The 57,671-nt window shown below is 61.4% G+C and carries 49 protein-coding genes and 2 tRNA genes (1 of these 51 running past the window's edge); 21 read left to right on the plus strand and 30 right to left on the minus strand.

Features of this window, described 5'->3' with window-relative positions; translation table 11 throughout:
• Positions 1-170: 170 nt before the first annotated feature.
• Positions 171-1,505, plus strand: a complete 1,335-nt coding sequence (locus ACW9IB_RS09830; protein ID WP_457413426.1) for a substrate-binding domain-containing protein — start codon at positions 171-173, stop codon at positions 1,503-1,505.
• Between the two features lie 114 nt (positions 1,506-1,619).
• Here the strand turns inward: ACW9IB_RS09830 and ACW9IB_RS09835 are convergent, their stop codons facing one another.
• Positions 1,620-2,849 (minus strand): acyl-CoA dehydrogenase, encoded by a 1,230-nt coding sequence (locus ACW9IB_RS09835; RefSeq protein WP_457413428.1) that lies wholly within the window; start codon positions 2,847-2,849, stop codon positions 1,620-1,622.
• A 151-nt stretch (positions 2,850-3,000) separates the two neighbouring features.
• On the opposite strand from ACW9IB_RS09835, the gene ACW9IB_RS09840 reads away from it, so the two are divergent.
• The 3 genes from ACW9IB_RS09840 (at position 3,001) to ACW9IB_RS09850 (ending at position 5,527) form a co-directional block, all read left to right on the plus strand.
• Positions 3,001-3,936: a LysR family transcriptional regulator gene (locus ACW9IB_RS09840; protein WP_457413429.1), complete on the plus strand. Its 936-nt coding sequence runs from the start codon at positions 3,001-3,003 to the stop codon at positions 3,934-3,936.
• Between the two features lie 282 nt (positions 3,937-4,218).
• Positions 4,219-4,611 (plus strand): MerR family transcriptional regulator, encoded by a 393-nt coding sequence (locus ACW9IB_RS09845; protein WP_457366935.1) that lies wholly within the window; start codon positions 4,219-4,221, stop codon positions 4,609-4,611.
• A 16-nt stretch (positions 4,612-4,627) separates the two neighbouring features.
• Entirely contained in the window at positions 4,628-5,527 is a 900-nt protein-coding gene (locus ACW9IB_RS09850) for a hydroxymethylglutaryl-CoA lyase (protein WP_457413430.1), read from the plus strand.
• A gap of 550 nt (positions 5,528-6,077) precedes the next feature.
• Here the strand turns inward: ACW9IB_RS09850 and ACW9IB_RS09855 are convergent.
• Together ACW9IB_RS09855 and ACW9IB_RS09860 are read right to left on the minus strand one after the other, a co-directional pair.
• Positions 6,078-11,246 carry an NEL-type E3 ubiquitin ligase domain-containing protein gene (locus ACW9IB_RS09855; protein WP_457413432.1) on the minus strand — a complete coding sequence of 1,723 codons (5,169 nt, stop codon included), beginning with the start codon at positions 11,244-11,246 and terminating at the stop codon, positions 6,078-6,080.
• A gap of 82 nt (positions 11,247-11,328) precedes the next feature.
• Positions 11,329-12,963 (minus strand): AMP-binding protein, encoded by a 1,635-nt coding sequence (locus ACW9IB_RS09860; RefSeq protein WP_457413433.1) that lies wholly within the window; start codon positions 12,961-12,963, stop codon positions 11,329-11,331.
• A gap of 164 nt (positions 12,964-13,127) precedes the next feature.
• Here ACW9IB_RS09860 and ACW9IB_RS09865 point away from each other — a divergent pair, with 164 nt between their 5' ends.
• Genes ACW9IB_RS09865 through ACW9IB_RS09880 form a run of 4 tightly spaced genes read left to right on the plus strand, consistent with a single transcriptional unit; the run spans position 13,128 to position 18,653 of the window.
• Positions 13,128-14,291: an isovaleryl-CoA dehydrogenase gene (locus ACW9IB_RS09865; protein WP_457366939.1), complete on the plus strand. Its 1,164-nt coding sequence runs from the start codon at positions 13,128-13,130 to the stop codon at positions 14,289-14,291.
• Positions 14,292-14,302: 11 nt separating this feature from the next.
• Positions 14,303-15,910: a carboxyl transferase domain-containing protein gene (locus ACW9IB_RS09870; protein ID WP_457413435.1), complete on the plus strand. Its 1,608-nt coding sequence runs from the start codon at positions 14,303-14,305 to the stop codon at positions 15,908-15,910.
• A 14-nt stretch (positions 15,911-15,924) separates the two neighbouring features.
• On the plus strand, positions 15,925-16,731 hold the full coding sequence (locus ACW9IB_RS09875; protein WP_457413437.1) for a gamma-carboxygeranoyl-CoA hydratase: 807 nt from the start codon (positions 15,925-15,927) through the stop codon (positions 16,729-16,731).
• Positions 16,728-18,653 (plus strand): acetyl/propionyl/methylcrotonyl-CoA carboxylase subunit alpha, encoded by a 1,926-nt coding sequence (locus tag ACW9IB_RS09880; RefSeq protein ID WP_457413438.1) that lies wholly within the window; start codon positions 16,728-16,730, stop codon positions 18,651-18,653. The genes ACW9IB_RS09875 and ACW9IB_RS09880 overlap by 4 nt, the downstream gene beginning before the upstream one ends.
• Here the strand turns inward: ACW9IB_RS09880 and ACW9IB_RS09885 are convergent.
• Positions 18,650-19,288, minus strand: a complete 639-nt coding sequence (locus ACW9IB_RS09885; RefSeq protein ID WP_457366943.1) for a LexA family protein — start codon at positions 19,286-19,288, stop codon at positions 18,650-18,652. The two genes, ACW9IB_RS09880 and ACW9IB_RS09885, sit on opposite strands and share 4 nt — an antisense overlap.
• Before the next feature lie 131 nt (positions 19,289-19,419).
• Here ACW9IB_RS09885 and ACW9IB_RS09890 point away from each other — a divergent pair, with 131 nt between their 5' ends.
• Positions 19,420-19,782, plus strand: coding sequence for a DUF6124 family protein (locus ACW9IB_RS09890; RefSeq protein ID WP_457413439.1), 363 nt, complete (start codon positions 19,420-19,422; stop codon positions 19,780-19,782).
• 152 nt (positions 19,783-19,934) lie between these two features.
• On the opposite strand, the gene ACW9IB_RS09895 is transcribed toward ACW9IB_RS09890, so the two are convergent.
• A complete protein-coding gene (locus tag ACW9IB_RS09895; RefSeq protein ID WP_457366945.1) occupies positions 19,935-20,147 on the minus strand; it encodes a hypothetical protein in 213 nt (70 codons plus the stop codon).
• Positions 20,148-20,248: 101 nt separating this feature from the next.
• On the opposite strand from ACW9IB_RS09895, the gene ACW9IB_RS09900 reads away from it, so the two are divergent.
• Positions 20,249-21,400: a M14 family metallopeptidase gene (locus ACW9IB_RS09900; protein ID WP_457413440.1), complete on the plus strand. Its 1,152-nt coding sequence runs from the start codon at positions 20,249-20,251 to the stop codon at positions 21,398-21,400.
• Between the two features lie 59 nt (positions 21,401-21,459).
• On the opposite strand, the gene ACW9IB_RS09905 is transcribed toward ACW9IB_RS09900, so the two are convergent.
• Together ACW9IB_RS09905 and ACW9IB_RS09910 are read right to left on the minus strand one after the other, a co-directional pair.
• Positions 21,460-21,999, minus strand: a complete 540-nt coding sequence (locus tag ACW9IB_RS09905; protein WP_457413442.1) for a cytochrome b — start codon at positions 21,997-21,999, stop codon at positions 21,460-21,462.
• Positions 21,996-23,078 carry a catalase family peroxidase gene (locus ACW9IB_RS09910; protein ID WP_457413443.1) on the minus strand — a complete coding sequence of 361 codons (1,083 nt, stop codon included), beginning with the start codon at positions 23,076-23,078 and terminating at the stop codon, positions 21,996-21,998. Before ACW9IB_RS09910 ends, ACW9IB_RS09905 begins: the two co-directional genes overlap by 4 nt.
• A gap of 169 nt (positions 23,079-23,247) precedes the next feature.
• On the opposite strand from ACW9IB_RS09910, the gene ACW9IB_RS09915 reads away from it, so the two are divergent.
• Both ACW9IB_RS09915 and ACW9IB_RS09920 read left to right on the plus strand, forming a co-directional pair.
• Positions 23,248-23,754 (plus strand): sigma-70 family RNA polymerase sigma factor, encoded by a 507-nt coding sequence (locus ACW9IB_RS09915; protein WP_457366949.1) that lies wholly within the window; start codon positions 23,248-23,250, stop codon positions 23,752-23,754.
• The gene (locus ACW9IB_RS09920; protein WP_457366950.1) at positions 23,751-24,500 is read left to right on the plus strand and encodes an anti-sigma factor family protein; all 750 of its coding nucleotides are present in this window, start codon (positions 23,751-23,753) and stop codon (positions 24,498-24,500) included. The genes ACW9IB_RS09915 and ACW9IB_RS09920 overlap by 4 nt, the downstream gene beginning before the upstream one ends.
• Here ACW9IB_RS09920 and ACW9IB_RS09925 read toward each other — a convergent pair.
• From ACW9IB_RS09925 to ACW9IB_RS09955, 7 genes are all read right to left on the minus strand, one after another.
• On the minus strand, positions 24,497-25,483 hold the full coding sequence (locus tag ACW9IB_RS09925) for a Csu type fimbrial protein (protein ID WP_457413444.1): 987 nt from the start codon (positions 25,481-25,483) through the stop codon (positions 24,497-24,499). The genes ACW9IB_RS09920 and ACW9IB_RS09925 overlap by 4 nt on opposite strands.
• A 23-nt stretch (positions 25,484-25,506) precedes the next feature.
• Positions 25,507-27,843: a fimbria/pilus outer membrane usher protein gene (locus ACW9IB_RS09930; protein WP_457413445.1), complete on the minus strand. Its 2,337-nt coding sequence runs from the start codon at positions 27,841-27,843 to the stop codon at positions 25,507-25,509.
• A gap of 100 nt (positions 27,844-27,943) precedes the next feature.
• Entirely contained in the window at positions 27,944-28,738 is a 795-nt protein-coding gene (locus tag ACW9IB_RS09935) for a fimbrial biogenesis chaperone (RefSeq protein ID WP_457366953.1), read from the minus strand.
• Between the two features lie 25 nt (positions 28,739-28,763).
• Positions 28,764-29,264 carry a Csu type fimbrial protein gene (locus ACW9IB_RS09940; RefSeq protein WP_457366954.1) on the minus strand — a complete coding sequence of 167 codons (501 nt, stop codon included), beginning with the start codon at positions 29,262-29,264 and terminating at the stop codon, positions 28,764-28,766.
• 4 nt (positions 29,265-29,268) lie between these two features.
• On the minus strand, positions 29,269-29,811 hold the full coding sequence (locus tag ACW9IB_RS09945) for a Csu type fimbrial protein (protein WP_457366955.1): 543 nt from the start codon (positions 29,809-29,811) through the stop codon (positions 29,269-29,271).
• Positions 29,812-29,829: 18 nt separating this feature from the next.
• Positions 29,830-30,372 (minus strand): Csu type fimbrial protein, encoded by a 543-nt coding sequence (locus ACW9IB_RS09950; protein ID WP_457413446.1) that lies wholly within the window; start codon positions 30,370-30,372, stop codon positions 29,830-29,832.
• Positions 30,366-30,866: a Csu type fimbrial protein gene (locus ACW9IB_RS09955; RefSeq protein WP_457413498.1), complete on the minus strand. Its 501-nt coding sequence runs from the start codon at positions 30,864-30,866 to the stop codon at positions 30,366-30,368. The genes ACW9IB_RS09950 and ACW9IB_RS09955 overlap by 7 nt, the downstream gene beginning before the upstream one ends.
• Positions 30,867-31,092: 226 nt before the next feature.
• Between ACW9IB_RS09955 and zapE the strand changes: the two genes are divergently transcribed.
• Together zapE and ACW9IB_RS09965 are read left to right on the plus strand one after the other, a co-directional pair.
• Positions 31,093-32,187 carry a cell division protein ZapE gene (gene zapE, locus ACW9IB_RS09960; protein WP_457413447.1) on the plus strand — a complete coding sequence of 365 codons (1,095 nt, stop codon included), beginning with the start codon at positions 31,093-31,095 and terminating at the stop codon, positions 32,185-32,187.
• 39 nt (positions 32,188-32,226) lie between these two features.
• Positions 32,227-33,519, plus strand: coding sequence for a protein kinase (locus tag ACW9IB_RS09965; protein WP_457413449.1), 1,293 nt, complete (start codon positions 32,227-32,229; stop codon positions 33,517-33,519).
• Positions 33,520-33,554: 35 nt separating this feature from the next.
• Here ACW9IB_RS09965 and ACW9IB_RS09970 read toward each other — a convergent pair whose 3' ends face one another.
• Positions 33,555-34,262: a YebC/PmpR family DNA-binding transcriptional regulator gene (locus ACW9IB_RS09970; protein WP_457366959.1), complete on the minus strand. Its 708-nt coding sequence runs from the start codon at positions 34,260-34,262 to the stop codon at positions 33,555-33,557.
• Positions 34,263-34,363: 101 nt separating this feature from the next.
• Positions 34,364-35,221, minus strand: coding sequence for a LysR substrate-binding domain-containing protein (locus tag ACW9IB_RS09975; protein ID WP_457366960.1), 858 nt, complete (start codon positions 35,219-35,221; stop codon positions 34,364-34,366).
• Between the two features lie 109 nt (positions 35,222-35,330).
• Between ACW9IB_RS09975 and ACW9IB_RS09980 the strand changes: the two genes are divergently transcribed.
• The 3 genes from ACW9IB_RS09980 (at position 35,331) to ACW9IB_RS09990 (ending at position 37,982) form a co-directional block, all read left to right on the plus strand.
• Positions 35,331-36,458 (plus strand): 2-aminoethylphosphonate--pyruvate transaminase, encoded by a 1,128-nt coding sequence (locus ACW9IB_RS09980; RefSeq protein WP_457413450.1) that lies wholly within the window; start codon positions 35,331-35,333, stop codon positions 36,456-36,458.
• Positions 36,455-37,282, plus strand: a complete 828-nt coding sequence (phnX, locus tag ACW9IB_RS09985; protein ID WP_457413452.1) for a phosphonoacetaldehyde hydrolase — start codon at positions 36,455-36,457, stop codon at positions 37,280-37,282. Before ACW9IB_RS09980 ends, phnX begins: the two co-directional genes overlap by 4 nt.
• A gap of 112 nt (positions 37,283-37,394) precedes the next feature.
• The gene (locus tag ACW9IB_RS09990) at positions 37,395-37,982 is read left to right on the plus strand and encodes a cytochrome b (protein WP_457413454.1); all 588 of its coding nucleotides are present in this window, start codon (positions 37,395-37,397) and stop codon (positions 37,980-37,982) included.
• A gap of 45 nt (positions 37,983-38,027) precedes the next feature.
• Here the strand turns inward: ACW9IB_RS09990 and ACW9IB_RS09995 are convergent, their stop codons facing one another.
• Positions 38,028-38,912, minus strand: coding sequence for a 1-aminocyclopropane-1-carboxylate deaminase/D-cysteine desulfhydrase (locus ACW9IB_RS09995; RefSeq protein ID WP_457413456.1), 885 nt, complete (start codon positions 38,910-38,912; stop codon positions 38,028-38,030).
• Positions 38,913-38,968: 56 nt separating this feature from the next.
• Positions 38,969-41,008 (minus strand): oxidoreductase, encoded by a 2,040-nt coding sequence (locus tag ACW9IB_RS10000; protein ID WP_457413457.1) that lies wholly within the window; start codon positions 41,006-41,008, stop codon positions 38,969-38,971.
• 212 nt (positions 41,009-41,220) lie between these two features.
• Between ACW9IB_RS10000 and ACW9IB_RS10005 the strand changes: the two genes are divergently transcribed.
• A complete protein-coding gene (locus ACW9IB_RS10005) occupies positions 41,221-42,351 on the plus strand; it encodes a carbon-nitrogen hydrolase family protein (protein WP_457366966.1) in 1,131 nt (376 codons plus the stop codon).
• A gap of 4 nt (positions 42,352-42,355) precedes the next feature.
• Positions 42,356-43,390 (plus strand): AraC family transcriptional regulator, encoded by a 1,035-nt coding sequence (locus tag ACW9IB_RS10010; protein ID WP_457413459.1) that lies wholly within the window; start codon positions 42,356-42,358, stop codon positions 43,388-43,390.
• 277 nt (positions 43,391-43,667) lie between these two features.
• On the opposite strand, the gene ACW9IB_RS10015 is transcribed toward ACW9IB_RS10010, so the two are convergent.
• The 9 genes from ACW9IB_RS10015 to ACW9IB_RS10055 form a co-directional block, all read right to left on the minus strand.
• Positions 43,668-44,450 (minus strand): DUF2242 domain-containing protein, encoded by a 783-nt coding sequence (locus ACW9IB_RS10015; protein ID WP_457366968.1) that lies wholly within the window; start codon positions 44,448-44,450, stop codon positions 43,668-43,670.
• A 170-nt stretch (positions 44,451-44,620) separates the two neighbouring features.
• On the minus strand, positions 44,621-46,495 hold the full coding sequence (locus tag ACW9IB_RS10020; protein WP_457413461.1) for a SurA N-terminal domain-containing protein: 1,875 nt from the start codon (positions 46,493-46,495) through the stop codon (positions 44,621-44,623).
• Positions 46,496-46,727: 232 nt separating this feature from the next.
• Positions 46,728-47,000: an HU family DNA-binding protein gene (locus ACW9IB_RS10025; RefSeq protein ID WP_105695716.1), complete on the minus strand. Its 273-nt coding sequence runs from the start codon at positions 46,998-47,000 to the stop codon at positions 46,728-46,730.
• 148 nt (positions 47,001-47,148) lie between these two features.
• Positions 47,149-49,545, minus strand: coding sequence for an endopeptidase La (gene lon, locus ACW9IB_RS10030; protein WP_457413462.1), 2,397 nt, complete (start codon positions 49,543-49,545; stop codon positions 47,149-47,151).
• Positions 49,546-49,719: 174 nt separating this feature from the next.
• Positions 49,720-51,003 carry an ATP-dependent Clp protease ATP-binding subunit ClpX gene (gene clpX / locus ACW9IB_RS10035; protein ID WP_457366971.1) on the minus strand — a complete coding sequence of 428 codons (1,284 nt, stop codon included), beginning with the start codon at positions 51,001-51,003 and terminating at the stop codon, positions 49,720-49,722.
• Positions 51,004-51,115: 112 nt separating this feature from the next.
• Complete coding sequence (gene clpP, locus ACW9IB_RS10040) at positions 51,116-51,751, minus strand: ATP-dependent Clp endopeptidase proteolytic subunit ClpP (protein ID WP_016974096.1); 636 nt, start codon at positions 51,749-51,751, stop codon at positions 51,116-51,118.
• Positions 51,752-51,842: 91 nt separating this feature from the next.
• The gene (gene tig / locus ACW9IB_RS10045) at positions 51,843-53,153 is read right to left on the minus strand and encodes a trigger factor (RefSeq protein WP_457413464.1); all 1,311 of its coding nucleotides are present in this window, start codon (positions 53,151-53,153) and stop codon (positions 51,843-51,845) included.
• 398 nt (positions 53,154-53,551) lie between these two features.
• Positions 53,552-53,627, minus strand: a tRNA-His gene (locus ACW9IB_RS10050).
• Between the two features lie 32 nt (positions 53,628-53,659).
• A tRNA-Arg gene (locus tag ACW9IB_RS10055) sits at positions 53,660-53,736 on the minus strand.
• Between the two features lie 275 nt (positions 53,737-54,011).
• Between ACW9IB_RS10055 and folD the strand changes: the two genes are divergently transcribed.
• Positions 54,012-54,866, plus strand: a complete 855-nt coding sequence (folD, locus tag ACW9IB_RS10060) for a bifunctional methylenetetrahydrofolate dehydrogenase/methenyltetrahydrofolate cyclohydrolase FolD (protein ID WP_457367916.1) — start codon at positions 54,012-54,014, stop codon at positions 54,864-54,866.
• Positions 54,867-54,908: 42 nt separating this feature from the next.
• Here the strand turns inward: folD and ACW9IB_RS10065 are convergent, their stop codons facing one another.
• Together ACW9IB_RS10065 and ACW9IB_RS10070 are read right to left on the minus strand one after the other, a co-directional pair.
• Complete coding sequence (locus ACW9IB_RS10065) at positions 54,909-55,343, minus strand: hypothetical protein (protein WP_457413466.1); 435 nt, start codon at positions 55,341-55,343, stop codon at positions 54,909-54,911.
• Positions 55,344-55,369: 26 nt separating this feature from the next.
• Positions 55,370-55,837 carry a Panacea domain-containing protein gene (locus ACW9IB_RS10070; protein ID WP_457367918.1) on the minus strand — a complete coding sequence of 156 codons (468 nt, stop codon included), beginning with the start codon at positions 55,835-55,837 and terminating at the stop codon, positions 55,370-55,372.
• A gap of 325 nt (positions 55,838-56,162) precedes the next feature.
• Here ACW9IB_RS10070 and pbpG point away from each other — a divergent pair, with 325 nt between their 5' ends.
• A complete protein-coding gene (pbpG, locus tag ACW9IB_RS10075) occupies positions 56,163-57,086 on the plus strand; it encodes a D-alanyl-D-alanine endopeptidase (RefSeq protein ID WP_457367919.1) in 924 nt (307 codons plus the stop codon).
• Positions 57,087-57,144: 58 nt separating this feature from the next.
• On the opposite strand, the gene ACW9IB_RS10080 is transcribed toward pbpG, so the two are convergent.
• On the minus strand, positions 57,145-57,671 hold the 3' portion of the coding sequence (locus ACW9IB_RS10080) for a peptidase C39 family protein (RefSeq protein WP_457413468.1). Its footprint extends 136 nt past the window's final position; the window shows 527 of its 663 coding nt (coding positions 137-663); its start codon lies beyond the right edge, outside the window — the gene reads right to left on this strand; its stop codon occupies positions 57,145-57,147.

A 57,671-nucleotide genomic window follows, 5' to 3' on the forward strand; every position in this document is an offset into this window, starting at 1 on the left:
GGAGCGGGCTTGCTCTCGAACGCAGTCCATCAGTCCCAAATATTTCGACTGACTCACCGCTTTCGCGAGCAAGCCCGCTCCCACATTTGCTCTCCAGTGTGACAGTCACATTGCTGCAACCTGCCTGACTTAATCTCGCGGCACTCCCTTTGTCTTGAGAAGGTGCCGGCATGAGGCTGCGCGTTCTGTTGCTGCTGACCCTTTTACCCCTCTGCGCGTTTTCTGCTCCACTCCCCCTCCCCATTCCCGACCAAGGCCCGGCCTTGCGCATCCAGGGTTCCAACACCATTGGCGCAGCGCTCGGCCCGGCGTTGGTCAAGGGGTTGATGGAGCATCGCGGCTTGCTGGCGGTGCACAGCGAGCCCGGCGCGGGCGCCAATGAACAGCGCGTGGTGGGCAAGACCCGCCAGGGCAAGAACGTGACGATCGAAATCGCCGCCCATGGCTCCAGCACCGGTTTCACCGCGCTGAAGAAAAACGCCGCGGACCTTGCCGCCTCCTCGCGCCCGATCAAGGACAGCGAACTGGTGGACCTTGAGCCCCTCGGAGACCTGAAAAGCCCCGAGGCCGAGCATGTGATCGCCATCGACGGCCTGGCGATCATCCTCAACCCGCAAAACCCGCTCAATAGTCTGAACACCGAGCAGTTGGCGCAGATCTTCAATGGCGAAACCAGCACCTGGGAAGCGCTGGGCGGCGTTGGCGGGCCCATTCATTTGTATGCGCGGGACGATCAATCCGGCACCTACGACACCTTCAAGGACCTGGTGCTGCGCCTGCGCGGCAAGCCCTTGGCAACCGCCCGGCGCTTCGAGTCCAGCGAGGAATTGTCCGATGCCGTCAGCCAGGACCCTCAAGGCATCGGTTTTATCGGCCTGCCCTACGTGCGCCAGGCCAAGGCCGTGGCGATTGTCGATGGCGACTCCCAACCCATGCTGCCGCTCAACAGCCTGATTGCCACCGAGGATTACCCCCTGTCACGCCGGTTGTTCTTTTATCTGCCACCTTCGGGGCACAACCCCTGGGCCCGCGCACTGGTGGACTTCGCCCAGAGCGGCAAGGGCCAGGCGATTGTCGCGGCCAACGGGTTTATCGCGCAGCAAGTGCAGGCCATGACTGTGGAGCCACGGCCCTCGATGCCCGCTGACTATCAGGCCATCGCCCGCGACGCCCAGCGCCTGACCGTGAATTTTCGCTTCGAAGAAGGCAGCGCCAGCCTCGACAACAAGGCACGCCAGGATCTGCAGCGAGTCGTGGCCTATATAAAGAGTCACGGCAAGCTCGACAAGCAAGTGACGCTGGTAGGCTTCGGTGACGCCAAGAACGATCCGCAGCGCGCGGCGTTGCTGTCGAAACTGCGCGCCATGGCGGTGCGTCGGGAGTTGGTGAAGAGCGGTGTGGTGCTGCGCGATATCCGCGGTTTTGGCGCGCAGATGCCGGTGGCAACGAACACCGCGGATGAAGGCCGGATCAAGAATCGACGGGTGGAGGTTTGGGTCTACTGAGGCCGGGGGTTTTGTGTTGTCGATACTGGCTTCTTCGCGGGCAAGCCCGCTCCCACAGGGGAAAGCATTCCAAATGTGGGAGCCGGGCTTGCCCGCGATGCAGGTGCCTCGGGGTTACTGCCCGCTGCGCATCAGTTCGCGGGGCACATACTTGCCGATCTCGAACTTGCCGATCGCGGCGCGGTGCACTTCGTCCGGGCCGTCGGCCAGGCGCAAGGTGCGCTGCATGGCGTACATGTAGGCCAGCGGGAAGTCGTTGGAAACACCCGCACCGCCATGGATCTGGATCGCGCGGTCGATCACTTTCAACGCCACGTTCGGCGCGACCACTTTGATCTGGGCGATTTCGCTTTTCGCCACTTTGTTACCCACGGTGTCCATCATGTACGCCGCCTTCAGGGTCAGCAGGCGCGCCATGTCGATTTCCATGCGCGAGTCGGCAATCTTGTCGATATTCCCACCCAGGCGGGCCAGGGGTTTACCGAAGGCGGTACGGCTGACGGAACGTTTGCACATCAATTCCAGCGCGCGCTCGGCCATGCCGATGGAACGCATGCAGTGGTGGATGCGTCCCGGACCAAGGCGGCCCTGGGCAATTTCGAAGCCACGTCCTTCGCCAAGCAGTACGTTTTCGTACGGTACCCGCACATTGTCGAACAGCACTTCGGCGTGACCGTGGGGGGCGTCGTCGTAGCCGAACACCGGCAACGGGCGCACGATCTTCACACCGGGAGTGTCCACCGGCACCAGGATCATCGAATGCTGCTGATGACGCGGCGCGTCCGGGTTGCTCAGGCCCATGAAGATCAGGATCTTGCAGCGCGGGTCACAGGCGCCGGAGGTCCACCATTTCTTGCCGTTGATCACCCATTCGTCGCCCTGGCGCTCGGCGCGGGCGGCCATGTTGGTGGCGTCCGAGGAGGCTACGTCGGGTTCGGTCATGGCGAAGGCCGAGCGGATCTCGCCGCGCAGCAGCGGTTCCAGCCAACGCTGTTTCTGTTCTTCGTTGGCATAACGCACCAGCACTTCCATGTTGCCGGTATCGGGGGCCGAGCAGTTGAACGGCTCAGGGCCCAGCAGCGAACGGCCCATGATTTCTGCCAACGGAGCATATTCGAGGTTGGTCAGCCCCGCGCCCAGTTCGGACTCCGGCAAAAACAGGTTCCACAGGCCTTCGGCTTTGGCGCGAGCCTTCAACTCTTCCATGATTGCAGTGGGCTGCCAGCGATCGCCTTCGCTGACCTGGCGTTCGAACACCGGCTCGGCCGGGTAGACATAGGCGTCCATGAACGCGGTGACACGTTCACGCAGTTCCTGAACCTTGGGCGAATAGGCGAAATCCATGAGCAGCTCCCTTCTCTGAGAGGTTGTTTAGGTCATGCAATCGATGCTAGAACAGCGCTGATAATTTACCTAGCCTATTCTCGGCGTGTATTAACATTCATCACCGATATATGATCGGCGTATGGACACCTAACAATAAGAGCGCAACGAAATGAATCTGAGCAAGGTCGACCTGAACCTCTTCATCGTCTTTGACGCGATCTACACCGAAGCCAACCTGACCCGTGCAGGACAGATTGTCGGCATCACGCAACCGGCGGTGTCCAACGCCCTGGCGCGTCTGCGCGAAACCTTCAACGACCCGCTGTTCGTACGCACGGCCCAGGGCATGGTGCCCACGCCCATGGCCCAGAACATCATCGGCCCGGTGCGCAATGCACTGTCATTGCTACGGGTGTCAGTGCAGGAAAGCCGTATCTTCAACCCGCAGCAGGCGGCCAAGACCTACCGCATCAGCATGACCGACCTCACCGAGGCGGTGATCCTGCCGCTGCTGTTCCAACGCCTGCGCCGCCTGGCGCCCACGGTGGTGATCGAAAGCTTCCTGTCCAAACGCCGCGAGACCACCAAGGAACTCGCCGCCGGGCGCCTGGACTTTGCCGTGGACGCGCCGCTGAACACCGACCCGCAGGTGCGCCACGTCAAGCTGATGGAGGACCGCTACGTGTGTGCGATGCGCAAGGGTCACCCACTGGCCGGCAAGGACAAACTCACCCTGGATGATTACCTGTCGCTGACCCATATCCATATTTCCAGTCGCCGCAATGGTCTGGGCCATGTCGACCTGGCCCTGGGCAAGATGGGCATCCAGCGCAAGATCGCCCTGCGCTCCCAGCATTACCTGATGGCCTCGCAAGTGTTGCAGCAGACAGACATGGTCATGACGGTGCCCGAACGCTTCGCCCGCCGCCACGAACTGCACTGGTTCAACTTGCCGGTCAACGACGTGCCGCCGGTGGAAACCCATCTGTACTGGCACGAAAGCACCGATCAGGACCCGGCGAACCGCTGGATGCGCGAGCAGATGATCGAGTTGTGCCAACAGGTCACGGCCCATGAGAAAAAGCTCGATAGCCAACAGGCGTAATTCGGGTGGCCGGTATTTTTGTTGGGGCGAGTGGGCTTGTTGAGAGTGAGCAGGTTTATTTGTGGTGAGCGGGCTTGTCCCGCGCCGGGCTGCGCAGCGGCCCTAAAACCCGGCGCCGCATTCCTGTCTGGAAAAATGCATTGGCTTTATTGGGGCCGCTTCGCGCCCCGGCGCGGGACAAGCCCGCTCACCACAACAACCCCCCCTACCCCGGAAGGCGATCCTTGACGTTAACGTCAACCTGACACTAGCCTAGGCTCAAGCCACCTCTTGAGTGTCCCCATGAGCCCCACCTACAGCATCTCCGACCTCGCTCGCGAGCTCGACATCACCACCCGTGCCATTCGCTTCTATGAAGAACAAGGCCTGCTGGCCCCGGAGCGCCGCGGCCAGGAACGTATCTATTCGGCGCGGGACAAGGTCAGCCTCAAACTGATATTGCGTGGCAAGCGCATCGGTTTTTCCCTGGCCGAATGCCGCGAGCTGATCGAACTCTACGACCCCGCCAGTGGCAACCATGTACAGCTCAACAGCATGCTGGCCAAGATCGCCGAGCGACGTGAGCAGCTTGAACAGCAACTGCTGGATATCGAACAGATGAAGCTGGAACTGGACACCGCCGAAGAGCGCTGCACCCAGGCCCTGGCCCACACCCTGCGCCAGTCTGGCCATTGATCAGAAGGTAATTGCCATGCCCCTCCCCTCACACGTACGCCTGGTGGAAGTCGGCCCGCGCGACGGTTTGCAGAACGAAGCCCAGCCCATCAGCGTGGCCGACAAGGTCCGCCTGGTGGACGCCCTCAGCGCCGCAGGCTTGAGCTACATCGAAGTCGGCAGTTTCGTCTCGCCCAAATGGGTACCGCAGATGGCCGGCTCTGCCGAGGTGTTTGCGCAGATCCAGCGCAAAACCGGGGTGACCTACGGCGCGCTGGCGCCGAACCTGCGCGGCTTCGAAGACGCCCTGGCGGCCGGGGTCAAGGAAGTCGCGGTATTTGCGGCGGCGTCCGAAGCGTTTTCCCAGCGCAATATCAACTGCTCCATCAGCGAAAGCCTGGCGCGTTTTGCACCGATCATGGCAGCGGCCAAACAACACGGCGTCAGCGTGCGCGGGTATGTGTCGTGCGTGCTGGGCTGCCCTTACGAAGGCGAGGTCGCGCCAGAACAAGTGGCAGCCGTAGCGCGGGAGCTGTACGCCATGGGCTGTTACGAGGTGTCGTTGGGCGACACCATCGGCACCGGTACGGCCGGGGCAACGCGGCGGCTGTTCGAGACGGTCGGAGCGCAGGTGCCCCGGGACAAGCTCGCGGGCCACTTCCATGACACCTATGGCCAGGCCATCGCGAATATCTACGCCAGCCTGCTCGAAGGCATCACCGTGTTCGACAGCTCCATCGCCGGCCTCGGCGGCTGCCCTTACGCCAAGGGCGCCAGCGGTAACGTCGCCACCGAAGACGTGCTGTACCTGCTCAATGGTCTGGGGATCGAGACCGGCATCGATCTGGAACGACTGATACTGGCGGGCCAGCACATCAGCCAGGTGTTGGGCCGGCCCACCGGATCGCGGGTGGCCAAAGCGCGTAACGCGGTGTGAGTAGGATGGCTGTGACAATGTGTTACCGCACGGCAACACATCGAGTAACACGGGAACATATTTTGTCGTATTTGCCGTAGGCCTTATCCCACATAAAAATCAAACCGTTGATTTTAAAGGATTTTTAAAAGTTGGCACGGCTTCTGCTATCTCTATGGCATAACAAGAATAAAAAGCGCCAAACCTAATAAAAATAAGACGGAACGACTCTGACATAACAAAAACAACACGGCAGAGACGCAGCTAACAGATTTTTTTGGAGAAGATGTGCTTCGCAGGGAACGGCAGATGCCGAAACCCGCAACCGGTTAGAGAAGAATAAAACTACCTTCAGGTAGCTACCACTGGTTGGATCGCTTGCGAAGAAGCAGATCAGCGCTCAAAAAAATACGTTTGCTCTTGACCCCGGATGGGGGTCGCCAAAAACAGCGGTAAAGGGTAACGGTTGCCAAAAACAACAATAGACCGCCCCTCAATAATAAAAAAAGAGCACGCAACGACAAATTAAAGGGGACCTTCGGGTCCCCTTTGTGCTGTCTGGCACTTTCGTTCAGAGCGATGTCCCTTGCACGGCTGCAAAATTGTTCAGCACCTTGCGCGTCAGGGTTTCCAGGGTGCGTTGCTCCAATGCTCGTCGCTCGGCGCCCAGTCGCTTGAGTTCACGTTCGTAAAAAGCACTTTGCATCGAACCGCCAACCAGGATTTCATCCCGGCGCTTGCCCAACAGGCCCGCCAACCGGTCCGTGATCGCATCATGCTGCGCCTGCCATTGCGCTTGGGCCTCCTCACCTGCCGCCGGGTGCGTGCCCTGCCAATCCGACAGTTCGAACAGCGTCGCGCTCTGCTCGTCTATCCGCTCCAGTTCCGGCGCCATCAACGCATCGAGCTCTTGAAGGTAACGGGTCTGCAGGTGTTTCTCCCAGAACGCGCGCCCGACAAAAAAGGTTTCCTCGTTCGCCGCGTTGCGCTCGTCCATGAGTACCTGAGCATAAGCGGCATCGATAGCCGCCTGGCTCAACTCTGCCTGCCGTGGAAACAACATGCTCCGGGACTTCACCGGTAGCCCCAACCGGTCAGCCAGTCGCGTGCGATACGCCAGCACGACTTCGACCTGCTCGGTGAACCCTGGCCCTCTCGCTTCGGCGTCGCGCAGTGCGAGGCCATCCACCAGCGCCAAGCGAAACAATTGCCTGGCCGTGCCGATCAGGGCGCCTTCGGCGTCGTCCGTTCCCGCCTGCTCCAGCGCGTTGGCTCCCAGCAGCTCACTCTCAAGGTTCATGAACTCGACCGAGCTGCCATCTCCGCAGGTCACACGGTCATCGGCGACGGCAAACAAGGCCTCACGAATAACCTGGCGCTCACTCGCGGCCTCCAGCAGGTCCCATACCCGCTGCGTCAGCGCCGGACGGGTCACTGCGCTGGTGTACTCGGCGCTGCGGGTGGTATCGGCCACAACGGTAAAGAACGCCGCCGACTCCGGGCTGGCGCAAAGGTCATCCCAGATCCCGCCACACCGCGCCGATTCACTGGCCGACAATCCCTCCAGCCACAAGCCACGTGCTTCGTCCACGGTGATGTGTTCACCCCATTGCGCCGGGGCTTGTGGCTGGTTCAAGCGGGCCAGGGTCGCCGCCGACAGAGGATTGTCATGCACATTGATCCGATCCAGGTGCTGATAAGCGTATTCCGGCAGCGTCGTGAGGCGGTTGGTATGCAGGTCGATGCGGGCCAGATTGGGCAGTTGTTCGGCACCGGCGGGAAATACGCGGGTGCCGGTATCGGCCAGGTAAAGCTGGTTCAACTGTCGCAGGTTGCGCAAATCGGCCTGCCAGCCCAGGCGACGGTTATCGGCCAAGTTGAGAATTTTCAGGCTTCGCATACCCTCAAGACGCAGCCGGCTTTGCTCGGTCAGTTGGATATCGTTGCGGTTCAGGTAGAGCTTGGTCAACCTTGCCCCGCCCTGGGCAAATTCCGGCAATTGGGTCAGGTTGTTCTCGCGCATGTCCAGCCAGCGCAGGCCGCCGAATGCCGCCAGAAAAGGCGAGGAACGGTCCGAAAGTGCCATTCTGCGCAGCACCAGACGCCCCACGTGGTCCATGTTGGCGGCAATCACAGGCAACTCACCGACCATCTCATCGGACAGGTCCAGCACGTGACCGATCGGCGTTCCGTCCGCCGCGAAAGCTTGCGCAGAAGTTCTGCGCCAAGCCGCCTTGACGCTGCCCGATACCCGGCGTCTCGCGCTTGCGTACTGCGCCCCCCCTCCTTGCTGCCACTGGGTCAACGTCTGGTCGAGGGCTGCATATTCCGCCTCAAGCTCGGTCAGCCTCGCCAGCAGCACCGCATCGTCGGCACCTTGCAGCTCCAGCATCGCCTCGACCTCGCCCATGGACTTCGAGGGATACAGCGACAGCGCCGCGCGCTTGCACACCGACGGACGCTCACCCGCGCCGCCCACCGGACTGAGCGGATAGCCGAAGCGTCCGTCCGCCAGGCGCATGGGAGACTTGAAACCCGGCTTGATCGCTTGCAGGCCCAGCGCGCGCCGACTCGCCAGTTCGCTCAGCGGGTGTTGGGCCAGTTGCAGCTTTAGCCGTTGCGCCGCCGCATTGAAGGTGGGCCAATCGGTAAACTTCCCGCTGCTGGCCATCCACAGCGCATTGAAAAACGCATCGTTGTCGCTACGCCAGTACTCGACTTTTTCCGGCCCGCTGCACAGTTTCCACTCCTTCAAGTCTTTATGGATCAGACGCAGTTGCCGTGCGGCAGTCGGGTCACCGACCCGATCCAGTAGCGGACCGTCGTAGGTGTTCGCGCGCAGCTCGATGCCTATGCCGTCCAACAGCGTGGGCAGCGACGCCATCTTGTGCAACGCCAAATGCACGCCATCCAGCGTGAGACGGTTGTCGAACAGCAGGTCGGCGTGCGCCCGCATGACCCGAGCCCGCTGCAGGTAAGTCCGCGCTTCCTCGGCCAGGCGCAGGGGCACGCGCGACGTGTCGCGCAAGCGGGCCAGTTCCTGGCTATTGGCGTGGGTCATTATTTCTTCGGCGGCCAGCCTGGGCAGGCCGGGAAAGCTGCGCTGAATTATCTGCACATCAGCATCGGCGGAAACGTCATCGGCCGCGATCTCGCGATTGAACCGCGCAGCACGGGTACTTTCGGCCGCCTCCAGCAGACAGTCCCTATAACGCATGACCCTGGCATAAGGTGTACGCAGAAAGCTCATCAGCGGGTCCGCCTCTTCGCCTTCCAGGCGGGTATCGCCAAAAGAACCGCTCGCCCGCGACACGTCGCGGGTACTGAAGAACAGCCTGCCCATGGCCTCGTTCGTCATCTTTTGTTCGCTCAACAAACGGCGAATTTCCGGTTCGCTCAACTGCTTGATGAACGCCGGAAACACCAGGCCACTCTCGCATTGTTCATGGTTGAGCGTGACGCTCTGACTCGGGTCTTTTACCGGGGCCGAACACCAGACCTGGTTGCCTTCTGCGTCCAGTGCCACCAACACCCGTGAGTCAGGCCACATGCCGCTCTCGAGCAACACCTGAACTTGCGTGAACCAGTCCACCCGGGCAAATACTGCCGGGTCCGGATGGCTGACCTTGTCGACGAACGCCTGGTGCCTGCCAGCGCACTCGAATCGCCGCAACATCTCCTTGAACAACGGTGTGGGCGCTCGATGCTCGATGAATACCCGACGCAATTCATCGTCCGAAATACCGCTGATCGCCCTGGCCTGCTCCAACTGGCTGTCGCTCAGATGCTCGACGCTATGGCCCAAGCGGCGCAGCAGGGTTTTGCGATCCCACGTCAACGGCTGCTCGAACTCATGCACCCAGGCGCCTTCACCGTTGTGGCGCAGGCGCGGCGCATAACGTGCTTCGCCGTCTGGGTGCACGAGCCTGAATTCGTTGGCGCCGCGGGCCTGGACTTTGTAATGCCCGCCCTCCATGGCCGGCAGATACAACGCGCCTTCATGGGCATACAGGCCCTGCGCATTGGGGCGATGTCCTTCGGGCAAGGTAATGCGGTGCAGGTAGTGCGCGGGGTTGAAGTCATACAAGCGCGTGCGTCCACCGAACTCCACATGCACCAGGCGTTTGACCAGCGCCATGTCTTTGGCTGCCATCAACCCTGCCGGTACCGCCAGCCCTGCCAGATTGAGGCCCACCGCCGAAAAATGGGCCCAGGCCGTGCGGGCATCGTCCTGTGACCAGGCTTCGATGCCTTCGCCGATCTCGCAGGCCATCTGCACAGCGGTGACCACCAGCATCGCCTCGCCCAGGAACGGCACGACGAACGACGCAAGGTTGAGAACATCCAGCGCGATGCTGCCGAACGACCAGAGCCAGGCGTTGTAGACACGCGTGTCGACATCCTCTGTGGCCACCACACTGCTGCGGGCATTTTCCATGGTCAGTTGCATGCGTCGTACGGCACTGTCCGCCCACACATCCCGCCACGGTGGCGCGTAGCTGCCCTGACGGTTGATCCGGCCTTTTCGCGTCGCAACAAAGTCCTGGTTATGGGCGTGCAGCTCACCCGGGTCCAGCAAAGTCTTGAGCTGGGTGAAAAACTCATCCTGGCTGGCCAACGGCACAAACTGACTGAAGAATCGGCGGTATTCGACAGCGCACAGGCGCGTGGTGAGATGGTCGGTGAACGCGCCGATATGGTCGTAACTCTTGAGTGGATGCAGGGGGTCGCCAGGGATATAGACCATGCACGGCCGGGGCACGAGTTCCGCGTTTCTCACGTTGGCCCGCCACACCACCGGACCGATGATCAGGATGTTCTCGATCACAAAGGAAAATAGCCGCAAGGGCGAACACTTGACCGCCTCCCCTGCCCATGTGCTCTGCGCCTGGCTGCGCAACAGGTCGATGATCACCTGATGGCCTTCAGGCTGGATGTCACCGTTCATCAAGGCCAGTTCGGCGGCCAGTTCCAACTGGTTCCGATGGCTGGTTATCAGCGTGCTGTAGAGCTTGCCGATGCCCGCTTCTGTCCTGGTGATGCGAATGCGGCTGTTGATGAAGGTTCGCACATAGTCATCGTAGGCACTGCCCAGATCCAGTTCCCGGCACAGGCCGGCAAACTCATGGGGTTTGATGTCCAGTTTGAGTACCTGAACGTTGCCCGACGGGTGAATCCTGTCACTGGAATACCGATGGAAGTTGTAACCGGTAATCAGATGGCAATCGCCGCACACCGATGCCGTCGCCTCCTCTGCGGTGAAGTTGTTCAGCGCAGCTTCCAGCAGGCTCAGCCCCCGATAAAAATAGAACTGCGGGGCCAGGGTGCTGGCGTGACGAGTGGACACCTCCCGGGGGGAGATTTCACATTCTTTCTGCTCCATCTTGCGCGCATAAAAAACCCTGCGGGTGTCCAGGCGCTGCCCGAACTTTTTTGCAATCGCGGCTTCCAGCAACGGCTCGACAAACGCCGCCGGCCCTTTCAGGTCCTTGAACATTTCATCGAGCAGATTCAAGGATTGCCTGCTGCGCATGTGGACTGCACTCATGCGAGCCCGGGCAGCCGGCGCGGCATTTTTGTACCAATCCGGAATGCTCAGGTCCAACGCCGCCAGCTCGGTCTTGCGCGTGTCCAGCGCATCGGTGTACCAGGCGGGTGTGTTGTCCTTGATCACGCGTCCATGGGGGCTCGGGTCGTCCTCGACCGGACGCGCAGGAGAATCAATGAAAGTGTTTGTCATCAGCAGGGCCTTCAGTGAGCGAAATAATCCGCCACTTTAGGCACCGCGATACCGTGTGAAGCAGTAGACATGCACCCCTGCTTCACCCGTCGCTGCGCAGTTCCTCGATGCTGATTTCGCGCATGCGGAATTTCTGGATCTTGCCCGTCACGGTCATCGGAAACTCATCGACGAATTTGAAATACCGGGGTGTCTTGAAGTGTGCGATGCGCCCCTTGCACCAGGTTTGCAACTCCAGCTCATTGGCCACGTGGCCGGGATGGAACTTGACCCAGGCGACGATTTCTTCGCCGTAGCGCGCGTCCGGAATGCCGATGACCTGCACATCGGCCACCGCCGGATGGGTGAAGAAAAACTCCTCCACCTCGCGCGGGTAAACGTTCTCGCCGCCGCGAATGATCATGTCCTTGTTGCGTCCGGCAATGCACACGTAACCCTGTTCATCCATGCTCGCCAGGTCGCCCGTGTGCATCCAGCCCGCCTCATCGATGGCCTCGCGGGTAGACTCGGGGTTGTTCCAGTAGCCGAGCATCACGCTGTAGCCACGGGTGCACAGTTCGCCGATTTCGCCGCGCGCCACGGTGTTGCCGTCGGTGTCGATGACCTTGTTCTCCAGCTGTGGCTGGGTGCGCCCGACGGTGGTGACACGCCGCTCCAGGTCGTCATTCGCGCCGGTCTGCAACGACACGGGGCTGGTCTCGGTCATGCCATAGGCAATCTGCACTTCGCCCATGTGCAGTTCGTCGATGACCCGGCGCATCACTTCGATGGGGCACGTGGCGCCGGCCATGATGCCGGTGCGCAGGCTGGCCAGGTCGAACTCGCCGAGGCGCGGGTGGTCGAGCATGGCGATGAACATGGTCGGCACACCGTAAAGGCCGGTGGCCCGTTCTTCGGCGACGGCGGTTAGGGTCAGCAGCGGGTCGAAGCCGTCATTGGGATAGATGATGGTGGTGCCATGGGTGATGCAGCCGAGGTTGCCCATCACCATGCCGAAACAGTGGTAGAGCGGGACCGGAATCACCAGGCGGTCTTGTGCGGTGAGGCCCAGGCTTTCACCGACCATATAGCCGTTATTGAGGATGTTGTGGTGGCTGAGGGTTGCACCTTTCGGGAAGCCGGTGGTACCGGAGGTGTACTGGATATTCACCGCTTGATCGAAGTGCAGACCGGCTTGGCGAGCCAGCAACTCTTCAAGCGGGATGCCTGCGCCGAGGGCCGCCAGGTGCGACCACGGCAGGAAGCCGGCAGGCGGGTTGGGATCGAGGCTGATGATGCGGCGCAGGTCGGGTTTGAGTGCCAGGAGCATGGCGTGATAGTCAGAGGTCTTGAACGACCCGGCGCACACCAGCCATTGGCAACCGGACTGCTTGAGTACGTAATCCAGTTCGCTGCTGCGATAGGCCGGGTTGATATTCACCAGAATCACCCCGAGCTTGGCGCTGGCGAGCTGGCTGATGCACCACTCGGCGCAATTGGGGGCCCAGATGCCCAGGCGGTCTCCGGTTTGCATACCCAGCGCGAGAAATGCGCGCGCGTGCACATCGACCGCGTCGGCCAGTTGCCGCCAAGTATAGCGGCGGTGCTGGTGCCGCACCACCAGGGCCTCGCCCTGCGGATAGCGCGCAACGGTCCGGTCGAACGCCTGGCCGATGGTTTCGGCCAGCAAGGTCTGGTCCTGAGAGCCACGGCTGTAGCTCGGGTTCGGTTGATCCATAACGACCCCTTTTGTCTTTTTTGTAAGGTGGACGGCGTCTGCTTGACGTAAACGTAAACTACGATTGACAGCTTTGTAACGCAAGTTTACGTTAACGTAAAGGTGAGCGACCTGCCGGCGCACCCTTCCCCATAAAAACAACGCTCAATTCAAGGTGCCTGTCCATGAGTTACCCGTCCCTGAACTTCGCTCTCGGTGAAACCATCGACATGCTGCGCGATCAGGTGCAGTCGTTTGTCGCCAAGGAAATCGCGCCTCGTGCGGCGCAGATCGACAGCGACAACCTGTTCCCCGCCGACCTGTGGCGCAAGTTCGGCGACATGGGCCTGCTCGGCATCACCGTGCCGGAAGAGTACGGCGGCGCCGGGCTGGGTTACCTGGCGCACGTGGTGGCCATGGAAGAGATCAGCCGCGGTTCGGCCTCGGTGGCACTGTCCTACGGTGCCCACTCCAACCTGTGTGTGAACCAGATCAACCGCAACGGCAACCACGCACAGAAACTCAAGTACCTGCCCAAACTGATCAGCGGCGAACACATCGGCGCCCTGGCCATGAGCGAGCCGAATGCCGGTTCCGACGTGGTGTCGATGAAACTGCGCGCCGACAAGCGCGGCGCCCATTACGTGCTCAACGGCAGCAAGACCTGGATCACCAACGGCCCCGACGCCAACACCTATGTGATCTACGCCAAGACCGACCTGGAAAAGGGTGCCCACGGTATTACTGCATTTATCGTCGAGCGCGACTGGAAAGGCTTCAGCCGCAGCAACAAGTTCGACAAGCTGGGCATGCGCGGCTCCAACACCTGCGAATTGTTCTTCGATGACGTGGAAGTCCCGGAAGAAAACATTCTCGGCACCCTCAACGGCGGCGTGAAGGTGCTGATGAGCGGCCTGGACTACGAACGAGTGGTGCTCTCCGGCGGTCCGACCGGCATCATGCAGGCCTGCATGGACCTGATCGTGCCCTACATCCACGACCGCAAACAGTTCGGTCAGAGCATCGGCGAATTCCAGCTGATCCAGGGCAAAGTCGCCGACATGTACACCCAGCTCAATGCCAGCCGCGCCTACCTCTACGCTGTGGCCCAGGCGTGCGAACGCGGCGAAACCACGCGCAAGGACGCCGCCGGGGTCATCCTCTACAGCGCCGAGCGTGCGACCCAGATGGCCCTCGACGCCATCCAGATCCTGGGGGGCAACGGCTACATCAATGAATTCCCTGCCGGCCGCCTGTTGCGTGATGCGAAGCTGTACGAAATCGGTGCCGGTACCAGTGAGATTCGCCGGATGCTGATCGGTCGCGAACTCTTCAACGAAACCCGCTGAAGGAGCGCACCATGGCCACCCTGCACACCCAACTCAACCCACGCTCGGCGGAGTTTTCCGCCAACAGCGCGGCGATGCGCCAACAGGTCGACGCTCTGCACAGCCTGCTCGCCCACGTGCAGCAAGGCGGCGGTGCCAAGGCTCAGGAGCGTCACACGTCGCGCGGCAAGCTGTTGCCGCGCGAGCGCATCGATCGCCTGCTCGATCCAGGGTCGCCGTTCCTCGAACTCAGCCAACTGGCGGCCCATCAGGTGTATGGCGAAGACGTCCCCGCCGCCGGGATTATTGCGGGCATCGGCCGCGTAGAAGGCGTGGAGTGCATGATCGTCGCCAACGACGCCACGGTGAAAGGCGGCTCGTACTACCCGCTGACCGTCAAAAAACACTTGCGCGCCCAGACCATCGCCGAGCAGAACCGCCTGCCCTGCATCTACCTGGTGGATTCCGGCGGCGCCAACCTGCCACGTCAGGATGAGGTGTTCCCCGACCGCGAACACTTCGGGCGGATCTTCTTCAACCAGGCCAACCTGAGCGCCCAGGGCATTCCGCAGATCGCGGTGGTGATGGGCTCGTGCACCGCCGGCGGCGCCTATGTGCCAGCCATGGCGGACGAAGCGATCATGGTGCGCCAGCAAGCCACTATCTTTCTCGCCGGCCCGCCGCTGGTGAAGGCCGCCACGGGTGAAGTGGTGAGTGCCGAAGACCTTGGCGGCGCCGATGTGCACTGCAAGGTTTCCGGCGTGGCTGATCACTATGCCGACAGCGACGAGCATGCCCTGGCCCTGGCCCGACGCAGCGTGGCCAACCTCAATTGGCGCAAGCAGGGTCAGTTGCTGCAGCGCACGCCGGTGGCGCCGTTGTATAGCGCCGAGGAGTTGTACGGCGTGATCCCGGCGGATGCCAAACAGCCGTTCGATGTGCGTGAAGTGATCGCGCGGCTGGTGGACGGTTCGGTGTTCGATGAGTTCAAGGCGCTGTTCGGCACCACGCTGGTGTGCGGTTTTGCGCACCTGCATGGCTACCCGATTGCGATCCTGGCCAATAACGGAATCCTGTTCGCCGAAGCTGCACAAAAAGGCGCGCACTTTATCGAACTGGCCTGCCTGCGCGGAATTCCGCTGCTGTTCCTGCAGAACATCACCGGTTTCATGGTCGGTCAGAAATACGAGGCCGGCGGCATCGCCAAACACGGCGCCAAGCTGGTCACTGCCGTGGCCTGTGCCAAGGTGCCGAAATTCACGGTGATCATCGGCGGCAGCTTTGGTGCCGGCAACTATGGCATGTGCGGCCGGGCCTACGACCCGCGCTTTTTGTGGATGTGGCCGAATGCGCGCATCGGCGTGATGGGCGCCGAGCAGGCCGCCGGCGTGCTGGTGCAGGTCAAGCGCGAGCAGGCCGAACGTAGCGGCAGCGGGTTCAGCGCCGAGGAAGAAGCGGCGATCAAGCAACCCATCCTCGACCAGTACGAAACCCAGGGCCATCCGTACTACTCCAGTGCCCGTTTGTGGGACGACGGCGTGATCGACCCGCTGCAAACCCGCGACGTCCTGGCGCTGGCCCTGTCCGCTTCGCTGAATGCCCCTATCGAGCCGAGCCGCTTCGGCGTGTTCCGCATGTAAACGGAGCTGTAACCATGAGCGATTTCAACACCCTCGAACTGATTACCGACAGCCGTGGTTTTGCCACGCTGTGGCTCAGTCGCGAAACCAGGAACAACGCGTTCAACGCCGAGATGATCCGCGAACTGATCCTCGCCCTGGACCAGGTGCAGGGCGACGCATCCCTGCGCTTCCTGGTACTGCGCGGACGTGGCAAGCACTTCAGCGCCGGCGCGGACCTGGCCTGGATGCAGCAGTCGGCCGAGCTGGATTACCACACCAACCTGGACGACGCCCGCGAACTGGCAGAGTTGATGTACAACCTGGCCAAACTGAAGATCCCCACCCTGGCGGTGGTACAAGGCGCGGCCTATGGCGGTGCGCTGGGCCTGATCAGTTGCTGCGACATGGCGATTGGCGCCGACGACGCACAGTTCTGCCTGTCGGAAGTGCGCATCGGCCTGGCGCCGGCGGTGATCAGCCCGTTTGTGGTGCAGGCGATCGGCGAGCGCGCCGCGCGTCGGTATGCCCTGACAGCCGAGCGTTTTGGCGGCCAGCGTGCGCGGGAACTCGGCCTGCTGGCGGAGAGTTATCCGGCCGGCGAGTTGGATCAGCACGTCGAACTCTGGGTTACCAACCTGCTGCAAAACAGTCCGGCGGCGATGCGTGCCAGCAAGGACCTGCTGCGCGAAGTCGGGCATGGTGCCCTCACCCCCGCCCTGCGCCGCTATTGCGAGAACGCCATCGCGCGGATTCGCGTGAGCGCCGAAGGTCAGGAAGGCTTGCGCGCTTTCCTGCAAAAACGCCCGCCCAGTTGGCAGTCTCAGGAGCCGCGTTCATGAGCACACTGACTACTCTGCTGGTGGCCAACCGTGGCGAAATCGCCTGCCGCGTGATGCGCACCGCCAAGGCCATGGGGCTGACCACCGTGGCCGTGCACAGCACCACCGACCGCGATGCCCGCCATAGCCGCGAGGCGGATATACGTGTCGATCTGGGCGGCAGCAAGGCCAGCGAGAGTTACCTGCAAATCGACAAACTGATCGCCGCCGCCCAGGCCAGCGGGGCCCAGGCGATTCATCCGGGCTACGGTTTTCTGTCGGAGAACGCCGATTTTGCCCGTGCGGTGGAAGCCGCCGGCCTGGTCTTCCTCGGGCCGCCCGCCTCGGCTATCGATGCCATGGGCAGCAAGTCGGCAGCCAAGGCGCTGATGGAAACTGCGGGTGTGCCGCTGGTGCCGGGCTATCACGGGCAAGATCAGGACCTGGAGACTTTCCGCGATGCCTGCGAGCGGATCGGCTATCCGGTGTTGCTCAAGGCCACTGCCGGCGGCGGTGGCAAGGGTATGAAGGTGGTCGAGGACGTCAGCCAGTTGGCCGAGGCCCTGGCCTCGGCGCAACGTGAAGCGCTGTCGTCCTTCGGCAATGGGCAGATGCTGGTGGAGAAATACCTGATCAAGCCGCGCCATGTGGAGATCCAGGTGTTTGCCGACACCCAGGGGCATTGCCTGTACCTCAATGAGCGCGATTGCTCGATTCAGCGTCGGCATCAAAAGGTCGTCGAAGAAGCGCCCGCGCCGGGGCTGAGCGTGGAGCAACGCCAGGCCATGGGCGAAGCGGCGGTGCGCGCGGCCCAGGCCATTGGCTATGTCGGCGCGGGCACGGTGGAGTTTTTGCTGGATGCCCGTGGCGAGTTTTTCTTCATGGAGATGAACACGCGGCTGCAAGTGGAGCACCCGGTGACGGAAGCGATCACCGGGCTGGACCTGGTAGCCTGGCAGATCCGTGTCGCCCAGGGTGAGGCGCTGCCGATCACCCAGGCGCAGGTGCCGCTGATCGGCCATGCGATCGAGGTGAGGTTGTATGCCGAAGATCCGGCCAATGATTTCCTGCCGGCGACCGGCCATCTGGCGCTGTATCGCGAGTCCGCAGCGGGCCCGGGACGTCGGGTGGACAGTGGCGTCGAGCAAGGGGACAGCGTCTCGCCGTTCTATGACCCGATGCTCGGCAAACTGATCGCCTGGGGCGAAGACCGCGAACAGGCTCGCCTGCGTTTGCTGAGCATGCTGCAAGAGTTTGCCGTCGGCGGGCTGAAGACCAACCTGGGCTTCCTGCGGCGGATCATCGGCCATCCGGCGTTTGCGGCGGCCGAGCTGGATACCGGGTTCATTCCGCGTTATCAGGATGAGCTGTTGCCGGTCCCCGGTACCTTGAGCGATGAATTCTGGCAGGCAGCGGGTGCGGCGTTCATACAGAGCCTGCCGGCGGGCGACGGGCCCTGGGCGGACACTCGGGGATTCCGTGCCGGGTTGCCGGCGCAAGTCTCGCTGCACCTGAGCTGCAACGGGCAGGACCGGTTGGTGACGCTGGCGGCAGACTCGGCGACGCTGCACGGCGAGCACTTGCTGATCGAACACCAGGGCGTGCGGCGCCCCCATCTGGCCGTGCGCAACGCGGGCACGGTGTTCTTGCGTTGGGAGGGTGAAATGCAGGCGGTGAGCCTGTTCGATCCGATTGCGGCGGTCGAGTCCAGCCAGTCCCATCAGGGCGGCCTCACGGCGCCGATGAACGGCAGCATCGTACGGGTACTGGTGGAAGTGGGCCAGCAGGTGGAAGCCGGTACGCAACTGGTGGTGCTGGAAGCGATGAAGATGGAGCACAGCATTCGTGCGCCCCAGGCCGGGGTGGTCAAGGCGCTGTTCTGTCAGGAAGGCGAAATGGTTGCCGAAGGCAGTGCGCTGGTGGAGCTCGACAGCGCCGACTAGAACTTCGCCGTGGCCTGCACGACTACGCCGAGGATGCGACAAGCGTCCGTGAACAGGGTTTTGGGATAGGTGGGATTGAGCGGCACCAGGTAAAGCTGGCCGCTCTCTTCGCGCAATTGTCGAAAGGTTGCCTGGGAGCTGTTCGCCCATCGGGCCACCACCAGCTTGCCGGGTTCTGCGTCGATGGCCGGATCCACCAGGATCATCATCCCGGCACCGATGCTCAGGCCGCTGGGGGCGGTCATGGCATCGCCGGTGACCGGCAGCCAGAACGCATCGCCGCGGGCGTGGTAGTCCGTCAGTTCGAAACGCGGGTGACCGTAGGTCGGGCGATCTTCGCGGACCTCGCACAGGCCGGACCAGTCGCTGACCGGGTAGCGGAAATACGGATTGTAGCGCGGGGTAGGTGCGGGCGCTTCGGCGTCGGTCCGCTCGCGAATCTCCAGCGCCACCTCCAGGTAGCCAAGCCCCAGTTCCGCGAGCAGGCGATTCATGTCTGCCAGGCTCGGCACACGGCGTTTGTTGAGCCAATGGCCTACACCGCCCTGGGACATGCCCAAGCGCTCGGCCAGCTCCTCCTGTGTGACCTTGCGGTCCTTCATGTTGGCCTTGACCAACGCGATCCATTTATCCATGGGGCCCGACAATACGTTGCGTATTTTACAGGGCAATAAACAGTTTGTAGTAATCCATAAAACGACATAAATACGATACGTACTATTATCGGGCATACGGTTTTCGACACCCACCCAGAGTACCGACCCTTATGACCATAAGCCCGTATCACCTGCCTGCCCCACCCGTTTCCGACGAACTGCTGGACATGCGCAGCAGTGGCGCCGCCCAGCGCGCCCTGGACTATTACTTGAAAGAGGATATGTCGACATCGACCCCGAACGACGCACTGTTCGACATCAGTCCGAACGTCAGCCAGGAAGAAGCCCTTGTGCATGCCTCCGACCTGCTGCGCAGTGCGGCGGCCACGGCGTATGAATCGGCGAGCAGCCATCAGGGCAATCACCGGGACCTGGCGTTTTCAGTGGTGTATTTGATCGATATGGCAAAGGCGATGGTGGAGCGCTCGTTGCGGGCCTCGGAGCGAGTGGCCGACGCGCCTGCGAACGGGTAAACGACGCAAAGAAAAAATATTTCTATCCCGCGGATAAAAACATTTGACTTGCAAATGATAATGATTATTATTGGACCAAGCTGATCGCGAGATCAGTCGATAGTCCAAGGGACCTTAGGTCGGACTCTTGGAATATCTCCTCATCAGGCTAATCACGGTTTTTGACCCGGCTCTTTGGCCGGGTCTTTTTTTTGCCAGTTTTTCTGGCATGGCTTCAGGCTAATGAAGACTGTGTGTTGCGTGATGGCGCGCATGGTAGCAAAAGACCATCGCCAAAAGAAACCCGGCCGAACGCTCTGGCTCACATCTCTGAGAATTAGCGCTTGAGAATCAATCTCATAGATTCTAAGCTGCAATGGCGTCATGGATGACGCCCCCTTCCCGCCCGCAACAATTTTGCCTCCAGCCGTTACCTGAGTCCTGTGTAATATATCTGCCACAACACTCCTACTCAGGTAGCCAGACCATGACCGTGGCCTTGACCTCCATCAAGATCAGCACCGACTTCGACAGCGGCAATATCCAGGTGCTCGACGCCAGCGATGCCCATCAGTTGCTGCTGGCCATCAAACCCGATACCCGCAGCGCGCATTTCCAGTGGTTTCACTTCAAGGCCGAAGGCATGCACGTGGGGCACACCCACACCTTCCGCCTGAGCAACGCAGGCCAGTCATCCTACAAACACGCCTGGAGCGGCTACAACGCCGTGGCGTCGTATGACCATATCAACTGGTTTCGCGTGCCCACCCGTTTCGATGGCGAAACCCTGCACATCAGCCTTGATACCCAAGAGAAACACGCCTGGATCGCTTACTTCGAACCCTACAGCCGCGAACGCCATGACTGGCTGATCGACCAGGCCCTGAACCGTGCCGGCACCCAACTCCTCGCCACCGGCAAAAGCGCCGAAGGTCGCGACATCCAGTTGCTGCGCCGGGGAAAAGGTGGCGACGGCCAACGCAAGGTCTGGATCATCGCCCAGCAACACCCTGGCGAACACATGGCCGAATGGTTTATGGAAGGCATCATCGAACGCCTGCAACAGGATGGCGACACCGAGCTGAAAAACCTGTTGAAGGTGGCCGATCTGTACCTGGTACCCAACATGAACCCGGACGGAGCCTTCCATGGTCACTTGCGCACCAACGCCATGGGCCAGGACCTCAACCGCGCCTGGCAAAGCGCCAGCCAGGAGATCAGCCCGGAAGTGCTGTTCGTGCAGCAACAAATGGAAAAATACGGTGTGGACCTGTTCCTCGACATCCACGGCGACGAAGAAATCCCCTACGTTTTCACCGCTGGTTGCGAAGGCAACCCGGGCTACACGCCGCGTATCGAAGCCCTGGAAAAACACTTCCGGGGCCACCTGACCGCCCTCACCCGCGACTTCCAGACCACCCACGGCTATACCCGTGACCTGCCGGGCGAAGCCAATATGACGTTGGCGTGCAATGCCGTCGGCGAAAAATACGACTGCCTGTCCCTGACCCTGGAAATGCCGTTCAAGGACAACGACGACGCGCCCAACCCGCACACCGGCTGGTCAGGCAAACGCTCGATGCAATTGGGCAAGGACGTGCTGAGCACCGTGGCCGATATCGTCCCTCACCTGCGCTGATACCGCCGCGCCCTGTAGTGAGCGCAATTGCTCGCTCACTACAGGCCAACCAGCGTCGATCAGTCTTTGATACCGGTCATGCTTTGCAGCACGCCATCGCGACGGATCAGCCCGTGGAACAGCGCTGCCGCCAGGTGCAACAGCACCGTCAGGAACAACAGATAGGCCAGAAACCCATGGGCCTTGCGCAAGACAGCGAACAACGGCGCATTCGCCGCCACCAGCGCCGGCAGCCGAATCGAGCTGCTGAGCATCACCGGATCACCCGCCGCTGAAATCATCGCCCAGCCCAGCAGCGGCAACACCAGCATCAATGCGTACAACACCAGGTGAGACGCCTTGGCCGCCAGCACTTGCCACAACGGCAAATCGCGGGGCAATGGCGGCTGACGGGTCGAAAAACGCACCGCCAATCGCACGATGACCAGCGCCAGAATCGCAATACCCAAAGGTTTGTGCAGGTGAAGCAACCATTCGTGCCGCTCCGACACCGACGCGGCCAGGCCTGCGCCAATAAACAGCATGGCGATGATCATCAGCGCCATCAGCCAGTGCAGTACGCGCGCCAAGGGGACGAAAAACCGAGGTTGATGATTCATGGCTTCGACTCCTGAGGGGCCTTGTGCAAGGGGCTGACTTCACCGGCGCGGCGCAGGTACGAACTGGCATAGGCCGCTGAACGTGCCGCCAGCAAGGGGTCGTTGGAGGCTTGAATGCCGCTCGGCAGAATCAGCGGATCGAAGTTGATATCGCGGCAATCGCCGTCAGCCTGGGGCTGGCTGCTTTCCAGCACCAGAGTGCCGGCGTTCAGCACCTTGTGCTCGCCGGCCCAGGCCTTGCTGGCGTCGTCCAGCGGGTCGCCGGGATTGGCCAGGGTCATATTCAATTGCCAGCGCAGAGGTCCGCTGGCCAAGCGTTGAGCCAGGTCTTTCTCGAGGAAATCCGACCCCGCCGGGGCGCTATCGCCTGCGGCGTCCTGGCTTTGGGGGACCACACCCCAGCGCACGGCCTGGCGCTTGCCATCGGCGTCCACCAGGAAAAATGCGTTGATCCCGTTATAGGTTTCCGTGGCGTAACTGGCCGACGGCTTGGCGGTCTTGACCCAGGCAAGGAAGGGTGCGGTCTCGGGATGCGCGGCAAAAAACGCCGGCATGCTCGCCGGGTTCGGCTTGCCGGTCGCCGGGTCCGGGGTACCGGCTTTGAGCAACTGGTAGAACGCCTCGGGGGTGCCCACCGGGAATACCGGCATGCTGTTCATGCCCGTGCGCCATTGTTGGCCGTTGGCCTGACTGAACTGCACGGCAAGACTGCGGATCGGCACACTGCTGTCCGGCGCATAGGGGTTACCACTGGGCAAGGCGAACCGACCGATGACCGGCGTCCTGGCCTCGCTGAACACTTGGGCACTGGAATACGCGCGGGCCTCGGAACTGCTTTCGAAATACCCGGCTACACACACGCCCTTGCTGTGGTTACGCCGGAATCCCGGGTGCACGCCATTGTTGGTTTCCAGGGCATTGACCAAGGTCTTGGGGCGCAGCCGCTGTGGGTCGAGGGTGCCGTTGACGTAGGCAAACGCCCCTGCCACAACCGCAACCACGGCGCCGATGCCCGCCAGCCGCGCGATCAGGCTCGCGGTGCTCAACGGAGGACGGGGCGGTGATGAGTGATCTACCATGAACAAACTCCAGGGCCTGAGGCCTTAGGGGGTGAAACACAAGGTCGGAGTACTGAGACGAACGCCAATCCACTCTATTCCCCAGGGCTGATTTTATTTTTCAGAACCTGGAATAACCTTCAACGCCGGACGTCTCTCCAGTCCCAGCGTAGTGACCAGCCAGACTCCCATGCATGAACTCGACGAACAGTTACGTGAACTCATCCCCAGGCTGCGGCGTTTTGCCGTTTCCCTGACCCGTAATACCAGCAGCGCCGACGACCTGGTGCAGTCGACCCTGGAACGGGCGATTGTCAGTTGGGCCGACAAACGCATCGAAGGCGACCTGCGGGCCTGGCTGTTTTCGATCCTTTATCGGCAGTTCCTCGATGCCCACCGACGCAACCGGCGTTATGCGCGCATGCTCGAATTTTTCACCGGCCGTGACGATGCGCAGCCTTCGGTGGAGCGCACGGTCATCGCCCAATCGACCCTGCAAGCCTTCGACCAACTGAACACCGAGCAGCGTGCCTTGCTGCTGTGGGTGTCCGTCGAAGGTTTGAGCTACAAGGAGGTAGCGGAAATCCTCGACGTGCCCATCGGCACCGTGATGTCACGCCTGTCCCGTGCGCGCCAAGCCCTGCGTCAACTCAGCGATGGCGAGATTGCCAGCCCTTCCCTGCGGATACTCAAATGATCAGCCTGCCCCCCAGCGAACGCGATTTGCATGCCTACGTCGATCACCAACTGTTGGAGAGCGATCGCCGTGTACTCGAAACCTGGCTGTCGGCCCACCCCGACGTCGCCGCCCAGGTCCACGCCTGGCAACAGGATGCGCAACGGTTGCGCGCCTCACTGAGCGGCGCCTTGCAGCAACCGGCCAACCCGGACCTGGACCCTGCGTTGATTCGCCAGCGCGTCCGGCACCAGTCCCGTCGGCACCTGGCATCGGCTGCGGTGCTGCTGATTGCCGTCAGCGTCGGCGGCTTCGGTGGCTGGCACGCCCGTGAAGCCACCCAACCGGAGCAATTGCCCATGGCCGATGCGATGCAGGCATTCCGCCTGTTCGCCCAGGACGGCATTATGCCCGCCGACTACAACGCCCAGGACAGCAGCACCATGCAGGCCTGGCTCGACCGCTACTTCAACCAGGCCCATCGCCTGCCCGACTTGAGCGCCTCGGGCTTCACGCCAGTCAACGGACGCCTGCTCACCACTGAATCGGGCGCGGCGGCCATGGTGGTGTATGAGGATGGGCAAGGCCACAAGATCAGCTTCTACATTCGCCCGCCGGGCCCGGAGAACAGTTTGCTGCCCCGTGGCAGTCGCAGCGCGGACGGCTTGCAGGCACAGTACTGGTCGGGCGCCGGGTACAACTATGCGATGGTCAGCCCCAATGACGCATCCACCGCACGCATGCTCCAGCAGACGATCAAGTTCTAGAAGCCCACATCCAGCACCACGTTATCGAGGTAAGTACCGCCCGGCGGCGTGGCCTGGTCGGTGTAGATCTTCGCGTTGTAGTTGAACACCTGGCTACCGGTGCCCAGGCCGTTGCCCGGGTTGACCTCGGCGGTGGAGCTGTCTCGCCGTGCAGCGCCGACACTGCCCCAGCGCGTGGTGCCGGCGCTCTTGAAGATGTCATAGGCCAGGTAGTTGCTGCCCGAAATCATCCGCCGTCGCCCGCCCACGCTGATCGCGTTCTGGCCATCGCTCAACCCCACGCTGTAGGCACTGCCCTTGGTGCAGGAAATGCTGATGGTCTGGCCGGCCACCGGGGTAAAGGCGCTGATCACCGGTGCGCTGCCAAAGCTGATGTTGGGCGCGGTGATCTGGCAGTCGTTGGTGACGGTCATGCTCACCGTCAGCGTGCGGGTCTGGGGCGTAAGGTTTCGATCACGCAGCACACACAGGGACCCTACCCCCAGACCGATGCAGTAATCCCAGCTCCAGGCCAGGTTCAGCACTTCGGTGTAGACCCCCGCCGCCACGTTGCTGCCCGTGATGCTGCCGAAGTACAGCGGCAAGGTCTTGTTGCCCGGCCCGCTCAACAGCCCGGCGGCGGTGGCCAGGCCATTGGGGCCGAAGTCGAACTGGCTGTTGTGGTTGATCGGAAAGTTGGTGGTGTTGTTGCCGTAGACCGTATAGCCGATCACATCACCGGTGGGGCCGACCAGGCCGCCCGTCAGCGAGCTGACGGTCAGGTAGAAGTGATCGCTGGTGCCCAACGCGATCAGCGAAGCCCCGCAGCTCAAGCCGGCGTTCTGGGTCGAACTGCCTTGCGAGGCGGTGCGCACGTTGATCGAACTGACCGAGCCGAAGCTGGCCGGTGTCGTCGCCACCACCGAACACAGTGCCACCGCCTGCCCCGATACCCCAAGGCTGGCGCTCGCCAACACACTGTAAAGCCATCCCTTGCCCCTCACCCGCTCGCTCCTTGTTCAGCCCTTCATTGGCACACCAACGGCCCGATCAGGGGCACGTCCTGTTGTTGCGCATCCATGTCGAAAGCCGCCTGGCAGGTACGCCCGCCCGCCATCGTGACCTGCAAAGTGTTGTGGGCCGCCAGGTTTTCCAGGTAGACCAGCCCCTCCCAGCCCACCACAGCCTGGGTGTTGCTTTGCTCGTGCACCACCAGGCTGCCCAGGGGCAACTCCTGGTGTTGGCTGTCCACCAGGGTCATGCTCGCGGCGATCACCCGACGCAGCGGAAACTCCAGCAGGTAACCGCTGCCCCGGCGCACCGACACCCGCTGCTCCACGTTCGGGCTCTGGATATTCGGCGGCAGGTTGAGCGGGTCAATCTCATATTTTGCGCGGTAGTAGGCGCTGCTCCAGGGCACCAGCAGGTGCCCGTTACGGTCAGTCTGGCCCACCAGCTGGTTTTCGTAGCGCACCGGAATCCCGGCGAAACCCTGGGTACTCACCACCACAAAGGCATCGTTGATGCGGTTGGCGGCGAAGGTATCGCCGCCCATCCACACCAACGAACCGCTGGCATCCGCCCAGCGCGTCTCGGCATCGCTGCTGCCGTAGACACCGGCCTGCAACTGCACCGACTGCAAGCGCCAGGTCAGGTCGGCCTGGCGGTAGGTCGGCCCGTCGCCCTGGGCGTAGCCGAGGTTGTAACCCACTCCGCCTTCGCTGGGCACCGAGCTGCTGTAGTTGATGCGCTGGCGACTGGCGCCGTCCTTGCTGCGCTCGCTGCTCAGGGCCAGGCTGCCATTGAGGTCGAACGGGATCACCAGTTGTGCCTGCACGGCCCAGTTGCTGTCGCCGATCTCGCGGTTGGCCGACAGGTAAAAACTGGTATTGCGCCACAGCGGCTTGCTCCAGCTCAGGTTGAGCAGGCGCGTGCGCGAATCGTCCGCGGCCTGCACGTCGAAATAGCCCACGCCCAGGCTGCCGAAACGCTCCAGATTGAGGCTGAGGGTGACCTGTTCGCTGCGCTTGCTGAGGCTCGCGTAAGGGGTGTCTACGAGGGTCAGGTCAGCATATTCGTCGTGCCGCTCCACGCGCTGGTACGACAGGCTGTAGCGCGAGCTGTTGTACTGATAACCCAGGCTCAGTTGCTGGCCGTTGCGACCGTCGAACTGGCTCTGGCTGAGGGCGGTATTGAGGATGCCGAAGTTGCCCAGGCGCAGGTTGCCGCCCAGGCCGCCGAGGGTCAGGTCACTCGACGCTTCGGCGTGGCTTTCCAGGGTCAGGTTGTCGGAGTAGCCATAGCGAAAGGTGCCACTGACCACACCCGGCCCGTAGGCGAAATCCCGTACCGTGTAATCGCGGCGCAAGGTCCCGGCTGCCACGGAGAAATCCGTCAAGCCCTTTTGCAGCAAGGTACTGGTGACATAGAACGGCACCGTCGTCGACACCTGGCGCCCCAAGGCGTCCGTAGTGACCACCACCGCCTCGCCGGCGCCGTTGATGAAGGGCACGTTGGTGAGGGTGTACGGCCCCGGCTGCAACAATGCGCTCTCGGATTTGTAGCCATTGATAAACAGGTCCACCGACGATGGCACCGCCGCCTCGCCGGCAAACTGCGGCAACGGATACGTCACCAGGTCCGGGCGCACCGCGAAATCCCGCGAGAACTGCACCCCGCCCAGGCGCACCGAACTGCTCCAGGGCAGCGACCCGCTGATCACGTCACCGGCCTCGTAAGTGAGCATCCGCTCGTCATCGGAGAAACGCCATGTCGTGTCATAACGGCGATAACCGTTGTCGAGGGTGCTGTTGCTCACGTTGCCCGACAGGGTCTGGCGGTATTGCCCGGTGTTGGACAAGGTGCCCCACGTGTCGAACAGCCGCACTTCGTTCCAGCCGGCCAAGTAACTGCCACCTTCGTCGGTGTCGTTGAAGTACAGGTCATAGTTGAGCAAGGCACCGAAGCTGCTCATGGCCTGGGTGCGCGGGTAGGTGTTGCGGTTGCCGATGAACTGTTCCCGCAACCAGGACGGCGGCACATCCAGCAACAGGCGCTGGCCGTTGCTGTCGTAGTCGCTGTGCAGGCCGGGCAGTTTGTCCAGGGCGATGCTGCCGGTGGGATCACCGGGCAGTTTCATGCCGACGTCCTGCAACGCGCTGGCGGGCACATACAGCTCGCCCGCCCGTTGATCGACCGCGATGACGCGGCCGGTGTCCATCTGGTTGACCACCAGCTCCAGAAACAACTGTGCATCGGCGACAGCCTCCATACTGCTCGGGGGCGGTGGCAGGTCGCCAGCCATCCCCGGAAGCGCCAGCATCGCGCCCCACAGCCCGCTCACCACTGCCACCGACGGCCACATACAACGAGCCCGACCACGACTCACACATGGCGTTGTGTCCTTCAATGGACATCTCCATCCTGTTGAACCCGGGGTTTACCCCGTCCCGCTGCCTACTCCGTTATCGCGCCGGCGCCAGGGCTTCCAACTGCGCCGCGCCATTGATCCGCACCTGCAACGGCTGGTCGGCCGACACCGCCTCCGGCACCGGCCAGCGCATCGTCGCGCCCGGCAGCACGTAGCCCAGCAAGCCGTCCGCCACCGGTCGTGTCTGACCGCCTTGTTTGAACGACGCGTCGGTGAGCCGCGCATGTACAGCACCCTGGTTGCGCACCTCGATGTAACTGCGCCCGGCCACCGAGACCTTGCGCCAGCTCAGATCCGGTTTGCCGGCGCCCTTCGGATCGCGCTGACGCGTGGCGTCTTCCTTGCTCCACAGCCCCGCGCCGTAGGCAAACAGCGGCACCGAGTAACGCATCTGGAAGCGAATCGCCGCCGCCGTGTTCTTGCCTTCCGGCGGCGTCGGCACCTGCAAGGGCGAAGGGATTTCATCGATGATGATGCGGTAGGCCAACTCCTGCCCGGGTGGTACTTCACGGGTGCGTGTCAGGCGCACCAATTGTTTTTGCCCGGGTTCGATCTTCGCCACCGGCGGGCTGCCGATCACGTCACGCTGGTTCTGGTATTGCTCGTCGAAACCGTTCTGGCTCCAGGCGAATACGCGAATCTGCAAATTGGCCGTCTCGGTGCCACGGTTTTCCAGCCACAACGCACTGGCCTGCTGGTCGGCCTCCAGCACCGGGTCGATCGGCCAGATCAGCACCGAACTGGCCGCCTGCACCGCCGCCACATTGCCCAACGCCCCCGCCAACACAGCAAAACCCGCGGCCCACAGCCGCCGGGAAGGTGAACGCATAAAACCACTCCTCATACCGATAGCCCTACCACGACAATTGCACCTGCAACGTGTCGCTGTATGTCCCCCCAGGCTGATTGCCCGGTAACTGCACCCGCCCGTAAATCGGCAGGCTGATGTTGTTTGCATCGCTGTAGGTCACGTTGACGCTCTGACTGATCCCCAGGCTCTGGCTGAACGCTGCATCCCGAAACAACTGGTACGCCACTCGCGCAGTGCCGGTATTGAGCTGCAAATTGCGCCCGGTGCTGCTGTGCAGGCCGCCGTTGACGCTCATGCTCAGCGTCACCCCCGGCGTGCATTGCAGGGTCACGCCACCGGTCAGGGCGGCGCTCACCGTGCTGGTGGACAGCGCCGAATAACTGCCGTAGGTCAGCGCCCCATAGTTGGAGCCGCCGCCCACCACCAGGCAGCCGGGAGTGACAGTGGCGCTCACCTGAAAGCTCTGGCTGGTCACCGCCGACAACGGCAGTGGCACCGCCAGCCCACACGCCAGCAATGCCCTCACCCACCCAGGCCGGGTCATGACGCTAGAACGTCAGTTCCACGGCCACGGTGTCGGTGTAGGTGCCCGCCGGCAACCCCGCCTTGCCCACCGCACGACCGTAGAGATTCACGGTTTGCGCCACGCCGGTACTGGTGGCGAGGGTGATCACGCCATCGATGGCCAGCAGCGCGGAATGCCCGCTGTCGGTGTAGAAGTCATAGGGCACAAAGTTGCCGAGACCATCGGCCAGCGCCCGAGTACCGCCGGCGGAGGCATTGTCATGGGCGCCGGCACGCACTTTGATGGTGGGCGCAGTGCCCGCCGAGCACAGCACCGACAATGCTCCGCCCGTGCCGGTACCGCCCAGCAACTGGGCATCGGCATTGGTGAACAGGCTGTTGGTGGTACCGAAGTTGAGGCTACCGAAGTTCAACCCGGTGGCCGCGCCGGAACCGTTGACCTGGCAACTGGCGATCAACGTCAGGCTGGAGGTGATCTGGCCGGTCACGGTGGTGGCCGCATTGAGGCTGGAAGCCATTGCCAGGCCCAGCGCACAAACGCCTAATCGCGATACGAGTACATGCATGATATCCATCCTCATGGTTTACCAATCCAGAGTCACCGTCAGGGTGTCTGTGTAGATGCCGGCCGGTAAGGCCCTGGTATTCGCCACCACTGAGCCGAATACCGGAATCGGTATCTGTGTGCCCCGGGTCACGACGAAATTGCGCTGCTGGCCGATGTTGTAGGTGCTGTGCCCCAACGGATCGGCCGAAAGTCGATACGGTATGGTCTGGGTGCCGTTGCTCAGGCGCCGCGTGGTGCCGTCACCGTGGGCACCGCCGTCGATTGTCACGGTAAAACTGCTGACTACCGAAGGGTTGCATGACACCGACAGAGGCGCCTTGTCGCCGTCGGTGACGCCTGCCGCCAGGGTGTTGTTCCAGGTCGGCCCCTGGCTGCCGAAGTCGAGGAGCGCAGTGCCACCTGTAGGGCTCACCGGCGCACTTTCAACGCTGCTGACCTGGCAACTGGCGGTAATCACCAGGCGCGCATGAATCTGTCCGCTGGCGACCGCCGCCCAGGCGTCATCGGCCAGCAGCAACAAGCCGCCGAACGCCACCAGGGCCAGGCTGCGGCTCACCATGTGACCGTGACCTTGAGCAGATCGGTGTAGCGGCCCACGGCGGGAATGTCCTTGAGGGGTTCGATACGCCCGTAAAGCGGCAGGTCGACGGAGCCGGAGTCCGGCACGCGAAAGCCGAACGGCACATCCACCGGCAGCGGGATCAACCGCGCAGCGTCGGCATACAACCGGTAGGGAATGGGTTTGATCGAAGGGCTTGCAGCGCTCAGGTAACGCACTTCGCCGGTGCCGCCATGCAGGCCGCCGTCCACGCGCACCTGGTACGGCGTGTCGGGGTTGCACTCCAGACGCGGCTGGCGCTGGCTGATCAGCGCCGCACTCAAGGGCCCCGCCGGGTCATCCAGACGCGGACCACTGCCAAAGTCGAGGACGCCCAGTTGCTCGATGCCCGCGCTGCGGGTGGTGCCCACCAGCTGGCATCCGCGCTGCACGTCGATGCGCACCTCTACCTGAAGCTGTGCACCATACGACGCGTCGCAGAGCATTGCGCCCATGACTGCCAATACTGCTCGTCCCTTCACTGCCCCACATCCTTATACAGGGGTGACTCCTGCGTATGAGGTTAGTCACTCGGGGCGAAACCGCCAGTCTGGCCGGGATCCAGGCTATCAACGGGGTTATCCATGCCTTTTCGAGATAGCACGTGGGCCCCTTCTCTATTGGTCAAATCGGGGCGAGCGCCCTAAAGTAAGCGACCACCGAAATACAGAGTGACCGCCCTTGGCCGTGCTTTCCCTGATTCGTCGCCTGCTGGCGCGTCCGTCCGAGCGCCACGACGCATCCCTGATCCCGACATTCTTCCGGAACAAAGCCGCGCAACAGGGCTACACCCTCAGCGCCGGCCAGACCGAGGCCATCACGGCCATGGCCCGCGAAACGCAGCACCTGCTTACCGGCCAGCCGACCCGCGGCCTGTACCTGCATGGTCCTGTGGGGCGTGGTAAAAGCTGGTTGCTCGACGGTTTTTTCCAGGCGCTGCCCATCGACCGGAAGCAGCGCGTGCACTTCCACGATTTTTTCGCCCGCCTGCACCGGGGCATGTTCGCCCATCGAACACACCACGACGCCCTGGGCGCGACCCTCGATGAGCTGCTGGAAGGCTGCCAGGTGCTGTGTTTCGACGAGTTCCACGTGCACGACATCGGCGATGCCATGCTCATCACCCGGCTGTTCAAGGCGCTGTTCCAGCGCGGCGTGCTGGTACTGGTGACGTCCAACTACCCGACCGAGGGGCTGCTGCCCAATCCGCTGTACCACCAGCGCTTCAAACCGGTGATCGACCTGATCGCCGCGCGCATGGACGTGCTGGAAGTCAGCTCGCCCCAGGACTTTCGCGGCCTGCCCCAGGCCCACGGCACGCAACGCTTCACCCAAGGCCGCTACATATGGCCGGGCACCGTGGCTCAGCGCGAAGCGCTGAACCTGCCCTCGGTGGATTGCCCTCCCCAGCCATTAACCGTCGGCACCCGGCAACTGGTGTGCCGCTGGCATCGAGAACGCACCCTTGCGTTCACCTTCAACGACCTCTGCGAACAGCTCACCGCCGTGATGGATTACCTGCTGCTGTGTCAGGACTTCGACCATTGGATCATCGATGGCCTGCCACTCCTGGCCGACTGCCCGATCGCCGTGCAACAGCGTTTCATCAACCTGGTGGACGTGCTCTATGACCGCGACAAGCAACTGACGCTGATCGGCGAGCAGCCGCTGGCCGCATCCCTGGCCGGCCAGGCCATTGACCTGGCGCGCACCGCCAGCCGCCTGGGGCAATTGCAACCGGTCGGCGTGCAAGCGCTGACCGACCCGGTATCATAGGCGCCGTTTTCGCCCTCTTGCCGAGTGACCGCGCCGTTCATGAATACCCTCGCTCAACTCAAGGCCGGCCAATTGGCCGGTATCACGCGCCTGGACCTGTCCTGCGGGCTGACCGAATTCCCCCGGGAAATCTTCGAGCTGGCCGACTCCCTGGAAATCCTCAATCTCACGGGCAACGCCCTGAACAGCCTGCCGGATGACCTGCATCGCCTGACCCGCCTGCGGGTGCTGTTCTGCTCGGATAACGCCTTTACCGAACTGCCGGCATGCCTGGGCCAATGCGCGAAACTGAGCATGATCGGCTTCAAGGCCAATCGCATCAGCCGCGTGCCGGCCGCCGCGTTGCCACCGCAACTGCGCTGGCTGATCCTCACTGACAACGCCATCAGCGAGTTGCCCGACGAACTGGGCGCGCGGCCTTTGCTGCAAAAACTGATGCTGGCCGGCAACCAGCTCACGGCGTTGCCGCAAAGCCTGACCCACTGCCACAACCTTGAGTTGATCCGAATCGCCTCCAACCGCTTCACCCGTCTGCCACAGTGGCTGCTCAAGCTGCCCAGCCTGACCTGGCTGGCCTATGCGGGTAACCCGGTGGAAATGGCGGTGGACGTGGCCGGTGATGAAGGTACGCCGAACATTCCCTGGCGTGAGCTGGAACTGGGCGATGTGCTGGGCGAAGGCGCCTCGGGCGTGATCCGCCGAGCGCTGTGGCGGCCTTCGGGGCAATCAGTGGCGGTCAAGCTCTATAAAGGCACCATCACCAGCGACGGCTCGCCCTTGCACGAAATGCAGGCGTGCATCGCCGCCGGTTTGCACCCCAATCTGATCAAAGTGCGAGGTCGGGTCACCGAACACCCGGACGGCCAGGCCGCCCTGGTGATGGACCTGATCGACCCGAGCTACCGCAACCTGGCGGCGCTGCCGAGCCTGGCTTCGTGCACCCGCGATATCTATGCACCGAGCACGCGCTTCAGTCTCGAGGTGGCACTGCACATGGCCCGGGGCATCGCTTCGGTCGCGGCGCATCTGCACCGGCACGGCATTACCCATGGCGACCTCTACGGCCACAATATTCTGTGGAATGAATGGGGCGATTGCCTGCTGGGGGATTTTGGCGCGGCGTCGTTCCATGCCACGGCGGACACGCTGGAAACCAGAGCGTTGCAACGGATTGAAGTGCGCGCGTTCGGGGTCTTGCTCGGGGAACTGCTGGAGCGGATTGAGGATCAGGCGTGTGAGGCGTTGGTCGCGCTGCAAACACGCTGCTGTCAGCCCGATGTGCTGGCGCGTCCAGGGTTCGACGAAATCGAAGCCATCCTGCAAGCCTTGTAGGAGCCGGCTTGCCGGCTCCTGGACTCAGGTGTTGATCAGCCCGCCAGGCCGACGAACATGTCCTGCACGTCGTCGTGGTTGTCCAGGCCTTCCAGGAAGGCTTCAACCTCGGCCATCTGCTCATCGGTCAAACCGCTGACCGGGTTCTTCGGCGTGTAGCCCAGCTTGGCCGACAACACGGTGAAGCCCTGCTCCGGCAGTGCCTTCTGCACGGCATCGAGGTCGGTGGTCTCGGTGATGAACAGGGTGGCGCCCTCTTCTTCGCCTTCCTGGAAATCCTGGGCGCCGGCTTCAATGGCAGCCATTTCCGGGTCGGCGTCCGGGGTGTCCGGCGAGGCTTCGATCAGACCGACGTGGTTGAAGTCCCAGGCCACGGAGCCCGAAGCGCCCAGCTGGCCCTTGCGGAACGCCACGCGGATTTCCGCCACGGTGCGGTTGATGTTGTCGGTCACGCACTCGACAATCAGCGGCACCTGGTGCGGCGCGAAGCCTTCGTAGGTCACGCGGTGATACTGCACGGTCTCACCCAGCAGACCGGCGCCCTTCTTGATGGCACGGTCCAGGGTTTCCTTGGGCATCGAGGCCTTTTTGGCCTGTTCCACCACCAGTCGCAGATGGGCGTTGGTCGCGGTGTCGGCACCGTTGCGGGCGGCGATGGTGATTTCTTTCACCAGCTTGCCGAAGATCTTGCCCTTGGCATTGGCTGCCGCTTCTTTATGTTTGACTTTCCACTGTGCGCCCATGACTCACTCTCTTCATATCCATGGCGCCGAAACGTCTACTGGCCGGCGCTTTGGGGGCAGAGTTTATAGGGCAAAAACCCTTCGTTCCACCAAAAAACCATCTAGGGCGCCCACTCGAAAAACGCCTGGATCAGGCGCAACGCGCGGCGTCGCTCCAGGCAACCGAGCATGTGCCGGTTGACCAGCCCCTCGCCGTGCAGGGGAATTGCCCGCACCCGCGGATCCGGGCTGACCTCCACCGACGACACCACCCCCACGCCCAATTGTGCCGCCACGGCTTCGGTCACCGCTTCGCGACTGTCCAGTTCCAGCAGCACTCTGGGCCGCACCTCGGCGGCCACGCAGGCGTTATCGAAGGTTCGCCGGGTGATGGAGCCGGGCTCGCGCAGCACCATGATTACCTCGTGAAGCTGCGCCAGGCGGATACCTTCCGGTTGTAGTGCCCAGGGGTGGCTGGCCGGTACCAGCGCGCAGATTCGCGACGCGTCCAGGGGTTGCAGGTGCAGGCCGTTGCGCGGCTCCACTTCGGTGAGCACCGCCACATCCGCGTGTTCGGACAGCAGCGCCGCCAGGGTTTCCTGGGCATTGCCCAGGCGCAGGTTGACGGTGATGCCCGGGTAACGCGCCCGCAGGTTGGCGATCATCGGCATGACCAGGTGCGGACCGTCCGCAGCCACTTCCAGACGTCCCTTGAGCAACTGGCGATTGGCCTCCAGCAAAGTCTGGGCCTCATCCACCAGGCCGAAGATCGAACGGGTGATTGCCGCCAGGCGCACGCCTTCCTCGGTCAATTCCACGCGCCGTGCGGTGCGCCGCAGCAGGGGGATCTGGTAGTGCTCCTCCAGCGCTTTGATATGCCCGGTCACCGCCGGCTGGCTGATAAACAGCCGCGCCGCCGCACGGGTAAAACTGCCCTCGCGGGCTACGGCATCGAATGCACGCAGTTGAAACAGGTTCATAGCTATCGGCCTCACTGATAGCTCGCATAACAACAAACAATTTGATTGATGGCAAGCCAGACCGCAACGTAGGCACCGTCCCTCAACCGCTGCCCCGCGAGGATTCAAGATGACCACCGCTGCGCCCATTTTGCTCACCCCCGGCCCGCTGACCACCTCTGCGCGCACCCGCCAGGCGATGATGGACGACTGGGGCTCCTGGGATGAGCGCTTCAACCAGCTGACCGCCAGCGTGTGCGAGCAATTGCTGGCGATCATCCATGGCGCCGACACCCACCATTGCGTACCGCTGCAAGGCAGCGGCACCTTTGCGGTCGAAGCCGCCATTGGCACCCTGGTGCCGCGTGATGGCAAGGTACTGGTGCTGATCAACGGTGCCTACGGCAAGCGCCTGGCGAAGATCTGCGAAGTGCTGGGCCGCGCCTTCAGCACTTTCGAAACCGCCGAAGACCAACCCACTACCGCCGTCGACGTCGACCGCCTGCTGCACGCCGACCCCACGCTCACCCATGTCGCATTGATTCACTGCGAAACCAGCACCGGCATCCTCAACCCGCTGGCGGAGATCGCCCAGGTGGTGAAACGCCACGGCAAGCGCCTGATCGTCGACGCCATGAGTTCCTTCGGCGCCTTGCCCATCGATGCCCGCGCAGTGCCGTTCGACGCACTGATCGCCGCCTCGGGCAAATGCCTGGAAGGCGTGCCGGGCATGGGTTTCGTCTTCACCGAAAAACAGGCCCTGGCTGCCGCGCAAGGCAACTGCCACTCCCTGGCGATGGACCTGTTCGACCAGCACGACTATATGGCCAGGACCGGTCAGTGGCGCTTCACCCCGCCGACCCATGTGGTCGCAGCCCTGCATGAAGCCCTGCTGCAATACGCCGAAGAAGGGGGCCTGGCTGCGCGCCATCAGCGCTATACGCGCAATTGCCAGGCGCTGCTGGACGGCATGGCCGAGGTGGGCCTGCGCAGCTTCCTGCCGGCAGCGATACAGGCGCCGATCATCGCTACCTTCCACGCGCCCCGGGACCCGCGCTATCACTTCAAGGACTTTTACGAACGGGTCAAGACCCAGGGTTTCATCTTGTACCCGGGCAAATTGACCCAGGTCGAGACTTTCCGCGTGGGCTGCATCGGCCATGTCGACACCCCGCAAATGCACGCCGCCGTTGCAGCCATCGCCCAGGCGTTGCACGCCATGGGCATCCCTCTTTCTTCGTTTGGATCGCAACCATGAACTACCAGAACCCCAACACCCTCCAGGCCGTGATCCTCGACTGGGCCGGTACCGTGGTCGATTTCGGCTCCTTCGCACCTACGCAGATATTTGTCGAAGCCTTCGCCGAGTTCGACGTGCAGGTATCCATCGATGAAGCCCGTGGGCCGATGGGCATGGGCAAGTGGGACCATATCCGCACCCTGTGCAACGAACCCCAGGTCGCCGAGCGCTACCGCAAGGTGTTTGGCCGCACGCCGACGGATGACGACGTGACGGCCATCTACCAGCGTTTCATGCCGTTGCAGATCGAGAAGATCGCCGAACACTCGGCACTCATTCCCGGTGCCCTCGACACCCTGGCGCGGCTGCGCCTGCAGGGCCTGCGCATCGGCTCCTGCTCCGGCTACCCCAAGCAGGTGATGGACAAGGTGGTCGAGCTGGCGGCCACCAATGGCTACATCGCCGATCATGTGGTGGCCACCGACGAGGTGCCCAACGGTCGCCCCTGGCCGGCCCAGGCCCTGGCCAACGTGATCGCCCTCGGCATCGATGACGTGGCGGCGTGCGTGAAAGTCGACGATACCGTCCCCGGCATCCTCGAAGGCCGTCGCGCCGGAATGTGGACCGTGGCCCTGACTTGCTCGGGCAACGCACTGGGCCTGACCTACAAGCAATTCCGGGCTCTGGACGCCGCGACCCTGGCCAGCGAACGCCAGCGCATCGAGGCGCTGTTCGCCGGGTCGCGCCCCCACTACCTGATCGACACCATCAATGAGCTGCCGGCAGTCATCACCGACATCAACGCCCGCCTGGCCCGAGGGGAAATGCCGCAGAGCCATTGAGCCGGGTCAAAACATCCGCACTCCTGCCGGGCAAAGCGTGCAAAACCGGCATACAGTTAAAGGACTCCGTCGTCAGAACGGAGGCTTGCCCTGATGAGTGAGGACACCCGCAATGCCGTGGAAAAACTCCGATACGCGCTACAGCACCATGTCGATCGCGCTGCACTGGTTGATGGTGGTGCTGCTGGCGGTGGTCTACGCCTGCATCGAATTACGCGGCCAGTTTCCCAAGGGCAGCGGCGGACGAACCCTGATCGTCGAGATGCACTTCATGTTCGGCCTCACCGTGTTCGTACTGGTATGGCTGCGCCTGTTCGCCCGCAGCCTGGGTGTAGCGCCGAAGATCCTGCCGGCGCCACCTGCCTGGCAGAACCTGCTCGCGACCTTGATGCATTTCGCGCTGTACGCCTTGATGATCGGCATGCCGATTGCCGGTTGGCTGATCGTCAGCGCCGAGGGCCATTCGGTGATGTTCTATGGCATGGAGTTGCCGCCGTTGATTGGCGAAAACAAGGCACTGGCCAAGGAGATCGAAGGTTGGCACGTGCTGTTCGGCAAGGTCGGTTACTGGCTGATCGGGCTGCATGCCCTGGCGGGAATCTTTCATCATTACGTACTGCGCGATAACACGGCCTTGAGAATGATGCCAGGCGGGCTGGCTCGCGAAGGCGGCGCAACACCCACCAAGACAGCTGACTGATAGACCGGATTCGCGAACGTTGATTGTTCCCACAGGGGATCTGCGCTAGCCCCTAAAGCCCCGGTTGCCCTGAAGGCCGCCGGTGTGGACGAAGATCAGCCGCGTGCCGGGCCGAAAGCGACCGGCATCAATCTGTTGCTTGAGCGCCAGCAAGGCCTTGCCGGTATACAGCGGTTCCAGCGGCAGACCGCAGGCCTGTTGTGTGGCGTCGATGAAATCCAGCAGCAACGGGTCGTTTTTGGCAAAGCCACCTCGGCTGGCGTCGAGCAGTTCATAGCCACCCTGCACAATAGCGTCGACGTTTTGCGCCACACCGTGGTCATCCGGCACAGCCATGGCGCCGTACACCGGATGCGCGCCCGCCTCCGCCAGCGCCAGGCCCGCCACGGTGGTGCCGGTGCCTGCCGCCAGCCACCAGGCGTCGTAATCGGCCCAGCCCAACCGGTGCAACTGCGCACGCACCTGCTCGACCAACACCGCGCAACCCAGCGCCCCTTCGACGCCGCCACCGCCTTCGGGCACGGGATGAAAATCCGGATACTGCGCACGCCAGGGCGTCCAGAAACCCGGCTCATGCCGCGCACGATAACCGCCATAACCCAGCCAATGCAGGTGCATGCCGAAGGCCTCAAGGTCGAGGACAGTGGGCGTGTTCTGCGCATGGCCGCGCAGCAGGCCGACGGTGGGGAAACCAAAACGCTTGCCGGCGGCCGCCAACGCATGCAGGTGATTGGAATAGGCGCCGCCCAGGCTGATGATGCCCCGCGCGCCTTGCGCCCGGGCCAGGTGCCCGCTGAGCTTGAACCATTTGTTGCCGCTGATCAGCGGGTCGATGCGGTCCAGGCGCAACACGGCCAACTCGACACCCTTGAGCCAATCCAGGCGCAAGGGTTCAAGGGGAGCATGGGGAAGCCAATCGAAGGGGCCCATCGGCAGGGTCTACAAGAAAAACGGGGCGGTAGTCTAACACCGCCCCGCCTGGGGCCTTACAACTCGGCGGCGAGGCGCGAGCCCTGGTTGATCGCACGCTTGGCATCCAGCTCGGCAGCCACATCGGCACCGCCGATCAGGTGCACATTCTGGCCGGCGGCGAGCAGACCGTCCTGCAACTCGCGCAGCGGATCCTGGCCGGCGCAGATGACGATGTTGTCCACCGCCAACACCTGCGGTTCACCGTCCGCGCCGATGCGGATGTGCAAGCCTTCATCGTCGACCTTCAGGTACTCGACGCTGCTGAGCATCTGCACCCGCTTGTTCTTCAAGCCGGTGCGGTGGATCCAGCCGGTGGTCTTGCCCAGGCCGTCGCCCACTTTGGAGGTCTTGCGCTGCAACAGGAACACTTCACGCGCAGGCGCATGGGGCTCGGCCTTGACGCCAGCCACACCACCACGGGCCTGCAGGTGGGTGTCGATGCCCCATTCTTTCCAGAACGCCTCACGGTCCAGGCTGGTGGACACGCCCTGGTGCACGAGGAATTCCGAGACGTCGAAACCGATACCACCGGCGCCGATCACCGCCACGCGCTTGCCCACCGGTTTGCGCTCCAGCAGCACATCCAGATAGTTCAGCACCTTGGCGTTGTCGATCCCCGGGATCGCCGGGGTACGCGGCGCGATGCCGGTGGCCAGGATGATTTCATCGAAACCGCCGGCTTTCAGTTGCTCGACATCGGCACGGGTGTTGAGGCACACCTCCACATGGGTGGTCTGCAACTTGCGCTTGAAGTAGCGCAGGGTTTCGAAAAACTCTTCCTTGCCCGGCACGCGCTTGGCGATATTGAACTGGCCGCCAATCTCGCTGGCCGAATCGAACAGCGTCACCTGATGACCGCGTTCGGCGGCAACCGTCGCCGCGGCCAGGCCCGCAGGCCCCGCACCGACCACGGCGATCTTCTTGATCTGCTTGACCGGCAGGTAGTTGAGTTCGGTCTCGTGGCATGCCCGCGGGTTGACCAGGCAGGTGGTCAGCTTGCCGCCGAAGATGTGGTCCAGGCAGGCCTGGTTGCAACCGATACAGGTGTTGATTTCATCGGCACGCCCGGCGGCGGCCTTGTTCACGAAATCCGGGTCGGCGAGGAAGGGTCGCGCCATGGAGACCATGTCCGCATCGCCTTCGGCCAGAATCTGCTCGGCGACTTCCGGGGTATTGATACGGTTGGTGGTGATCAGAGGGATCTGCACTGCACCGCGCAATTTGGCGGTGACTTTGCTGAACGCGCCGCGCGGCACTTTGGTGGCGATGGTCGGGATCCGCGCTTCGTGCCAGCCGATACCGGTGTTGATGAGGGTCGCGCCGGCGCCTTCGATGGCCTTGGCCAACTGCACGATTTCTTCCCAGGTGCTGCCGCCCTCCACCAGGTCGAGCATCGAAAGGCGAAAGATGATGATGAAATTCGGGCCTACGGCTTCACGCACCCGACGCACGATTTCGACGGCCAGGCGCATGCGGTTCTCATAGCTGCCGCCCCAACGGTCGGTGCGATGGTTGGTCTGGGCGGCGAGGAATTGGTTAATGAAGTAGCCTTCCGAGCCCATGATTTCCACGCCGTCGTACTCGGCGACCTGGGCCAGCAGCGAGCAGGTGACGAAATCCTGAATCTGCTTCTCGATCCCCTCTTCGTCCAGCTCCCTGGGTTTGAACGGGTTGATCGGTGCCTGGATCGCACTCGGCGCCACTTGCTTGGGGCTGTAGGCATAACGGCCAGTGTGCAGGATCTGCATGCAGATCTTGCCGCCCGCCTCGTGCACGGCCCGGGTGACGATCTTGTGTTTCTGTGCTTCTTCGTCAGTGGTCAGCTTGCTCGAACCGGCATGCACGCAGCCTTCCTCGTTCGGACCAATGCCGCCGGTGACCATCAGGCCCACACCGCCACGGGCACGCTCGGCAAAGTACGCGGCCATGCGCTCGAAACCGCCGGGTTTCTCTTCAAGGCCCGTGTGCATCGAGCCCATCAGGGTGCGGTTGCGCAAGGTGGTGAAACCCAGGTCCAACGGGGCCAGCAGGTGCGGGTAGGCAGCAGCGGTCATGGTACAGCTCCACAACGGATCATCACGGGACGTGGCACGCTCTGACGGCATGCCATCGGTTTATGTCCCACAGACTAAAAGGCAGCGGATGTCGGCTCAATGACCGAAACTGACAAGTTATTGATCCAAATGCACAGCACCCCTTGGCAAGCCGTTCCCTGGGCCCTACCCTAGTCGGCGAACCCTGCACACGGTCCGTTGTCTGTTGCCCCATGCGTAAACTTCTAGCGTTCTCCGTCACCCTGGCTCTGGTTGCCGCCATCGCCGCGTATCTGGTCTGGACTCAGGAGCGCCCCGTGGCGCATTACCTGTCGGACCTGCGCATCACGCTGGCCGTGAATGAAGGCTTGCCTGCCGACCGTGGCAATTTGCTGGGCATTCAGCCGGAACTGTTTCCAGCCGACTACCAGAGTCTGGAACGCCTGCACCTGAAGCTCGCGGCCTACCTGCAAAAAGCCCGGGACCAGGGGCTGATCAACGAAAAGACCATTGTGGTGCTGCCCGAGCACATCGGCACCTGGCTGATGCTCGGCGGCGAAAAGAACGAGCTGTACCAGGCCACTCGCCTCAAGGATGCAATGAACTGGCTGTCGGCGAGCAACCCCTGGCCGTTCCTGCGCGCCTGGTTCAGCGCCACCGGTGACAACCGCACCGACGATGCGTACCTGCGCATGAAGGCGCCGGCCATGGCGCGCGACTATCAGCAATTGTTCGGCGGGCTTGCCAAGGAATTTGGCGTCACCCTGGTCGCCGGCTCCATCGCGCTGCCCAACCCGAGCGTGAGCCAGGGTCAGCTGCGTATCGGCCACGGTGCCTTGTATAACGCCAGCCTGGTGTTCGACGCGCACGGCATGCCCGTGGGCCAACCCCAGCGTCAGTTGTACCCGATCTACGACGAACGCGGTTTTATCGAGCCGGGCGACGAGCACACCGTCAGCGTGGTCGATACCCCGGCCGGGCGCCTGGGCATCCTCATCGGCAGCGACAGCTGGTACCCGGACAATTACCGCAAACTCAACGAACAGGGCGCGCAGTTGATCGCAGTGCCGGCGTTCGTCACCGGGCGCGACACCTGGGAGCGCCCTTGGCGTGGCTTCAAGAGCGTGTCCACCCCGCCGGAAATCAGCCTCAAGCCTGAAGAGCTCAGCGAGGGCGATGCCTGGCACCGCCTCACCCTGATCAGCCAGCCACCCATCAGCCAGGCGACGGCGGGCATGAGCGTGTTTCTGCGAGGACAATTCTGGGACTTGGGCACCGCCGGGCGCAGCTTTCTCAGCGGCAACGGGCAGGTCACCGCCGACGGCGACGCCCGTGGTGCGCGTCTGCTGAATATCTGGCTGTGACGCCATGAAGCCGGTGCGCCTGGGAGATCTGTCGGTGGGCTTCGTACAAGCCCTGGCCGACGCGATCCACAGTCATGGCCTGGACCCGCAACCGCTACTGCTGCAATACGGCCTCGACCCGGCGCGTCTGGCAGAGGCCGGCGCCCGCTTGTCCATTCCGCGCTACATGCGCCTGGGCCATGCCGCCATCCAACTCACCGGCGACCCGGGCCTGGGGCTGCGCATGGGCCAGCTCAGCCGCCTGAGCCAGGCGGGTCTGGCCGGGGTCACTGCCGCCCAAGCCCCCAACGTGCGCGAAGCCGCACGCGCACTGACGCGCTTCGAAGCGCTCTACGGCTCCAACTATCGCGGGCAGTCGAGCTTCCAGGAGGATGCCACAGGCGCGTGGCTGCGCTTTTACTCCATCAGCCCCTACAACGCCTACAACCGCTTTGTGGTGGACTCGATCCTCGCCGGCTGGCTGCATCAACTCTCAAGCCTGGCGCAGCAGCCGGTGTACGCCCAACGTATCGACATCGAATTCGAGGCTCCGGAATACAGTGCGCAGTACACGGCACTGGGCGACAGCCCGATTCACTTTGGCGCCGAGGCCAACCAACTGCGCCTGAACCAGCACACACTGGCAATGCGCAACCCACAACATTGCCCCAGCACTTGGCACTGGTTGCTGCAATTGTGTGAAAGGGAATTGGAACAGCTGACTCGCACCCGCAGCCTGCGCGAGCGCATTACCCGCTTGCTCGGGCCGATGCTCAATGGCGGCCGGGAACCCGACCTGGAGGAAGTGGCGGCACGCTTGAAGCTGCCAACCTGGACATTGCGCCGCAAACTGGCCGAAGAAGGCACTCAGTTTCGCGCGATTTTGAACGATACCCGCCGTGACCTGGCCATGACCTACATTCGCGATACGGAACTGGCGTTCGGCGAGATCGCCTACTTGCTCGGTTTTGCTTCAGCCCAGGCGTTTCAACGGGCGTTCAGGCGATGGAACAACCAGACCCCAGGGGAATTTCGCCGCAGTCAGCGGCATTCCGCCTGAAGCCGGTCTTACAACTCGGTGGCGTCGTCAGCGGGTTCCAGGGGATCCGATTCAAACGCGTGAAACTCCAGCAGCTCTTCTTGGTAATCGTCCATGGCGGACTCCTTTTCGGATTGAAAGCAGGTGCAGGTCAACTGACCTGCAAACCCAGCCTAAAGTGCCGTGATGACGAAAAAATGTCTACGTCATGACGTTCCTGCACTTCAAGAATAAACGTAGCAGCGTCGTGCTGATTTAGCTGCCGGGTTTATCACTGCATTTTCCGAATGGGGTGCTGTTACTGCGCCGGTGTCGGCAGTGGCGGAATCGCTTCGGTCGGCGCCGGCAGGTCCGGATTGGTCGGTGCCGGGGCTACTGGTGCGGGTTCTGCCTGCGGAGCTATCGGTGCGGCCTCCGGCGGCGGCGCTACCGGCTCCGAAGCCGCCGGTTCTGCCTTGGGCGCTTCGACCTTTTCGGCAGCCGGTGCAGCCTTCGGTTCCGGCATCCCCAGATCAGCCTTGGGTTTCTCGGGAATGTGCTCGGCCTTCTTCACTTCCTGCGGCAGGAATACGTCCACCAGCGCAAAGTAACGTTCGTAGAACTTCGGCGCGGTCACGGTCTCGCTGGCCACCTTCACCATCGAGTCGTCAGTGGAGCCGATCGGCATCGACACCGAGCCCAGCACACCCACGCCGAGGCTGGCGGAGTTGTTGACCTTCTTCAGCGCATAGCGGTCCTGCAAGGCATTGGCAAACATGGTCGAGTGGTTGGTACCGGAACCATCGTCCGCGCACACCACGTTGAAGCTGATCTGCAAGTGCGTCTCGCCGGACTGCTGGAAACTCTTGTTACCCACCACCAGCTTCGGATCGCTGCTGGTAATGATGTAGCCCTGGCTCAGCAGTGCACGGCGGGCCGATTCGCAAGCGGCCACATCACTGACCGGGTAATCACGGGAAAACGTACCGGAGTCGTCGAAATTCTCATGCTCATAAATAGCGGTCTTGGGTGACGAGCAGCCCGCGGCGCCCGCCAGCACCAGCGCCAACCCGAGGCTGCGCAAGTGAATTGATGTCGACATTGAAAATCCTGAGGAAAACGGTCCGGGCGGTATTGTGCAACAGAACGAGGGCCGGGCGCGCGCATTCCTGTCGGTAAAACGTCACAAGCTTGCACGATGCAGCACAAAAACGTCAGGCAAAAAAAAGCCCCCGCACCTATCAAGGCCGGGGGCTTTTGTTCAAGGCAACATCAGAACTTCTTGATGTCGGCCTTGGTTTCCAGCTGCTTGCGATACGCCGCGAAGTCCTGCTGGCCAACACGGGAAGCGAGGAATCGGCGGTATTGCGCCTTCTCTTCGTCCGATGGGGCGGCGGCTTCATTGACGCCGTTCAAGCGCAGGATCACCAGGCTACCGTCAGCGAAGGTCACGGTGGTGAAGGTCGGCTTGTCCTTGGCCGCAGGCTTGGGCATGCGGAACAGCGCTTGCAGCACCGCAGGATCGACGGTTTCCTGGTTGCGGGTCGCCGCCTCAGTGACCTTCCAGGTCTGACCATCGACTGGCTGGTTCAACGGCGTCTTGCCATCACGCAGGCTGGCGATCAGCTCGTCAGCGTGGGTCTTGGCGGCCGCAGTGGCGCGCTCCTTGGCCATCTGCGTGCGAATGGCAGCAGCGACGCTTTCCAGCGGCAGCTGTGCAGGCTTCAGGTGCTCTTTGGCACGCAGCACGATGATGGTTTCCGGGTCCAATTCAATGGCGGAGCTGTTGGCACCTTCGTCCAGGACTTCCGGGCTGAAAGCGGCAGTGACCACGGCACGGTTGGCCGCAACGCCCTCCCCCCCTTCACGGCCGAACGGCGCAGAGGTGTGCACGGTCAGCTTGAGGTCGGACGCTGGCTGAGCCAGATCGGAGGCTTCGAACGCCGCATCTTCCAATTGCTTGGTCGCTTCGACATAACGCTGCTCGACCTGCTGGGTTTTCAGCTCGCGGGTCAGCTTGTCTTTCAGGCTGGCGAACGATGGCACTTGCGGTGCTTCAACCCCCAACAGCTTGATCAAATGCCAGCCGAAAGCGCTGCGCACCGGCGCCGAAACCTGATCCTTGTTCAACGCGTACAGGGCGGTTTCGAAGTCCGGGTCGTAAACACCCGGGCCAGCAAAACCGAGGTCGCCGCCATTGTTGGCCGAACCCGGGTCTTGGGAGAACTCTTTGGCCAGGGCCTCGAATTTCTCACCCTTGGCCAGGCGCGCCTGGATCTCTTCGATCTTGGCCTTGGCCTGGGCGTCAGTGACCTTGTCGTTGACTTCGATCAGGATATGCGCGGCACGACGCTGTTCTGCAAGGTTGGCGGTTTCTTTCTGATAAGCAGCCTGCAGTTCGTCGTCTTTCACGTTGACCTGGTCGAAGAAGGACGACTTCTTCAATTCCAGATAGTCGATGACCACCTGATCCGGGGTCATGAATTCTTTGGCGTGCTGGTCGTAGTAAGCCTTGACCTCATCGTCGGTGAGCTTCACCGCCGCAGGGTTGGCCTTGATGTTGACGGTGGCGAAATCACGGGTCTGTTTTTCCAGACGGGCAAATGCCAGCACTTCGGCATCGGTCACGAAACCACTGCCGGCGATGCCTGCGCGCACTTGGCCGATAAGCATTTCCTGGGTCAGCATCTGACGGAACTGCATACGGCTGTAGCCCAGTTGACGGATCACCTGGTCAAAGCGCTCGGCGCTGAATTTACCGTCCACCTGGAATTCCGGAGTCTGCAGGATCACCTGGTCCAGCGCTGCTTCAGAGAAGCCGAACTTGGAGTCGGTGGCACCTTGCAGCAACAGCTTGCGGTCGATCAGGCCCTTGAGGGCAGCGTCGCGCAATAGCTTTTCGTCCAGCAGGGAGGCGTCGAAATCCTTGCCCAGCTGTTGCATCAGCTGGCGGCGTTGCATGTCGACGGCCTGGCTCAATTCGGTCTGGGTGATTTCCTCACCGTTGACCTTGGCCACGTCCTGCTTGTTGTTGGTCGAGGCCTGGAAAATGGCCTCGATACCGGTGAACGCCATCAATGCGACGATGATCCCGATAATGGTCTTGGCAATCCAGCCTTGTGAATTGTCCCTGATATTCTGCAGCATGCGTCCCCCAGAAACGGTTGAACTTCAAGAATTAGGCAACCGTGGAGCGTGGGTAGAGTCCGGATAGAAGAAAGGCGCATCCGAGGATGCGCCTTCTCGTAACTGGCGGAGCGGACGGGGGTTTGAACCCACACCCCCGGCGTGGCGACCCGATGGATACGTGGGTCAGCTGCCGCTCCGCTGCCAGGCCAGACCTGCGTCCGACCCGGGTAGGCAAAGGCTAGATCGAAGCTTAGTTAACAGCTTCTTTCAGGGCTTTACCGGCTTTGAAACCTGGTTTCTTGGCAGCAGCGATTTTCAGGGCTGCGCCAGTCTGTGGGTTGCGGCCAGTACGAGCTGGGCGGTCAGTCACAGAGAAAGTACCGAAGCCAACCAGTACTACGGAGTCGCCGGCCTTCAGAGCGCCAGTGACGGATTCGATTACTGCGTCCAGCGCACGGCCAGCAGCAGCTTTCGGGATATCAGCGGATGCGGCGATAGCATCAATCAGTTCCGACTTGTTCACTCTAAGTCCCCTTATATATCTATTGAGTATGATTCTAAGTTTTTTGGTGAAAGCAAAAACCAGTGCTGAATGGCCTACAGACACTTAAGAGCCGCTTTATAACAAGGGCTCTAAAAAGCTGTCAAGGAAGCCCCCAGGCTTAATCGCATTAATGCGTGCTAATTCTTTCCTTGGAGTCAGACTCGCGTTTTTCATCCTTGGCAACTATCTCCGGAGCCACATCCGGCAAGGGCTCCGGCGCGTATTGCAGCGCAATTTGCAGGACCTCGTCAATCCATTTAACCGGTTTAATCTGAAGATCCTGCTTGATATTGTCAGGAATTTCCTTCAAGTCGCGAACATTCTCTTCAGGAATGATCACCGTCTTGATTCCACCCCGATGAGCTGCCAGCAATTTCTCTTTCAAGCCACCGATAGCCAATACCTGACCACGCAGGGTAATTTCACCGGTCATGGCCACATCGGCGCGCACAGGAATGCCAGTCAATGCCGACACCAGGGCCGTGCACATGCCTACGCCCGCGCTGGGGCCATCCTTCGGGGTCGCCCCTTCCGGCATGTGGATGTGCGTGTCGCGCTTCTCGTGGAAGTCCAGGGGAATGCCCAGGCTCTTCGCACGGCTGCGCACCACGGTCTGTGCGGCGGTGATGGATTCGACCATCACATCCCCCAGGGAGCCGGTCTTGATCAGTTGCCCTTTGCCAGGGATCACGGCAGCCTCGATGGTCAGCAATTCGCCGCCCACTTGGGTCCACGCCAAACCGGTCACCTGACCGACCTGATCCTGCTGCTCAGCCAGGCCATAACGGAATTTACGCACGCCCAGGAAGTGCTCCAGGGAGTCGGCAGTGACCTTCACCGAGAAGCGTTTTTCCAGCGCATGTTCCTTGACCGCCTTGCGGCAGATCTTTGCAATCTGGCGCTCCAGGCCTCGTACACCGGCCTCGCGGGTGTAGTAACGGATGATGTCGCGGATCGCCTCGACCTCGAATTCGATCTCGCCCTTTTTCAGGCCATTGGCCGAAATCTGCTTGGGCGCGAGGTATTTGACGGCAATGTTGATCTTCTCGTCTTCGGTGTAACCCGGCAGACGAATCACCTCCATCCGGTCCAGCAATGCTGGCGGAATGTTCATGGAGTTGGAGGTGCACAGGAACATTACGTCGGACAGGTCGTAGTCGACTTCCAGGTAATGGTCGTTGAAATTGTGGTTCTGTTCGGGGTCGAGCACTTCCAGCAAAGCCGACGCCGGATCGCCACGCATGTCACTGCCCATCTTGTCGATTTCATCAAGCAGGAACAGCGGGTTGCGCACGCCGACCTTTGTCATCTTTTGAATCAATCTTCCAGGCATCGAACCGATATAAGTACGGCGATGACCACGGATTTCAGCCTCGTCACGTACGCCACCGAGGGCCATGCGCACGAACTTGCGGTTGGTGGCATTGGCGATGGACTCGGCCAGGGACGTTTTACCGACGCCCGGAGGACCGACCAGGCACAACACCGGACCGCGAATTTTCTTCACACGCTTTTGCACGGCGAGGTATTCAAGGATGCGCTCCTTCACCTCCTCCAGGCCGTAGTGGTCGGCATCCAGAATGTCTTCGGCGCGGGACAGGTCCAGACGAACCTTGGTCTGGGCCTTCCACGGCACCTGCACCAGCCAGTCGATGTAGGAACGCACCACGGTGGCTTCAGCCGACATCGGCGACATCTGCTTGAGCTTGTTCAGCTCTGCGGTGGCTTTGGTCAGGGCATCTGTCGGCAGGCCAGCAGCATCGATGCGCTTTTTCAGCTCCTCGATTTCGTTGTGGCCTTCTTCGCTGTCGCCGAGTTCTTTCTGAATGGCCTTCATCTGCTCATTCAAATAGTACTCGCGTTGACTGCGCTCCATTTGTTTCTTCACACGACCACGAATGCGCTTCTCGACCTGCAACAGGTCGATTTCGGCATCCAGCAATGCCAGCACATGCTCAACACGGGCCGACAGATCGATGATTTCAAGGATGTCTTGCTTCTGCTCGATTTTCAGCGCCATGTGCGCGGCCATGGTATCCACCAGGCGGCTGGGCTCATCGATACTGTTGAGGGAAGACAGGACTTCAGCCGGGACTTTCTTGCCCAACTGCACATACTGCTCGAACTGCGAGAGCAGGCTGCGTACGAACACTTCGGACTCACGTTCAGGGGCTTCGACTTCGTCGATCAGCGCCACTTCGGCACGCAGGTGGCCATCCACCTCCATGAAACGCTCGACCGCACCGCGCTGCTCGCCTTCCACCAGCACCTTGACGGTGCCATCGGGCAGCTTGAGCAATTGCAGAACAGTCGCAACGGTACCGACACGATACAGGGCATCTTCACCCGGGTCGTCATCAGCAGGATTTCTCTGGGCCAACAGCAGGATCTGCTTGTCGCCCGTCATCGCGGCCTCGAGGGCTTCGATAGACTTCTCGCGCCCCACGAACAGCGGGATAACCATGTGCGGATAGACGACGACATCACGCAACGGCAGGAGAGGCAATTCGATGGTGGTCTTCATGATTTCGCCTCTATGACAGTTGAAAAGTAAGCATGAAACCAAGATGGGGGCTGCATGCAAAAAAAACAAGCTTATTGCCAGCAGTTAAACGCATGAAACTTCCTACAGCAAAAATCCCCACAAAAACAAAGGGGCCCGTAAAGGCCCCTTGTTTGCAACGTAACGGCACAACGCTTACGCGTCGGGTGCCGCCTTGGCAGTCGGCTCACTGTTTTCGTAAATGAACAGTGGCTTGGACTTGCCTTCGATCACGCTTTCGTCGATGACCACCTTACTCACATCGGTCTGCGACGGGATTTCGTACATGGTATCGAGCAGGACGCCTTCGAGGATCGAACGCAGGCCCCGTGCACCGGTCTTGCGCTCCAGCGCACGCTTGGCAACCGCCTTGAGAGCGTCGGTACGGAACTCGAGGTCCACACCTTCCATCTCGAAGAGCTTGCCGTATTGCTTGGTCAGCGCGTTCTTCGGCTCGGTCAGGATCTGAATCAGCGCCGCCTCGTCCAACTCGTCCAGGGTGGCCAGCACCGGCAGACGACCGACGAATTCAGGGATCAGGCCGAACTTGACCAGATCGTCAGGCTCGACTTCACGCAGGGACTCGCCCACCTTCTTGCCTTCTTCCTTGCTGCGCACTTCTGCACTGAAGCCAATGCCGCCACGGGTGGAACGGTTTTGAATGACCTTTTCCAGACCGGAGAATGCACCACCGCAGATGAACAGGATGTTGCGCGTATCAACCTGAAGGAATTCCTGCTGCGGGTGCTTGCGGCCGCCCTGTGGCGGTACGGAAGCAACCGTGCCTTCGATCAGTTTCAACAAGGCCTGCTGCACGCCTTCACCGGAAACGTCCCGGGTGATCGACGGGTTGTCGGACTTGCGCGAGATCTTGTCGATTTCATCGATGTAGACAATACCCATCTGGGCCTTCTCTACGTCGTAATCGCATTTCTGCAGCAATTTCTGAATGATGTTCTCGACATCTTCACCTACGTAACCCGCCTCGGTGAGGGTGGTGGCGTCGGCGATGGTGAACGGAACATTCAGCAGGCGAGCGAGGGTTTCCGCAAGCAGGGTCTTACCCGAGCCTGTAGGACCGATCAGCAAGATGTTGCTCTTGCCGAGCTCTACTTCCTCACCTTTCTTGTCACGCTGGTTCAAACGCTTGTAGTGGTTATATACCGCTACCGCCAGAACCTTCTTTGCACGCTCTTGACCAATCACATACTGATCAAGGATGCCGCTGATTTCTTTAGGCGAAGGCAATTTATGCGCGCTGCTCTCGGCCTGGGCTTCCTGCACCTCCTCACGGATGATGTCATTGCACAGGTCGACGCACTCGTCGCAGATAAAGACCGAGGGGCCGGCAATCAATTTGCGTACTTCATGCTGGCTTTTGCCACAGAAGGAGCAATAGAGCAGCTTGCCGTTGTCCTCGCCGTTGCGGGTGTCAGTCATTCGTTCGATCCAAATCCGATAGGCTTGCAACACAAGATGAAGGCTTATGCGGGCATTTTCAAGCCCGCCAATGGTCGGACGTGCCGACCCGCCCTATTTTGAGCGGCTTATATTAAGCGGGGCGCTTGTCGATCACTGCATCGATCAGCCCGTATTCACGCGCAGCTTCGGCGCTCATGAAGTTGTCGCGGTTGGTATCGCGCTCGATTTCTTCAAGGGTACGCCCGCTGTGCTTGGCCATCAGCGTGTTGAGACGCTCACGGATGAACAGGATTTCCTTGGCATGGATTTCGATATCCGAAGCCTGGCCCTGGAAACCGCCCAATGGCTGGTGAATCATCACGCGCGAGTTCGGCAGGCAGAAACGCTTGCCTTCGGCACCGGCCGTCAGCAGGAAAGCGCCCATGCTGCAGGCCTGGCCAATGCAGGTGGTCGAGACGTTCGGCTTGATGAACTGCATGGTGTCGTAGATCGACATGCCCGCAGTGACCGAACCGCCCGGCGAGTTGATGTAGAGATGGATGTCCTTGTCCGGGTTTTCCGCTTCAAGGAACAGCAGTTGCGCACAAATCAGGTTGGCCATGTAGTCCTCGACAGGCCCCACCAGAAAGATCACTCGCTCCTTGAGCAGGCGCGAGTAGATGTCGTAGGCGCGTTCGCCACGAGCGGACTGCTCGACAACCATCGGGACCAAACCGCCAGCGGCCTGGATATCAGAGTTCTGCTGAATATAGGAATTACGGAACATGCTCTGCAGTTACTCCCAAATAGTCATGTCTTGAAAACGCATAAGCCAGCGCGAGGCTGGCTTATGGTTGTATTTCCAACGAGTTGGACAATCAGTCGGCTTGTGCTGCTTCCGCCGGCTTGACTGCTTCTTCGTAAGAGACCGCTTTATCGGTCACCTTAGCCTTCTGCAGAACAGTATCCACAACTTGCTCTTCCAGCACAACCGAACGCACTTCGTTCAATTGCTGGTCGTTCTTGTAGTACCAGGCCACAACTTGCTCAGGCTCCTGGTAGGCCGAAGCCATTTCCTGGATCATCTTGCGAACCTGGTCTTCGTCAGGCTTGAGCTCGAACTGCTTGACCACTTCACCGACGATCAGACCCAGCACGACGCGGCGCTTGGCTTGCTCTTCGAACAGCTCGGCCGGCAGTTGGTCAGGCTTGATGTTGCCACCGAACTGTTGAACCGCTTGCACGCGCAGGCGATCCACTTCGTTGGACAGCAGGGTCTTGGGCACCTCGATCGGATTGGCGGCCACCAGACCGTCCATCACCTGGTTCTTGACCTTGGATTTGATAGCCTGACGCAGCTCGCGCTCCATGTTCTTGCGAACTTCGGTACGGAAGCCTTCGATGCCGGTTTCCTTGATACCGAATTGAGCGAAGAACTCTTCGTTCAGCTCTGGCAGCTTGGGCTCGGAAACGCTGTTGACGGTCACGGTGAACTCGGCGGTTTTGCCAGCCAGGTCCAGGTTCTGGTAGTCAGCCGGGAAAGTCAGGTTCAGAACGCGCTCTTCACCCGCCTTGGCGCCAACCAGGCCGTCTTCGAAGCCAGGGATCATGCGGTTGGAACCCAGCACCAGCTGAGTGCCCTTGGCGGAGCCGCCAGCGAACGCTTCGCCGTCAACCTTGCCAACGAAATCGATATTCAGCTGGTCTTCGTTCTGGGCAGCACGCTCGGCCACTTCGAAACGGGTGTTCTGCTTGCGCAGGATTTCCAGCATGTTGTCCAGGTCGCTGTCCGCCACGTCAGCGCTCAGGCGCTCAACGGCGATGGAGTCGAAACCGGCAACGGTGAACTCAGGGAACACTTCGAAAGTAGCGACGTATTCCAGGTCCTTGCCTTTTTCCAGCACTTTCGGCTCAACCGAAGGAGCGCCGGCCGGGTTCAGCTTCTGCTCAACCACGGCTTCGTAGAAGGAAGCTTGAATGACATCACCTACCGCATCCTGACGCGCATCAGCTTCATAACGCTGACGAATCACGCTCATTGGCACTTTGCCTGGACGGAAACCAGCGATCTTGGCCTTCTGGGCAGTCTGCTGCAGACGCTTGTTGACCGCAGTCTCGATACGTTCTGCCGGCACGGTGATGCTCAGGCGGCGCTCGAGAGCAGTAGTATTTTCAACAGAAACTTGCATGGATATTCCTCGTTGCACAGACGTTAGCCGGCCATTTCCGACCCCAATCAAGGGCATGCATTCTAGTGGGTCAAACTCAAGAAGTCACCCTACTGAAAATACGCCCGAAAACAGCCGGCAAGTTATCGGTGCGAAGGCACTGCTGCGCCCCGCCCCGCTGACAAATACAGCCAATCACGCCAGGGCTCTGCGCCGCCCCTTCTATATATAGAAGAAGTCGTCATTCATCTCCCTGACAGCTCCCCCCTCAAGCGGGACGAGCAGACAACACGCATCATCGAGACACACAAATACGACGAAACGCCCTGCCGTTGCAGCCCACGACCGGCGCTGCCGAACCTTTGAACCCCTGAAACCAAAAAAGGCGCCAGACTGTTAAATCTGGCGCCTTTCGAATATGGGGTGGACGATGGGGATCGAACCCACGACAACAGGAGTCACAATCCTGTGCTCTACCAACTGAGCTACGCCCACCATATTGCGCTACTTGTGCCAAAGCTGCCTAATGGCGCACCCGGCAGGACTCGAACCTGCGACCATCCGCTTAGAAGGCGGATGCTCTATCCAGCTGAGCTACGGGCGCCTTATTAATCTGTACTCTTGGAGGATTACAAACTAAGTGCTTCCAGCCTTGCAGAACAACAATTCCGCTCGACCTTCTTAACCAGTGCTAGGCTGTGCCCGACAAGTGCGACGAATAGTATAGACGGCCTCGAAAGCCGTCAAATCTTTTTTGAAAAAAACTGATTTTATTTAAGGGGTTAGGGCAATTTGCAGACCAAGCGCCTTTGCCCTCACGCCTTGGCGTGCGAGAATGCGCGCACTTTTCTTCCCCCTCTCGATGGTTAATCACGCGTAATGACTGCACAACTTATCGACGGCAAATCAATCGCCGCCAGCCTGCGCCAGCAGATCGCCCAACGAGTCACCGAGCGCCGCCAGCAAGGCCTGCGCACCCCGGGCCTCGCGGTGATCCTGGTCGGCAGCGATCCTGCCTCTCAGGTTTATGTCTCGCACAAGCGTAAAGACTGTGAAGAGGTCGGCTTTATCTCCAAGGCCTACGACCTGCCTTGCGACACCACCCAGCAGGCCCTCACCGAGCTGATCGACGGCCTCAACGATGACCCGAACATCGACGGCATCCTGCTCCAACTGCCGCTGCCCGAGCACCTGGACGCTTCCAAACTGTTGGAGCGCATTCGTCCCGACAAAGACGTCGACGGTTTCCATCCTTACAACGTCGGCCGCCTGGCCCAGCGTATCCCGCTGCTGCGCCCATGCACCCCGAAAGGCATCATGACCCTGCTGGAAAGCACCGGGGTCGATCTGTACGGCCTCGATGCCGTGGTCGTTGGCGCCTCCAACATCGTTGGCCGTCCCATGGCCATGGAATTGCTGCTGGCGGGTTGCACCGTGACCGTCACCCACCGTTTCACCAAGGACCTCGCCGGCCACGTTGGCCGCGCCGATCTGGTGGTGGTCGCCGCCGGCAAGCCGGGGCTGGTCAAGGGCGAGTGGATCAAGGAAGGCGCGATTGTCATCGACGTGGGCATCAACCGCCAGGACGATGGCAAGCTGGTCGGCGACGTGGTGTACGAAACCGCCCTGCCCCGCGCCGGCTGGATCACCCCGGTACCTGGCGGCGTCGGCCCGATGACCCGCGCCTGCCTGCTGGAAAACACCCTGTACGCCGCAGAAACCCTGCACGGCTGATAACCGGCCATACTGAAAAGCCCCGCCTTATCGCGGGGCTTTTTATTGTCCAGGCTTTTTATCTTTCTTGAGGGGTGTCTTCGCGTCGCCCGACTTTGCTCGTCCGTACAGCCAATAGGCTGCGATGCCGTACAAACCAAGCACCGTGGTCGTGGTAGAGGTCATGAACGCGATCATGACCGCATCCGACACGTTGAATTTTATGTATCTGTAGCTTTCCGGGATTGGAAAGAACCACTGTCCAAACCCGTCCAGAAGCAATGCGACCCACAGAAATACGATCCATCCGACCGTCAACCCAAACAACAGCCAGGCATGCCATTTGCGCAACCCGTGAATATCATTGTCGTGTCGGCGGCGCTGGTCCTGATCCAGGTTGTTGCGTTCAAACGCAAGCTTCTCCCGATCAAACACATCACGAAGTGGTGACCCGTCAACCGGGGTGGGTGCGTCAAATACACTGGTTGGCGTGATCAATGGTGGCGCCCCCTCGACTTGCCTTGTCATAACATTGAATGAGAAGGCTGGCTCAGGATGTAGCGGTAAAAATTCTTGATGCTCTCATTGGGAATGATCGAGTTCATGCCAGAGGTTGTCCAGGCAACGCTCCAGGGTGTACCCGGTTGGTGTGTGGCGGCGGATAGCTTCACCCCGTCCGCACCGCCATAAACTTGCGCAACCTCTCTCATTACCGCAACTTCCTGAGGCAGAAACTGCTCGGTTGGAGCATAGGGGACATGCGTCACGGGAGCGGAGCGAAAGTCCCTGACAGCCTGATAGACACTCCGTATCACCGGGCCGTATTGCCACGCTTCAACAGGTTCTTTTATCAATGGGGCGTCATTTCTCGCCAGCATGTAACCCTGTGCGATGTACACAAGCTTCAACAACTGCATGGGCGTGACAGCCGTTATTCCAGCAGCCCAGCATTCATTCAGGATCTGCTGGGCGACGGCGCGAGCATCTCTCATCGGTTACCCTCCTGTATAAATTACCAGTCCTGGAAAATGAGGTGCGAGTCTCTCGAAGTCAAGATAGCGTGTCAATCCAATGTTGACACGCTGCTGACCCTAAACACAGACGCCCTTAAAACCTTTCGACAATCCCGATCAACCACAGCCGATTCGAAGCGCCAACCCCAAACTTCGTCGATACAAGCCTCACCAATCATCGTCTTACCGCCTTTATTTAAAGGCTCTCTATCGCTTTCTGATCCATACTCCTAAAATGTAACGGCATTTATCAAAAAGCCGTTCCCGGACGGTATTTCCTTACTTTTTTAGCGAGTTCACCCGCGTGAAAATTCGTCTCTCTATTGTCAGCCTATTTTTTGCACTTACAGGCACTTTCGCACACGCCGCCGAAACCACTTTGGCCCCGCGTGATACTTCCAAACTGCAAATTGCTTCCGGCAGTGCCATGCTGGTGGACCTGCAGACCAACAAGGTCATTTATTCGAGCAACCCCGACGTGGTGGTGCCCATCGCTTCGGTGAGCAAGTTGATGACGGGCCTGGTCGTGCTGGACGCCAAGCAGAACATGGATGAATACATCGACATCAACATCAAGGACACGCCGGAAATGAAAGGCGTGTTTTCCCGCGTGAAAATCGGCAGCGAAATGCCGCGCAAAGAGATGCTGCTGATCGCCCTGATGTCCTCGGAAAACCGCGCCGCCGCCAGCCTGGCCCATCACTACCCAGGTGGCTATCCAGCGTTTATTGCCGCCATGAACGCCAAGGCCAAGGCGCTGGGCATGACCAGCACCCACTATGTCGAACCCACCGGCCTGTCGATCCACAACGTGTCCACCGCCCGTGATCTGAGCAAGCTGCTGGCCGCCGCGCGCCACTACCCGATGCTCAGCCAACTGAGCACCACCAAGGAAAAGACCGTCGCGTTCCGTAAACCCAACTACACCCTGGGTTTCTCCAACACCGACCACCTGATCAATCGCGCCAATTGGGACATCAAGCTGACCAAGACCGGATTCACCAACCAGGCCGGACACTGCCTGGTGCTGGTCACCAGCATGGGTAATCGCCCGGTGTCACTGGTTATCCTGGACGCCTTCGGCAAGTTCACCCATTTCGCCGATGCCGGTCGTATCCGCAACTGGGTCGAGACCGGCAAGAGCGGCTCGGTGCCTGACGTCGCTCTGCGCTACAAGGCCGACAAGAACCTGAAGAACCGCCCGACCGCCGCCGAAGTGCGCCGCTAAACACGCCATGCCTTTGTGAATGCAAGCCCGCTCCCACAGGGGTTTGCAGTGTTCTTTTTTACTTTTTCTCCGCCAACACTTTCAGGGCCTGCGCCGCCGCCTGCTCCTGGCCGGCCTGGGCCGTCGCATTCGCCGCCTCGCGCCAGCGCTGCGCATCCACATTCGCCGGCAACTGGCTCGGACGCTGAGTCAGGATTGCCCACTGTCCGGCGCTCTTCCACGCCGATTCGAAATCGCTGAACCCCATCAGTAACCGCCGGTCCAGTCCCGAGCGCAACACCAGGGTGCTCTTCTGCTGGTTGAAGCCGACCACCACCACATACCGCGGCCCCGACCAGAAGCTCGAATTGATCCGCGCCATCACCGGATACCCCGCCGCCACTTGTGCCAGCACCGCTGTCAACCGGGTATCCAATGGGTACACCATCAACCCGTACTCACGCGCCAACACCTGCATATTGCGTTCAAGGTCCGCCTCGGCGCCCGGCAAGCGCAAAGGTTTATCCAGCAGACCCGGTGTCATCACAATGCCTTGTTGCGACAGCATGCTGGCCAAAGCCGCAGGACCGCTCTGATACGCCTCAC

It is taken from the genome of Pseudomonas sp. SDO524_S393 (assembly GCF_054071875.1).

Coding starts and splice junctions, on each gene's coding strand:
- ACW9IB_RS09830 (WP_457413426.1), top strand. CDS start 171: ATGAGGCTGCGCGTTCTGTTGCTGCTGACCCTTTTACCCCTCTGCGCG.
- ACW9IB_RS09835 (WP_457413428.1), bottom strand. CDS start 2,849: ATGGATTTCGCCTATTCGCCCAAGGTTCAGGAACTGCGTGAACGTGTC.
- ACW9IB_RS09840 (WP_457413429.1), top strand. CDS start 3,001: ATGAATCTGAGCAAGGTCGACCTGAACCTCTTCATCGTCTTTGACGCG.
- ACW9IB_RS09845 (WP_457366935.1), top strand. CDS start 4,219: ATGAGCCCCACCTACAGCATCTCCGACCTCGCTCGCGAGCTCGACATC.
- ACW9IB_RS09850 (WP_457413430.1), top strand. CDS start 4,628: ATGCCCCTCCCCTCACACGTACGCCTGGTGGAAGTCGGCCCGCGCGAC.
- ACW9IB_RS09855 (WP_457413432.1), bottom strand. CDS start 11,246: ATGACAAACACTTTCATTGATTCTCCTGCGCGTCCGGTCGAGGACGAC.
- ACW9IB_RS09860 (WP_457413433.1), bottom strand. CDS start 12,963: ATGGATCAACCGAACCCGAGCTACAGCCGTGGCTCTCAGGACCAGACC.
- ACW9IB_RS09865 (WP_457366939.1), top strand. CDS start 13,128: ATGAGTTACCCGTCCCTGAACTTCGCTCTCGGTGAAACCATCGACATG.
- ACW9IB_RS09870 (WP_457413435.1), top strand. CDS start 14,303: ATGGCCACCCTGCACACCCAACTCAACCCACGCTCGGCGGAGTTTTCC.
- ACW9IB_RS09875 (WP_457413437.1), top strand. CDS start 15,925: ATGAGCGATTTCAACACCCTCGAACTGATTACCGACAGCCGTGGTTTT.
- ACW9IB_RS09880 (WP_457413438.1), top strand. CDS start 16,728: ATGAGCACACTGACTACTCTGCTGGTGGCCAACCGTGGCGAAATCGCC.
- ACW9IB_RS09885 (WP_457366943.1), bottom strand. CDS start 19,288: ATGGATAAATGGATCGCGTTGGTCAAGGCCAACATGAAGGACCGCAAG.
- ACW9IB_RS09890 (WP_457413439.1), top strand. CDS start 19,420: ATGACCATAAGCCCGTATCACCTGCCTGCCCCACCCGTTTCCGACGAA.
- ACW9IB_RS09895 (WP_457366945.1), bottom strand. CDS start 20,147: ATGACGCCATTGCAGCTTAGAATCTATGAGATTGATTCTCAAGCGCTA.
- ACW9IB_RS09900 (WP_457413440.1), top strand. CDS start 20,249: ATGACCGTGGCCTTGACCTCCATCAAGATCAGCACCGACTTCGACAGC.
- ACW9IB_RS09905 (WP_457413442.1), bottom strand. CDS start 21,999: ATGAATCATCAACCTCGGTTTTTCGTCCCCTTGGCGCGCGTACTGCAC.
- ACW9IB_RS09910 (WP_457413443.1), bottom strand. CDS start 23,078: ATGGTAGATCACTCATCACCGCCCCGTCCTCCGTTGAGCACCGCGAGC.
- ACW9IB_RS09915 (WP_457366949.1), top strand. CDS start 23,248: ATGCATGAACTCGACGAACAGTTACGTGAACTCATCCCCAGGCTGCGG.
- ACW9IB_RS09920 (WP_457366950.1), top strand. CDS start 23,751: ATGATCAGCCTGCCCCCCAGCGAACGCGATTTGCATGCCTACGTCGAT.
- ACW9IB_RS09930 (WP_457413445.1), bottom strand. CDS start 27,843: ATGTGGCCGTCGGTGGCAGTGGTGAGCGGGCTGTGGGGCGCGATGCTG.
- ACW9IB_RS09935 (WP_457366953.1), bottom strand. CDS start 28,738: ATGCGTTCACCTTCCCGGCGGCTGTGGGCCGCGGGTTTTGCTGTGTTG.
- ACW9IB_RS09940 (WP_457366954.1), bottom strand. CDS start 29,264: ATGACCCGGCCTGGGTGGGTGAGGGCATTGCTGGCGTGTGGGCTGGCG.
- ACW9IB_RS09945 (WP_457366955.1), bottom strand. CDS start 29,811: ATGCATGTACTCGTATCGCGATTAGGCGTTTGTGCGCTGGGCCTGGCA.
- ACW9IB_RS09950 (WP_457413446.1), bottom strand. CDS start 30,372: ATGGTGAGCCGCAGCCTGGCCCTGGTGGCGTTCGGCGGCTTGTTGCTG.
- ACW9IB_RS09955 (WP_457413498.1), bottom strand. CDS start 30,866: ATGGGCGCAATGCTCTGCGACGCGTCGTATGGTGCACAGCTTCAGGTA.
- ACW9IB_RS09965 (WP_457413449.1), top strand. CDS start 32,227: ATGAATACCCTCGCTCAACTCAAGGCCGGCCAATTGGCCGGTATCACG.
- ACW9IB_RS09970 (WP_457366959.1), bottom strand. CDS start 34,262: ATGGGCGCACAGTGGAAAGTCAAACATAAAGAAGCGGCAGCCAATGCC.
- ACW9IB_RS09975 (WP_457366960.1), bottom strand. CDS start 35,221: ATGAACCTGTTTCAACTGCGTGCATTCGATGCCGTAGCCCGCGAGGGC.
- ACW9IB_RS09980 (WP_457413450.1), top strand. CDS start 35,331: ATGACCACCGCTGCGCCCATTTTGCTCACCCCCGGCCCGCTGACCACC.
- phnX (WP_457413452.1), top strand. CDS start 36,455: ATGAACTACCAGAACCCCAACACCCTCCAGGCCGTGATCCTCGACTGG.
- ACW9IB_RS09990 (WP_457413454.1), top strand. CDS start 37,395: ATGCCGTGGAAAAACTCCGATACGCGCTACAGCACCATGTCGATCGCG.
- ACW9IB_RS09995 (WP_457413456.1), bottom strand. CDS start 38,912: ATGGGCCCCTTCGATTGGCTTCCCCATGCTCCCCTTGAACCCTTGCGC.
- ACW9IB_RS10000 (WP_457413457.1), bottom strand. CDS start 41,008: ATGACCGCTGCTGCCTACCCGCACCTGCTGGCCCCGTTGGACCTGGGT.
- ACW9IB_RS10005 (WP_457366966.1), top strand. CDS start 41,221: ATGCGTAAACTTCTAGCGTTCTCCGTCACCCTGGCTCTGGTTGCCGCC.
- ACW9IB_RS10010 (WP_457413459.1), top strand. CDS start 42,356: ATGAAGCCGGTGCGCCTGGGAGATCTGTCGGTGGGCTTCGTACAAGCC.
- ACW9IB_RS10015 (WP_457366968.1), bottom strand. CDS start 44,450: ATGTCGACATCAATTCACTTGCGCAGCCTCGGGTTGGCGCTGGTGCTG.
- ACW9IB_RS10020 (WP_457413461.1), bottom strand. CDS start 46,495: ATGCTGCAGAATATCAGGGACAATTCACAAGGCTGGATTGCCAAGACC.
- lon (WP_457413462.1), bottom strand. CDS start 49,545: ATGAAGACCACCATCGAATTGCCTCTCCTGCCGTTGCGTGATGTCGTC.
- clpX (WP_457366971.1), bottom strand. CDS start 51,003: ATGACTGACACCCGCAACGGCGAGGACAACGGCAAGCTGCTCTATTGC.
- clpP (WP_016974096.1), bottom strand. CDS start 51,751: ATGTTCCGTAATTCCTATATTCAGCAGAACTCTGATATCCAGGCCGCT.
- tig (WP_457413464.1), bottom strand. CDS start 53,153: ATGCAAGTTTCTGTTGAAAATACTACTGCTCTCGAGCGCCGCCTGAGC.
- folD (WP_457367916.1), top strand. CDS start 54,012: ATGACTGCACAACTTATCGACGGCAAATCAATCGCCGCCAGCCTGCGC.
- ACW9IB_RS10070 (WP_457367918.1), bottom strand. CDS start 55,837: ATGAGAGATGCTCGCGCCGTCGCCCAGCAGATCCTGAATGAATGCTGG.